Source organism: Micromonospora sp. DSM 43699 (genome assembly GCF_055517075.1).
In genome coordinates this window covers 1-56,992 of the sequence record NZ_JBTMMT010000046.1, presented here as the reverse complement: position 1 = coordinate 56,992, position 56,992 = coordinate 1, and the positions used below count along the sequence as shown (strand labels likewise).

Below are 56,992 nucleotides of genomic sequence, written 5' to 3'. Positions count from 1 at the left end.
AAGAACTTCCAGATCTCCCCCGAGGTCCAGGTCCGGGAGTCGTTGGGGCTGCCCGACCCGTCTACCGGGCTGGGGGTGTGGTCCCCGTCGAACGCGGCCCACTGCACCGGGTAGCCGGAGCGGCAGCCGGAGTAGGTGGTGGTGATGTGGGTGAAGGTGTTCAGGCCGGGCTCACGCGGGCTCTGTGCGGTGCAGCCGTTGTTCCGGACGAACGTGTCCCGCAGCGACCGACCCATGGAGATGTTCAGCACGCTGTCGTGGGTGCCGTGGATGCCGAAGTAGGGCACCGGCTGGGTGCCGCCGTTGCAGCCGCTGAGCTGGGCGCCGGAGAGCACGGCGACCGCGCGGACGACGGTGGGCCGGGCGCAGGCCACCGCGTAGCTCATCGCCCCGCCGTAGCTCCAGCCCAGCACGAACCGCTGGGTGGTGTCGACGCACAGGTCGTTCTCGACCTGCCGGGTGATGTCGTCGAAGAGGGTCAGGTCCCGACCGTTGGTGTTGGCCCAACCCGCGTCGATGCCCTGGGGGGCGACGAAGATCGTGCTGTTGTTCGACAGCGGCAGCAGGCCGTAGTAGCCGGCCGAGGAGACGTTCTGGGCCGAACCGTTCAACCAGTGGAAGCCGACGACCAGCCGGTACTGGCGGTTGCGGTCGTACCCGTCCGGGATCCGCAGGATGTAGCTGCGGTTCTGCCCGCTGCTGGAGATCGTGCGCGTCCCGTTGGTCAGCGTGGGGGCCTTGCCGCAGCCCGCGGTCGCCGCGAGGGCGCCGTTCGTCGCGGCCTCCGCCGTTGCCGGCAGGCCGCCGTTCAGCGCGCCGCCGACGGTCGCCGCGAGGAGGACGGCCGCGGCGGCGATGGTGGGGAGTAGATGTCTGTGTTTCACCATTGCTTGGCTCCTTGCCAGGGGTGTTCTGTCCCAGTGGTGGTGGGTGCGAGGTCGACCCGACGAGCGCCGGCTGCCCCCCGCAGGGCAGCAGGATGCGCAGGACGATTCACACCTCGTCTCCTCGCGGTCAGCGAGTCGATTCGGGTAGGCGGACGCGCCCGTTCGGCGCAGGCGGCACGGCGGCTCGGTGGGGCGGCCCGGACTGGTCACCGACCGGCAGGACGGCGGGAGGGGTGCCCGCGGATGCCGCTGCCGATTGACTGAGGTGACTGGGAGCGTGCCCTTCGCTCCTGCGCCGAAAGATAGCAGGTTATCGATAACATACTCAACCGGGCGAGCGGCGACCGCAGCCGGCACGGGCGAAACAGGTCCACCGCTTGCGGAGCGACCGCCGGCGTCCGACGGCTGCTCGGCGCAGGGCTGCGGGTGCGCAGGGCCGGGTCGACACCCTCGAAACTTGCGGTTGAGAAGTTCGCAACTTTCTGGGAATCTGGCGTTCCGCCGACGGCTCCAGCGCCGCCCGGCGTTTCTTCAACCTGCACGCACCGGCAACGACCGGATCGAGGCCGCGTTCCGCGCCGCCGATGCGGCCGACCCGAACGCCGAACTGGTCGGCTGGACCGGCAGGCGGCGGGCTCGGCACAGGCCGAGCCCGTCGCACGCCGCAGGGCCGGTGGCAGGAGAGGCGTACGGAGATCGGCAGTGCATGCCAGGTGGCTGTCGGCCAGGGGTGCCGGGGTCCTCGGCGCGCGACCGGCGTACGCGGATTCGACTGTCACTCCGGGCGCGGGTGGTCCTGGTTACGCCGGAGGGCCTCTTCGAGCTGGTCTTCGAGAATGATGATCCGGCACGCGGCTTCCAGCGCCGTGCCCTGGTCGACCATCTCCCGGGCCCGCGCGGCAAGACGCAACTGGTAACGGGAGTAGCGGCGGTGGCCACCGGCCGACCGGACCGGGGTGATCAGCTTCAGCTCGTCGAGGCGACGCAGAAAGTCCTGCGAGACGCCTGTCATCTCCGCGGCGCGACCCATCGTGTAGGCGGGGTAGTCCTCGTCGTCGAACATGTCGTCGGGTTGGGCCATCCACACTCCTCTCATGACGAGGGCCCCGGCGCGGGAAGCGCCGGGGCCCGGGGTTTACGGGTCAAAAACACCATCTACCGACAGGTACGTCGGGTTGTCGTATCCGCACCCGCCACCAGCAGCGGCCTGAGGCGCGAGGATCGCATAAGCGTGACCGGAGACCACCTCTCGTTCGATGGAAACTGCGGTGTCCGGCTCCAGGCATGAGACTGCGTCCCGGAGACGGGCGATCCAACGGTGTTCGGGGCCCTCCCTTTCCTCTGCTTTCATTTCCTGGTACTGGTCGTGCTGTCCGCCGGTGGCGGAGCCCCACGCGACTTCACGGCCCCATCCACGTGCGACGGACTGTCCTACCAGGTGAGCCCTGAACCAGCATTGGCCCACCTGTCTGCCCTGACCTGGAATTACGTCAGGGTCTTGACGTCAACTTCACGTTTCCTGTCGTGCTGTCTGCGGTGATCGAATTTCCACCGCTGTGCCGAGTGGGCCACGAGACATGTCCGCGGCTCCTGGATAACGCTCGGCTACTTCGTCGGCGTCTTCGACGATCTCTGCTGTCAACAACAGGAACATTAACCACCCGCAGCAAGAATGTCTAGCGCTTCGCGCATAGATTTTCTCGGTGAGCGCGCGTACACCCTGGGTGTCGGCAGAGCCGTGGTCAGACGCTGGCGAGCGCCTCGGTCGGCGGGAGGGCGGCGGCCCGCATCGACGGGTAGACGCCGGCCACCATGCCGACCACCACGGCACCGCCCAGCCCGGCGAGGGTCGACGACAGCGGCACCACGACCGGCCAGTGGTGGAAGGCGGCGTAACCGACGGTGACGGCCAGCCCGAGCAGCGTCCCGGTGACGCCGCCCAGCGTCGCCAGGGCCACCGACTCGGTGAGGAACTGGCCCCGGATCTGCCCCCGGTTCGCCCCGAGCGCGCGGCGCAGGCCGATTTCGGCCCGCCGTTCGAGCACCGAGATGACCATGGTGTTGGCCACCCCGATCCCGCCCACCAGCAACGCCACCGCAGCCAGGGCGAGGAAGAGGGCCGAGAAGGCGTTCTCCGTGGCGCGTTTCGCGGCGAGGGCGTCCGAGGGGCGACTGACCAGCACGTCGGCGGGCCGTTCCGGGCTGACCGTCTCCGGCAGCACCGCCCGGACCTGCTCCACCGCGGGTTCCAGGGACCTGACGTACAGCACGGTGGGGTGACCGTCGAAGCCGAGTTCGGACTGCGCAGCCGACCAGCCGACCAGCACGGACCGGTCGATCTCCGGCAGCAGTGGGACGTCGGCCAGGATGCCGACGACGGTGAACCACCGGTCACCGATCATCACCTGCTGGCCGGGACCGTCCCCCGGGGACACGTCCAGGACTCCCAACCGGGTCGCCGCCACCGAGCCGAGCACCACTGTGGGAAACCGGGCGGTGGCCGGGGTGAGCCAGCTGCCGTGCTGCACCCGGGCATTGATGATCGGGAGCAGGTCGAGCTGGCTGGCCAGCACCGTCAGGCCGGAGCCGTCCCCCGGGTCGGTGCGGTCGGAGCGGCGGATCAGGGCGTGCGTGTTGGCGACCGCGCTGACGCTGGTCACCGGGCCGATCCGCCGCACCATGCCGGTCGACTCCGGGGGCAGCAGCGCCGGCGGATCCTGGTCGGGCAGTGCGTTCACCTGGAGCAGGTTGGTGCCGAGCGCGGAGAGTTCCCGCATCAGTTGGGCCTGGCTGGAGGCGGGGATGCCGGTGACCACGATCATGGTGGCGATCCCGATGGCGATGCCGAGGGCGGACAACGCGGCCCGGGCCCGGCGGGTACGGATGCCGAGCAGCCCCAGGCCGAGCAGGTCGACCACGGCCAGCCGGACCGGCCGGGCGGCGGCGAGTGCGGTACGGGGGTGCGCCTCGTGCCTCGTACCCGTGATGGTGGGTCTGGTCATCGGGCCGTCACCACCGTGCCGGAGTCGGCGACCAGGCTGCCGTCGCGCATCTCGATCCGGCGGGGCAGCCGGTCGGCGATGTCCCGGTCGTGGGTGATCACGGCGATGGTGGTGCCCTCCCCGTGCAGCCGGTAGAGCAGGTCCAGGACGGTCTGGCCGGTGCGGGTGTCCAGTGCCCCGGTGGGTTCGTCGGCGAGCAGCAGGGCGGGCTGGTGGACCAGGGCCCGGGCGATCGCCACCCGCTGCCGCTCGCCGCCGGAGAGCTGGTGCGGCAGGTGGGTGACCCGGTGCGACAGACCGACCCGGTCGAGCGCCGCGAGGGCCAACGGTCGGCGGTCCCGGCGCGGCACCCCGGCATAGAGCAGGCCGGTGGCGACGTTCTCGGTGGCGGTGAGCCCGGCGGTGAGGTGGAACTGTTGGAAGACGAAGCCGAGCCAGCGCCCGCGTAGCGCGGACAGTCGCCGGTCGGAGAGGTCGGCGACGTCGAGGCCGCCGAGGCGCACCGTGCCGGAGGTCGGCCGGTCCAGGGTGCCCATGATGTTGAGCAGCGTCGACTTGCCGGAGCCGGACGGGCCGACGATGGCCAGCATCTCCCCCTCGGTGATGTCGAGGGAGACGCCGGCGAGTGCGGTGACCCCACCCGGATAGACCATGGAGGCGTCGCGTACGGCAAGTACGGTCACGAGGTGGTCACCACCTTCATGCCCTCGGTGAGGCCGTCGCCGTTGACCTCGACCATCCCCTTGGCGAACATGCCGGTCGTGACGGCGACGAACCGGCCGTCGGCCAGTTGCAGGGCGTAGCCGCCCTCGCTGAGCGCCACCAGCGCGCCGACGGGGACGGCGAGGACGTCCGCCCGGGTCTCGCCGGCCAGGTCGACCTGCACGTCGGCGGCGTCGATGCCGGCCAGGTCTTCGTCCACGGTCACCGTGACGGCACGCTTCGACTCGGCGGTCCCCGCCGGGCCGTCCTCCTGCTGCACGGTGGTGCTGACGGCGGAGACCGAGCCGTCGGCGGTCTTGTCGTCCGGCAGCGTCACCGTCACCTGGTCACCCCGCTGGATCGTGCCGGCCTCGGTGACGTTGGCCAGCACGGTGATCACCTTGGCGGTGGGCGTGACGGTCAGCAACGGCGTGGCGGCGTCGTCCCCCCGCAACGCGGTGACGCCGTCCACCCGGACCGCGCCGGGCAGCACGGCGACGTCGCCGACCCCGATCCGGCCGGTCACCGGCAGCTCGGCGTCCTGCTGCCAGCGCTTGACCGCCCGGATCAGCGCCCCGGTCAGCACGCCCTCGCCCTTGCGGACGACGACCCGGGTCGAGCCGCCCGCCGCCTGACCGCCCGCCGTCGACGCGGGATCCGCCACCGGTTCGCCCTGCCCCGCCGCCGGATTCCCCGGCTTGGCAGGCGGTTTCCCCGGTGCCGCCGGCCGGGTGACCGTCTCCCCCGCGCCGGGCTGGCGACCGATCTCGTAGCCCAGCGCCTTGAGGTTCGCCGCGACGATCCGCACGTCGCGGCCCACCGTGCCGGGTTCCGCCAGATCGCGGTAGAGCGGCATGCCGCCGTAGAACAGCGGCACCGGTTGGTCGTCGACCCGGTAGAGCTGCTTGCCCCGGCTGATCGTCGACCCGGCCTGCGGCAGCCAGGTGACGGTCCCGCTCCGGCCCCCCTTCACCGGTTCCGCCCGGCCGTATCCGAGGGTGCCGGTCAACGACACGGTGGCGGAGAGGTCGGTCCGGACGACGGCCACGGTCTCCACCGCGGCCGGCGGACCGGCCGAGGACCCGGGCGGGACACGGTGGACCGCCCAGACGACGCCGGCCCCGACGACCGACGTCGCCAGGACCAGCACGGCCGAGAGGATGCTCCGTCGACTGATGCGGCGTGGTGAGCTCTGCGCTGGTGGCTGTACTACTGGCACGCCGAGAGCATGGCGACGGTTCTTCAGGAACCTGTCAGGATCTCGAGGACCAGCGCCCGCTGATCCGCTTCGCGATCTCATGGCGGGGCGGTCATCGACATCCGGTCGACCTTTCCCGCATCAGCCGTTCGGCTGGTAATCGATCCGTTTTTCGGGTAGCATTCGATCCCTGAACTGGACGACATGACGCGGTGACCAGACCCGTGATCGTGACCTTGCGACAGTGCGCAGCCCGTCCGCGTGCTACGGCGACAAGCCGATTCGGAGCACTTCCGGTCGTACCGATCAGCGGGCACGTGCGGAAGGCCCACCATGCTCACCACAGCCGAACCGACGACCCGCCAGCAGCACGACCAGAGCACCAGGGCCGCCAGTGCCGACGATCTCCTGGCGGCGATGGCCGCGATGCCGGCCGACGACCCGCGCCGTCCGGCGCTGCGGGCACACGCCATCGAGGCATGGCTGCCGCTCGCCCGGCACCTGGCCCGTCGCTACTCGGGACGCGGGGTCCAGGACGAGGACCTGACCCAGACCGCGGCGGTCGGGCTGATCAAGGCGGTCGACCACTTCGACCCGACCCGGGGGGTCGCCTTCACCGGGTACGCCATCCCCACCGTGGTCGGTGAGATCAAGCGCTACTTCCGGGACCGCACCTGGTCGGTGCGGGTTCCTCGCCGTCTCCAGGAACTGCGCCTGGCCGTCAGCGAGGCGAACAGCACCCTCACCCACACGCTGGGGCGCTCGCCGACCGTCGCCGACGTGGCTGACTACCTGAACCTGCCGGAGGAGACCGTCCTGGAAGGGCTGGAGGGTGCCCGGGCCTACCGGGCGACCTCGCTGTCCACCCCCATCGGCACGGACAGTGGCATGGATCTCGCCGACACGCTGGGCGCCGACGACCACGACTTCGAGCTGGTCGAGATCCACGTCGCCCTCGGCCCCGCCTTGGCCACCCTGCCGGAACGCCAACGCCAGATCCTGGCCCTACGCTTCCACGGCAACCTGACCCAGGCGGAGATCGCCGACCGGATCGGCATCTCCCAGATGCACGTCTCCCGGCTCATCACCCGGGCGCTGGCCACGCTGCGCGGCCGGCTCACCGACGAGGGCTGAGCCCCGCGAGTACGGCGGGCAGCCACGGGTATCCGGTGCCCATGGCGCGGTACACGAAGCCCGAGCTGCGGGAGCAGCTGAAGGAAGAGATCCGGGCCGGCGACCGGGGCGGCCGGCCGGGGCAGTGGTCGGCACGCAAGTCGCAGCTGCTGACCAGGGAGTACCAGCAGCGCGGCGGCGGTTACCAGGGTCCCCGGGACGAGCGGCAGAAGTCCCTGCGGCGCTGGGGCGACCAGAAGTGGCGGACCAGGCAGGGCACCAGCCGGGCCCGCCACGACGGTGAGACCGACCGCTACCTGCCAGACCAGGCCTGGAAGCAGCTCTCCCCGCAGCAGCAGCGCGCCACCGACGCCAGGAAGCGCAGGGCGTCGACGTCCGGCCGGCAGTACGTCGCCAACACCGGGCCGGCCAGACGCGCACGCCGCACCGCCGCGTCGGCCGTCTCCCTCACCGAGTTGCCCGTCGCGGAGGCGACCCGGCACGTCCGTGACCTCGACACCGCCCAGCTCCGGGCCGCCCTGCGGGCGGAACGTCGGGGCAAGGGACGCAAGACGCTCATCCGACGGCTGGAGTCCGCCCTCGACCGTCGCTGAATCCGCCCGTGAGGCGACCGGCACCCGGAGTGCATATGCTCGGCGGGTGGAGGACAGCGAGCAGGCCGTGCTGGTCGAGATGCTGCAGTCGGCCGAGGACGCCGCTCCGGTCGAGGCGGTCGAGGCGGTCACCGGGGCCATCGCCTCGGCGTTGAACGCGTTCGGTGTCTCGTTGCTGATCGCCGATCTCAGCGGGCGGGCGCTGGTGCGGCTGACCCACCAACCGGCCACCGACGGCCCCGGCGGCCTCCAGGACGACGAGGTCGCCGAGGTGCTGCCCTTCGACGGCGGCCCCTACGAGCAGGCGATTCGACAGCAGGCCGCCCGGGTGCTGCCCGGTCCCGGCCGGTGGCGGCTGCTCGCACCCGTCACCGAACGCGGCGAGGCCATCGGTCTGCTGGAGATCGACCTGCCCGACGAGCCGGACGCCGAGGTGATCGACCGGGTCGCCCGTACCGCGCACGCGCTGGCGTTCGTGGTGATCGCCAACCGGCGGCACACCGACCTGTTCGAGTGGGGGCAGCGCAGCACTCCGTTCACCCTCTCCGCCGAGATCCAACGTCGACTGCTGCCCGCCTCGTTCACCTGCGAGGCCGGCGCGTTCACCCTCTCCGGTTGGCTGGAGCCGGCGGCGAGCGTCGGTGGGGACACCTTCGACTACAGCGTCGACCGGGACGTGCTGCACCTCGGGGTCACCGACGCGATGGGCCACGGGGTCGCCAGCGCGCTGACCGCCACCCTCGGGGTGGGCAGCCTGCGCAACACCCGTCGCCGTGGCCTGGGCCTGGTCGCCCAGGCCGAGGAGGCCAACCGGGCCATCGCCGAGCATGCCAACGTCCGTGGCGCGTACGTGACGGCCGTGCTGGGCCGCATCGACCTGCCGACCGGGCGCTGCGAACTGCTCAACGCCGGGCACATCCCGCCGATACTGGTCCGCGACGGCCGGGTCACGCCTGTGGAACTGCCCGGCAACTTTCCGCTGGGGATGTTCCCCGAGGCGAGCTTTCGCAGCGGCGAGATCCCCTTGCGGCCCGGTGACCGGCTGGTCGTGGTCACCGACGGGATGCGCGAACGCAACGCCGCCGACCTCGACCTGCCCGCCGCCCTGCTCGACATCGCGCACCTGCACCCCCGCGAGGCCGTCCGGGCCCTGTCCGACGCGGTGCTGGCCACCGCCGGGCCCCACCTGGCCGACGACGCCACCCTGATGATCGTCGACTGGTACGACAGCCACGGGCCGCGCCGCAGCAGCGCCGGGGCCGACACCAGCCGGGCCAGCGTCGCACCCCGGTGAGGACGTCTCACGACACCGGGGCGGCCTCCTCGGCGTCCCGCACGGTGTCGTAGATGCCGATGACCTGGTCCACCGAGGTGATCGAGAACACCGTGCGGACCGACCGACGGACCCCGGCCAGCCCGAGCCAGCCGTCGCGTTGTTGCAGGTCCCGGTAGGCGACCACGAGCGCGCCCAGGCCGCTGGAATCCATGAACCCCACCCCGGTCAGGTCGACCACCACGACCCGGGTGCCACCCTCCACCACCTCGCGTAACCGGTCCCGCAGCTGCGGTGTGGTGCTCATGTCCAGGTCACCGGCGACCTCCAGCACCGTGCCTGCGCCCTCCTGGCGGGTCGACATCGTGAACTCCACGTGAACCCCCTCTGATCTCGGCGTACCGGGCCTCGGGTCCGCAATACGTGTCACCCACGGTGCCAGAAACCGGCCGCGAGCGCTCGGCGACCGGCTGCCGGCGGACCGGTGCCGGCAGCGGGGCGGTGACTCGACGAGTGGCGCACGGACGGGGCCCGCGGCTCCTACGACTGTCGTGACCTGCGCGATCGCCTGAGGGTGAATGTGCAGGGCTTGTCGCGCAAACACGTACATAGCTCACATCAACCCCTTGACCAGCGATTGATCGTCGGTACGGTCCTTACTCACACGACGCCAATGTGGACGTCGTGGCTGGTCCTTCGATCGGAAGGCGATACATGACATCTCACTCGACCACCAGGACACGCCGGGGTCGACAGACCCTCGGCCTGGCAGCCGCGGGGTTGCTCCTGGTCGGCGCGATGCCCGGCACGGCGTCGGCGGCGGAGCCCGATCCGCGCGTCGGCCTCGGCGCGGGCTGGCTCGACGCACAGTCCGCGATCAGCAACCTGGAACAGGTGGCGCACCGCGACAAGCCGGCCGGATTCGTCGACCCGACAAACCCGGGTAACGGCGGATATTACAACTCGGACCTCGCCTTCGGCGGACGGTACGCCTTCCAGGGCAACTACAACGGGTTCACCATCACCGACGTCGCCGACCCGGCCGAGCCGACCCTGGTCACCAGCGTGGTGTGCCCCGGCGGGCAGGGTGACCTCTCCGTCCAGGGCAACCTGCTCTTCATGTCGGTCGAGGAGACCCGGGGACGGGTCGACTGCGGCACGAACCCCAACGTCGGCACCCGGTTCCAGGGCGTGCGGGTCTTCGACATCAGCGACGTGCGCAACCCGGTGCAGGTCGCGGGGGTGCAGCTCTGCAGGGGCTCGCACACCCACACGGTGGTGACCGACCCCCGGGACGCCGACAACGTCTACGTCTACGTCTCCGGTACGGCATCCGTGCGCCCGGCGACCACGATGGAGGGTTGCAACAACAACGCCGCCGACGGGGAGAACCCGTCGCGGTGGCGGATCGACGTCATCAAGGTGCCGGTGGCGGCCCCCCAGAACGCCGCCGTGGTCAACCAGCCGAGGCTGTTCCAGGACCCGGCCACGGGCCGGGTCGACGGCCTCCAGAACGGCCCGGTGACGCCCCGGCACCCGTCCGGGTCGACCTGGTCGCCCTCGCCGAACACCAACGCCTGCCACGACATCACCGCGTATCCGGAGATCGGGCTGGCGGCCGGCGCGTGCCAGGGCAACGGCATCCTGATCGACATCTCGGACCCGGCGAACCCGAAGCGGATCGACGAGGTGGCCGACCCGAACTTCGCGTACTGGCACTCGGCGACGTTCAACAACGACGGCACCAAGGTGATCTTCACCGACGAGTGGGGCGGGGGCAGCGGGGCCCGCTGCCGCGACACCGACCTGCCGCAGTGGGGCGCGAACGCCATCTTCGACATCGTCGACCGGAAGATGACCTTCGCCAGCTACTACAAGCTGCCGGTGCCCCAGTCGCTCCAGGAGAACTGCGTGGCGCACAACGGCTCGCTGATCCCCGTGCCCGGCCGCGACATCATGATGCAGGCCTGGTACCAGGGCGGCATCTCGGTGTTCGACTTCACCGACTCGACGCACCCGCGCGAGATCGCGTACTTCGACCGGGGTCCGGTCAACCCGAACTCGCTCGTGCTGGGTGGCTTCTGGTCGGCGTACTGGTACAACGGCAACCTCTACGGCAACGAGATCGCCCGCGGCCTCGACGTGTTCAAACTGACCCCCAGCGCACACCTGTCGGCGGCCGAGATCGAGGCTGCAGGCCAGGTGAAGCTGGCCGGGTTCAACGCCCAGGGGCAGCCGAAGATCAGCTGGACGCCGAGCTTCGCGCTCGCCCGCGCCTACCACGACCAGTTGGTCCGGGCCGACGCGATCGACCAGGCGTTGAGCGCGGAGGTCGACGCGGCCCTGCGCCGGGCCGGGGAGTTCGCGGCCGACGGCCGGCGGTACGCCGCCGAGACGCAACTGCGGACGCTTGCCGACACGCTCGACGCCGCACCGCACCGCACGCTCCGACAGGCCGTGGTGGACCTGGCGGACACCTTCAACCCCAGGGTCTCCGCCACGGTGGGCCCGGCCGAGCCGACCGGCAACAACGGCTGGTACACCGGTGACGTCACGCTCACCCTGACCGGCCTGATCGCCGGCATGTGGACCGGCCAGTACTCCGTCGACGACGGTGTCACCTGGGTGGACGTGCCGGCCAGCGGCGTCGCGACGATCAGCGCCGACGTCAGGGGCCCGGTGCGCTACCGGGCCGTCGACGGTGCCGGCAACACCTCCCGGCAGGGCAGCCAGTGGCTCAAGGTCGACCGGACCGCACCTGCCGTGCAGGTCTCCGGACTGACCGACGGGACGTCGTACGGTGACTCCGGCGCGGTGACGGTGGACTGGACGATCACCGACAGCGGCTCCGGGCCCGGCATCAACCCGGACAGCGCGCTGCTGGACGGCAAGCGGGTCGCCCGAGGGGCCACGGTCGTCCTGTCCGGCCTCCCGCTGGGCGGTCACACCCTGGTGGTGACCGCGAAGGACAAGGCCGGCAACACCACCACCCGGTCCGTCGCGTTCACCACCACGACGTCCTTCGCCGATCTCCAGGCGCTCGTCGACGGTTACCGGTCCGCCGGCACCGTCAGCGCGGGCAACGCCGACAGGCTGACGACCAGCCTCGGCAAGGCCGGCACAGCGGCCACCGGCGGCCAGCAGGCGGAGGCGGTCGGGCACCTGACCACCTTCGTCGACCAGGCCGGCGCGCTCAACGCCGCCGGCGCACGCAACCTGCTGGTCCGTGACGCGCGGGCGCTGATCGACCAGCTCGACGGGTAACCCGTCCGGTCCTGTCGGACCGGCGGACCGCACGGAACCGGGGCCTGCCCAGCATCTCCGGGCAGGCCCCGGTTCAGCCGAGCTTGGCCAGCATCTGCTGCATGCGCTGGATCTCGATGCCCTGGTCGGCGTTGACCTCGCGGGCGAACTGGTCGCTCGCCGGTTCCAGCCCGCCGCCGCCCGCGTACAGCTGCTCCACCATGGTCAGTGCCCCCTGGTGGTGGCGGATCATCGCGGTGAGGAAGAGCCTGTCGAACTCCGCGCCGCGCGCCTGCCTGAGCTGGTCGAGCTGCGCGGCGGTGAGCATCCCCGGCATGAGGGCGTCGTGCCCCGCGCCGCCGTGCGGGCCGGTGGTCGGTACGTTGCGCTCGGCGAGCCAGTTCCGCATCCGGGCGATCTCGTCGCCCTGCGACACCTCGATCCGCTTGGCGAGCAGCGTGACGTCCGGGCTGGTGGTCCGCCCGGCCAGCAGCGCGGTCATCGCCAGGGCCTGGGTGTGGTGCGGGATCATGCCCTGGACGAACAGGCTGTCGGCCGCGGTGAACCCGGGCGGTGAGACCTGCGACAGGTCGGTGCCGGACAGTTGCCGGCCCGGCTGGCCGGGTGCTCCGGGCTGCACCACATGCGACATCGGCGGCTGGTACGCCGGATCGTCCCGGCCCGCCCAGACGACCGCGCCCACCGCCGCACCGAGGACGGCCGTGGCGACCACACCTGACACGACCACGCGACGGGGCAGCGGCACGATTCACCTACCTGTCCGAGCTTGAGCTGCGCAGATTCCACCGGCATAGTGCCTCAACTCCGGCACCCCCACCAGCCCACGACCCGGTGGAATCAGGCCCACTCCGGGTCACTTTCGTTCATGCATCGAAAAGTTTCCCCGAATCGATCGAAAGTGCTAGCGTCTGCGATCAATCTTTGGTGTGACGTGTTCCATACCTACCCGCCATCGGAAGAAAGTGGCGCGGTCCCTCCCCGGCCGGGCCCACCACCACTGGAGGAAGCATGACCACCCCGCACCGGCGGCGCCGGCGTCGCAGACCCGGGCTCGTGGCCGCCGGCACCGCCCTGGCGACCGTGCTCGCCACCGCGTCCGTCACCCCGGCCACCGCCGCACCCGCCGCCGACGTCCCGCCACAGGAACCCGGCGTCACCCTGCGCACGTACGACATGGGCACCCCACTGTCGGCGCTGTGCACCCTCAAACCCGCGCAGACACCCAACGTCGACAAGCTGATGCCGCAGGTCAACTGGACCAGCACGGACGACTTCGGGCTCTCCGACCGGTTCGTCAGCCACGTCACCGGCAACCTCGCCGCACCTGTCGACGGCACCTACGCCTTCCGCCTGACCAGTGACGACGGCTCCCGGCTGACCGTCGGCGACACGGTCGTGGTCGACCACGACGGGCTGCACGGCGAGACCGCCAAGGAGGGGTCGGCCACCCTCACCGCCGGCCTGCACCCGTTGCGGATCGAGCACTTCGACGACGGCGGCGGCCAGGTGCTGCGGCTCGAATGGCGTCCGCCGGGGGCCGCCGACTTCACCCTGGTCCCGAACTCCGCGTTGAGCACCGACGCCGGGGTCGTCCGGGTCACCGCGCCGGGCTGGAAGTACTGCGAGGGGGCCACCGACTCGGCAGGCGACGGCCTGCCACTCGACCGGGTGCACCCCGGCTACACCCTCACCGACCTGCGCCCCGACGGGTTCCGACCGCAGGTCACCGGGATGGCGTTCCGCCCCGACGGCGGCCTGGTCCTGAGCACCTGGGGCGGCACCGACAACGCGACAGGCGAGATCTACCTGGTCGAGGGGGCCACCGGCGCGACCGGTCCCGGACAGGTCACCTACCGCAGGTTCGCCGACGGGCTGCGCGAGCCGCAGGGCGTCGCCGTGGTCGACGGCACCGTCTACGTCAGCCAGAAGCACGAGCTGACCGCGCTGCGCGACACCGACGGTGACGGCGTCGCCGACGACAGGCGTACGGTGGCCATCTGGCCGTGGGGCGGCAACTTCCACGAGTTCGCCTTCGGCCTGCTCTACCGGGACGGGTTCTTCCACCTCAACCTGTCGGTCGCGATCAACCAGGGTGGTGCCACCACCGTGCCGCAGCCCGCCCCCAACCGGGGCACCTCGATCAAGGTGAACGCCCGGACCGGCAAGATCACGTATGTGGCCGGTGGCCTGCGCACTCCGAACGGGATCGGCTGGGGGCCGCGCGGCGAGGTCCTCGTCACCGACAACCAGGGTGGTTGGCTGCCCGCGTCCAAGCTGGTCCAGATCCAGCAGGGGGCGTTCTTCAACCACTACACCAGCCCCGACGGGCCGTTCGACGACAAGCCGGTCACCCGGCCGATCGCCTGGCTTCCGCAGAACGAGATCGGCAACTCACCGTCCACTCCGGTGCTGCTGGCGCAGGGACCGTACGCCGGGCAGCTCGTCGTCGGCGACGTGACCTACGGGGGCCTGCAACGGGTCTACCTCGACGAGGTCGAGGGGCAGTACCAGGGGGCGGTGTTCCGGCACACCCAGGGCCTGGAGGCCGGCGTCAACGAGGTCACCCTCGGCCCCGACGGCGCGCTCTACGTCGGCGGCGTGGGTGCCGGCGGCAACTGGGGGCAGGAGGGCAAGCTCAGCTACGGCCTGCAGAAGCTCACCCCCAACGGCACCTCGACGTTCGAGGTCAAGCAGATGCGGGCCACCGCAGGCGGGTTCGACCTGGAATACACCGAGCCGGTCTCGGCCGAGACCGCCGCGCGGCTCGCCGAGGCGTACCAGGTGACGCAGTGGCGCTACGGGGCGACCAGCCAGTACGGCGGTCCCAAGCTCGACCTGGAGAAGCTCACCGTGACCAAGGCGGTGCTGGCGGCCAACGGTCGCACCGTCCGGCTGCGGATCCCGGGCCTGAAGGAGAACCGGGTGGTGCACGTCCGCTCCCCGCGCCCGTTCTCCGCCGCCGACGGCGAGCAGCTGTGGAACACCGAGGCCTGGTACACGCTCAACGAGATCCCCGGCCGGGTGTCCCAGCCGCAGACCTTCTTCGAGGCCGAGGAGGGTCGTACCGTCGGCGTCGGCCTGGCCACCGACCACGCCGCCTACTCCGGTGCCGGCTTCGCCGCCGGGTTCGCCGACGACGGCTCGTCGACCCGGATCTCCGTGGACGTCCCCGAGGCCGGCAACCACGACCTGGCGATGCGCTACAGCAACGGCCCGAACCCGTTCTCCGGCCCGAAACAGCTCAGTCTCTATGTCAACGGCAAGCGGATCGAACAGACGGTCTTCCCCTCCACCGTCACCTGGGAGGAGTGGGGCACCGTCAGCACGAAGGCGCACCTGCGGCGGGGCCGCAACATCGTCGAATACCGTAAGGAGGGCGCGGACTCCGGGCACGTGAACCTCGACGTGCTCGCCGTCCGGCCGCGCGGTGAACGGATCACCCTGTTCGACGGCGGTGACCTCACCGAGTGGCAGCACACCGACGGGCGCGAACCGGAGTGGACGCTCGCCGGCAACACCATGACCGTACGCGGCGGCGACCTGCGCACCGTGCAGGCGTTCGGCGACTTCCGGCTGCACGTGGAGTTCAACCTGCCGCTCTACCCGCCGGAGGTGACCGGCCAGCAGCGCGCCAACAGCGGGGTCTACCTCCAGGACCGCTACGAGATCCAGGTGCTCGACTCGTTCGGCGTCGACCCGCCGCAGCACAACGACGCCGCCGCCATCTACACCCAGAAGGCGCCCGACGTGAACGCGGCCCGACCGCCGCAGACCTGGCAGACGTACGACATCGAGTACCGTCAGGCCCGCTACGACGCTGCCGGCGCGAAGGTGGCGAACCCCCGGGTCACCGTGGTGTGGAACGGCGTCACCGTGCACGACGACGTGGAGATCCTGGGCCCGACCGGCGGCAGCCGGCCGGAGGGCCCGGCGGCCGGCGCGATCCGGCTCCAGGACCATGGCAACCCGGTCCAGTACCGCAAGATCTGGATCAAGCCACTCGACGGGTGACCCCCGCTGGAGACGCGGCCGGGACCGTTTCGGCGGCCCCGGCCGCGCCGTGCCGGCGGGCCGAGGTCCCTGCCGACGTACGTTCCTGCCGACGGTCCGCCACGTCGGCGGTCGCTCACGCTGGCCCACATCGCGGCCTAACCAGATTGCCGAACCTGATCGTCTTCCTTGCGTTACTAGGGGTCTCGGGGGTGCCGCAGGTGGTGGAGGTGGTCGGCCATACGTTGGGTGGCGGGGTGGTCGGGGTGGGCGCGGCGGTGGCGGGTGATGGTGTCGGTGAGGAGGGTGTGGGCGGCGTCGTGGTGGCCGAGGTCGTGCAGGACTAGCGCGGTGGTGGCCCGCACGGCGAGGGTGGGGTGCGCGTCGGGTCCGGCGGTGGTGGTGAGGTGGTCGGCGAGTTGCCGGTAGAGGCGGTAGGCGCGTTGGTGGTGTCCGGCCCGGTGGTGGGCGGTGGCGAGGGTGTGCGCGGCGCCCAGGGTGAGCGGGTCGGTGGGGCCGTGGAGGTGGGTGAAGCTGCGGTGGGCGTAGTCCGCCCAACGGATCGCGGCACGGCTGTGCAGGAGGGTGGCGAGGAGGTGTGCGGCGTCGGCGTGGTGGGTGCTGGTGGCGGTGGTGGCGGGATCGACGCCGGCGAGGATGCTCTGTAGGAGGTGGTGGGTGCGGGTGGGGTCGGTGGTGGCGAGTTGCCGGGCCACGCGCAACTCCTCGACCAGAGCATGCCGGGGTTGACCTGCAATGGTGGGCCAGGTGATGCGCAGGTCGGCGGGGCGCAGGCCGACGGTGATGCGGTTGACGAGCCGGTGAGCATGAGCAGCGGCGATGCCCGCCTGCTTGGGGTGGGTGAGGGCCGGTACGAGGTGCGCGGCGTGCCCCAGCACCACCTTCCCCACGGCCTGGGCGACAGCCACCGCGTTCAGTGGGGGGCGGCGGCATGGCGGCGGGCAGTCGTAGACGAGACCGGCGGCGGTGAAGGTTGCGGTCATGGGTTGTTGGCAGAACCGGCAGTGCAGCAGACCGTCCGGCAGCACCACCGGATCATCCCCAGTGGTGGTGCGCGGCGTGGTGGGTGGGACTGCTGTGGTTGCTTGGGTGCGGGCTTTGGTGACCCAGGTTTGGAGGAGCCGGCGGTCGAGGTGGAGTTCCCGGGCGACGCTGCTGATCGGGCCACGCCGGCCGGTCGCGCGGGCGGCTTCGACCTGACGCACGGCGGCGGTCATGACATCGGAGGTGTACTTACGGGGCAAGGCCATCAGGAAGATCGGTCCCTCGGCAAGACGGATGGGCAGGGGGCGAGGTGAGGCCGGCGGGCCCGACCAGGGCGATGCGCCGGTTTGGTCGGGCTCGTGGACGCCGGCCGATGCGTCTGACCAGGCAGTCAGGGCTGCGGACGGCGGTCAGGGGGTGCTGATGCTGGCGGTTGGTGAGGACGCTGGTCGGGGGCGTGGGATCGATCTCGGGGTGCTGTCGGTGAGGTCGGCGACGAAGGCGTCGATCTGCCCTTGGGTGACGCCGGGCATACAGATGAGGTGACTGACGTCCGCGTCGGTAGCGAGCAGCCACTTCGCCCGTACCGGGGCGGGTGGGGTGGGCAGGACGACGGTGAAGGCGTGGGGGTGTCGCCAGGCGGGCCAGCCGGCGGCGGTGAGCTGGTCGACGGTGTACGCGGCGAGACGGCGGGCTTCGCTGACCCGCCACCGGTGCCCCTCCCGCCCATGCGTGGCGATGGCATGCCACAGCAGGGCGGCAGCCAGCCCACAGCGCGACCCGGTGACCGTCGAGTCGAGCGTCGCGGTGTAGGTGACCGGGGCGCCCTCGCGGCGGAGGCTGTCGCGGATGAGGACCACCCCACACGGCGTCGGCACCCCGAAGAACTTGTGCCCCGACACCGCGATGCTGCCAATGCCGCTGGCGTCGTCCAGGCGGAGCCGCCCGTCGAGGGCCAGGGGGATGCCGGACAGGGCCGCATCGACGTGCACATGCCGGCCCGGCACCTCGAAGGCGTCGAGGACGGCCCGGATACGGGTGGTGTCGTCTACCGCCTCGGTCATGGTGGTCCCGGCGGTGGCGACCACGATCGCCGGCCACCGCCGGTGCCGGCGCACCCCGACGGCGAGGTGGTCGTAGTCCATCTCCCCGTCCGCACCCGCCTGGACCACCACCCCGCGTGCGCCGAGCATCTCGATGATCTTCGGGATCGAGTAGTGCGCGGTAGTCGAGTAGTAGATCCGTGCCGTCGGAAGACGACGGCGGGCGGCGTGCAGGGCGGAGAGGTTGCCTTCGGTGCCGCCGGTGGTGACGTAGCCCCACCGGTCGTCGACCGGCATGGTCAGGGTGTCGGCGAGCCAAGCGATGACGGCTTGTTCGAGGACCCGGGTGTGGGCGGTCCCGCCGACGTCGGTCGGGTCGCCGATGTTGTTCCACAGCCGGCGGCCGAGGCGGGCCATCACCTCCCGATGGTCCAGGTCGACCGCGCCAGGGAAGCCGATGCTCGTCGGCGCGGCTGTGTCCGCATGGGTGACGAGGTGGTCGAGGACGGCGGTGATGTCGACCGGGGTACGGCTGAGGTCGGCGGCCTCGGCGAGACCACGCAGACGAGCGGGCACGGGGGTGTGGGTCATGCGCGGCGTCCGGTGAGGAGGTGCCCGGTGAGGGTGTGGTGCAGCATGGTCACCTGCCGCCAGGTGTCACGCGTGATGCTGTCGCCCTGGTCGGTGAGGTGTTCGTGGGGGTTGTAGTAGGTGACCCGGTCGGGGTCGAGGGGTTTGGTGCAGCGGACACCGTCCGCGCCGATCGGGGCATGGGGGTCACGGTCGACGTGCAGGGCGGTGCCGTCGGTGAGCAGGACGTAACACTGGCCCTTGAGATCGAACACCGAGCGGCGGCGGTCGTCGTCGGGGCGGCGCAGGGTGCGGGCGAGTTGCTGCCAGCGGCCCTGGTCGGAGTCGAGGGTGGTCACCCCCACACCCACGTAGGCGGCACCGGCCGGCAGCGACATGTCGCCGCCGTTGGCCATCGACCCCTGTGGCCCCAGCGGATGCCACCACCCCCCGGCCGACCCGGCCCGCGCAATGCTGTCCGTCACCACCTCGGTCAGGTCGGCCAGCAGGCGGGGTAGGTGCTGCGACTCAGGCGAGGCCAACCACAACCGGTAGGCGGTGTGCAGCTGGTAGCCGTGCGGCTGGGCCGCAGCTTCGGAGACGAAGAACAACATCACCCCGTGCGGGCCGAGCGCGTCACGCTGCCCGTACCGCTGGTCTGCTTCGATCATGTGTCCGGTGTTCAGGCGTTTCGCCCGGTAGACGACCTGCTGGCGCAGGTCGGCCCACCATCGGGCCTCGGCCGACACCCCGCTGTCGGGCTCCCCCTGCTGCGGGGGAGGTGACGGGGTGTGCTCGGGTGGGGCCGGGTGGACAAGGGTGTCCCGGCGGTACGGTCGCTCGTCGGGCATCCGGTAGTCCGGCGGGGGCGGCTGGACCAGGCTGAGACCCGGTGGGGGTTGGTGGTCTGCTGGTCGGCGGGGGCCGGGTGGTGGCGTCGGTCGTGGGGGTTCGGGTCGCCAGGCCGGGTCCAGCGGGTCACTGCTGTGGTGCCCCCGTGCCGCTGGTATGTGGACGGTGTAGGTCTTCATGGTCGGGTCTTCCTCGGGGGTCAGATGGAGATGTGGAGGGCGTCGGGTACGGCGTGGGTTTTCGGGGTGCCGTGGCCGATGCCGGCGTAGACGTCGGGCCGGGTGCGGCGCAGGTGTGCGGCCCAGATGCCGCCTGCGGTGGCGGTGGCGGTGAGGATCGCCGGGAGCAGCAGCGGATACGGCGACCCCGGCACAGCCCCGAGGAGGGAACCGACGTTGCCGACCATCGCGACCAGGACCACCGACCCGCCGAGCACCCCCAACGCGGGCGCGACCATCCACTGCCACACCCCGGCCCGATCACCCCGCACCGCAGGCGGGGCGGCCAACGCCGCGATCGAGGCGGCGAGGAGGAGGCAGAGCAGGCCCAACGCACCGAGGGTGGACAGCCAGGCGAACATCACCCCCACCGGATCAACCCCGGCGACCGCGAACGCGGCGACGACGATCGCTGCCACTCCGGATTGGGTGAGGGAGCCGCCGCGTGGGGCGCTGACCCGGGTCGTACTCCCGGTCTGGGCGAGACCGGTGGGGAGGACACCTTCACGGGCCATGGCAAACACGTAGCGGGCGATGACGTTGTGGAACGCCAGCATCGAGGTGACGATCGCGAACACGAGCACCAGCCCGGCGATGCCCACCCACATCCCGCCTGCGGCTTCGAGGATCGTGAAGGGCAGGCCGGAGGACGGGTCGGCAGCGCGGGTGGCGACAGTCTGCGGGCCGACGGCGACACCCATCGCCCACGCCGCAGCGGCATACACACCACCCAGGACGAGGACGGCGGTGATCGTGGCGCGGCCAATCGACCGGCGGTCGACGGCTTCCTCGACGAACGAGCCGGGGGCGTCGACGCCCATGAACGCGGCCACACACAACGCCACCGCCCCACCGATCCCCCCGACCCCCAGACCGGAGACGTCGAACCCCTCCCACGACACCGTCCCGTCGGACGGAGAACCGAGACCGGCGACGACGAACAGGCCGACGATCAGCAGCGACACCGCGAGGACCCCGCCGAGGACCCAGGTGGACAGGACGATCGCCCGCACCCCGAGCGCGCTGACAACAGCCCAGGCGATGCCGGCCCACACCCACCAGGTGCCGCCGAGCTGGGCGGCGAGGGTCGCCCCGAACAGCCCGTACAGGCTGGTCTGGATCGCCGTGTACGCGACCAGGGCGACCAGGCCGGCGGCGACACCCCAACTGCGGCTGAGACCGTGGGCGAGGATGCCGTAGTACGCCGCCGGATGACCGACCTGCCGGGCCAGCGCGGTGTAACCCACCATCAGCAGTGCCACCACTGCGGCGACCAGGATGAACGTCAACGGCAACGCCGTCACCCGGGTCGTGGCGTAGGTGGTGACGAGACCACCGGCGAGGACCACCATCGGCGCGGACGCCGCCGCACCGAAAATCGACAAGCCAGTCGGAGTCATCGTCCGCCGGGCGAGCGCCACCTGCACATACGGCGTCATCGCTGCCCCCACTGCAACGAGTCCGGGCACGACAACTTCCGGCAACCCCGCACCGGATGTGACACCACATCGCCGGCGCTCGCGGTGACCAGCAACACCGCCGTCGGACGCACCGGCCCACCCCGCCAGTAACCCCGATCCCGGTCCAACCGCCGCAACGCCACACCCGCACGCGGCGTGAACCCGAACAGGTCATGCGCACCGTCCGACCACTCCCGACGGATCGCATACCCCCACAGATCCACCCCCGCCCCTACCCCCGCGCCGTCCTCGCCGTCCGCGCTGTCGGGGGCGGTGGGCCGCGAGCGGACAGGAGCCAACCAGGGCGGCAACCACCAGCCCAGCTCACGCCGACGGGGCGGGAACATGACCACCGGACGATCGACAACAAACAACATGAAGCAAGCCCTCCTTCAGAGAACGGGTACACAGGGATGACCGGCGGGCCACACGGCCATCGCCAGCTGCTGATCGGGGTGGTGCCCTACCGGGCGTGGTCAGGGAAACGTGGTCAGGGAGAACGCGGCGGTGCGGGGATGAGCCGGCCGCGCGACACGGTCACGCCACGGCGCAGCCGGGCCCGAGGGGGAAGCCCGCCACACGACCGACCGCTGTCGGGGGTGGGCCGCCACATCCGCCACAGGGCGGGACCGTCCGGCTCCAGCAGGATCGGTGACCTCGGCTCGTATCCCAGCGCGGCCAACAGGCCCTCCCGGGGGCGGCCACCCGGGCACTCCGCGTACGCAGGAAGCCCTTCGGTGTCTAACACCCGGTGGTGGGCGGCCAGCAACGCCCGCGCGGTGTCGTCGTGGCCGGGGTGGGTGGCGAGGTGCGCGAGGTAGGCGTGCGGGACGTGCGGCACCACGGCATCGAGGTACGCGTGCCACAGGGCAAACCGGGACGCCTGCGAGCCGAGGACCCGGTGCAGGTCGTACATCCACACCGCCGACGGCACCGGCACCTCCCCACGCCGGAACCACACCGCCACCGCCGACCGGTCCCCGGTTGTGTCGACCTGGCCGTGCGCCAACCCCCACGACACGGCCAGCCGCGCATACCGGCGCAGCACCTGCGGACGATCTGTGGCGACCGGCACCAACCAGGCACCCACCGGGCCCACCGACAACGCCTGCACGACGAGGACCGACAACACGTCGAGATCCGCACCCGACGCCCGGCACACCACCGCCGACCGCGTCACGACACATCCCCCGCCCGGCGGTCCCCACCCTCGCCACCGGACGCCTCGCCGACCGTGGAAGTGCGTTGGCGGGATGCCCACAACGCCGCGTCGAAGGTGTGCCGGAACGTCACCGCCAGATGCAGATCACCCGGCTCCACCCCACCGATCGGCAACCACGCCCGTGCTTCCTCGACCAACTGCGGCGGCCCACACACCAACACCGCCTGCCCCGGTACGTAGTGGTACAACACCAGACCCACCAGGCCACCCTGCGCGGCCGGGTCGACATCCCCGTCGTCGGAGAACGCCAACACCACCGACAACCAGTCGCCATGCACCCGCCGCAGCATGGTCAACACCGCCGCGTCATACAGATCCCACAGGGTGCGGGAACCCACCACCAACGTCACCCGCCGCCGCACCGGCGACGCCGCGACCTGTTCCACCAACGCCCGCAACGGCGCCCACCCGGTACCCCCGGCAACCAGCAGTAGATCGGCGTCACCCGCCGGCAATGACAACCCCACCTCACACGCCGGCCCCAACCACAGCAACTCCCCCACCTCCACCTGCCCCACGAGCACAGGTGAGACGGCACCATTGGGAATGGCACGGATGTGGAACTCGACCGTCCCGTCCGGACGTGGCGCGTTCGCCGGAGACAACCACCGCCACTGGCCCGGCATCCGAGGCGAGCACACCGGCAGGGCGTCACCCGGGGTGTAACGCAGACGCCGCACCGGACGGACCGTCACCACCGCGACGTCGTCACACGCCGACACCACCGACTCCACCACACCGAACGTCACACTCGGGCCGTCACCCAGCATCCCTGCGGACTGCCCGGCCGAACGCCACACCCGAAGACAATCCTGCTCCCAGATGTGGGCCAACTCCGGCTTCCATGACTCCCCCGCGAACCGGCGCACCGTGTCCACCAGGGCCGCCGCGATCACCGCCCCGTGGTGCGGATGCAGGTCACACCGCCGATACCACCGGCCCAACACCACCAGACCCGCCCGACGGGCAGCAGGATCACCCCGACCAGCGATCGACTCCACCAACGTCGAGAAGAACAGCGGCGCAAGCCGCTCCGGAAGGAATCGCACATCCCGATCCACCATGACCGACCAGAAGTGCTCCGCCGCCCGCTCATGATCAGCGGAGATGATAGTCGGCACCTCTGTTGGACCAAACTCGCGCGTTCGACCATTGGCCGAGAGGAGCCATTTCATCCGGCGCATTCACCTTCTCCGCCCAGGGTCCACGCTCGGGGATTGCTAGCCATAGATCAACAATCCCCGAAGGGCGGAGCTCCGGGAAGGCCGACCTTCGGTCCCACCTCACGTACTGACCTACGGTCCGACCAGCACATGAACTGCTAAGGAATCGCAGACATGAACTTTACTGGGATCCACAAGAGCGCCGCGATACGCGAAGCTCGCCGGCGAGCAAGGAGATATGACACCCGAGCCAAGTTCAGGAAATCTCGCAGATGGGGGGTAGCGAGAGGATGGGGCGACGAAGTCGAACGCGCACGCCGCTACCGCCGGAAGCGATGTCGGCCAACTCGAAGCCGGGCGGGGTGAGGCACCATGCGGCTGCGAGATCAGCGGACGGTGAAGTTGCGTCTAGAGAGATCACGATCTCGTCGACGCAGTCGAGGCCCTCGCGGAGTTCGTCAGAGTGTTGGTCACCTATCAACAGGATGGACCGAGAGCCAGCGGCATAGCAGGTTGACAGCCACTCGCGAAGATCACTGGTCGGGTCGGTGGGTATCGTGAAGTGTGCGGAGGCGTGGCCACCGGGGGTGCCCTCCTCTATCGGGCCTCCGCCAAAAACGAGGTCTGCCGTCATACGCAGGTCGTTTGTCAGCCGCTCATCGGCCGCGACGCTGTCCTTGCCATCCGAGGCGTAGGCCCATGTCAGGTAGGGCCGGCGGCGCCGGGTAGCGACGAGCCAGGGCCCGAGGACTATAAGGGTCTCGTCGGGGATCACGTTCGTCTCGACGTCGACGCCGTGAGCGGTCAGGACGGCGGCACCCCCGTCGCCCCGGGATGTGGGATCGATAATGCTGATAACGACTCGGGCTATGCCAGCATTAATGAGTTCTTGGCGGCAGGCCGGAGTGACGCCGATGTGGTTGCATGGTTCGAGCGTGACGACGGCTGTGCCCCCTCGCGCTGCGCTCCCAGCTGCGCGCAGGGCGTTGACCTCGGCATGTGCTTCTCCCTTACGCCGGTGATACCCCGTGCCTACAACATCGCCGTGGCGATCGAGGACGACGCAGCCGACAGGCGGGTTCGGACTCGTGGTGCCAAGACCGAATGATGACAGTGTGATCGCGTACCGCATCGCGGCCAACTCTGATGCGGATGCCATCAGGAAGCCTCCTTGAGTTCATCGAGGAAGGCACGGACGTGCGGGAGTTGCTGGTGCACGCGAATGATGGTGCCGAGTTGGGCGAGTCCATCAAGGACTCGCCGTGCTCCCGCCCGACGGGCGATGCGCAAAGCACGATGTGCCGTCGCGGCGGCCAAGTCGGGCTGGCTGGCTGCGGCATGGGCGGCGGCCTTGGTCAAGAGGGCGGATGCGAAGTCTTGACGATGCCGCGATGGGATCGTCGGAAGAGCTTCGTCCAGCACAGCGATCGCCTCCGTTGGACGCTGCGCCAACCGAAGGCATGCGCCCCGGTGCACCTCGATGTAACCGCTGGTGCAGTAGGAGCCGTGCTCCCCCTCAGGCTTGCCTGGACGACGGTCTGCTGCCCAGTTATGCGCGTCGTCGAGCAGACGCATGGCCGCGTGGTGCTCGCCCGTACCCGCCAGGGCGTGCGCGTGCTGAACCCGCAGTGCCGCTCGCATCGGTCCAGGCAGCTTCTGGTCGTAGCGCAACGCCGCTTCGGCCTGCTCAACTGCTCGGGTAAATCGCCCAGCGGCCAGTTTCTGCTGACTGCTGCGGTAGATGGCCCAAGCAGTCATCGCGGGGTCGGCGATCTGCCGTGCCCAGAAGAGTGCTTGCTGGGCCCAGCGCTGGCCTGCGTAGTGGTCATTGAGGGACTGGTTGAGCCAAGCAGCAGACTCGGCGTACTGGGCAGCGAGCCGAACCGCCGCAGGCCGCAGGGTCTCAGGTACCTCATGCAGAAGCGCCTCGATCGTCGCGAGTTGCCTACTGACCCCCATCAAGGCATACTCCGGCCCGAACGTCTTGTCGTTCTGAACCAGAAGATGCCACTCCTCGCGCAGCAAGTGGATCGTCTCGTCCCAACTGCCTGGTCGAGCTTCGAGCTGCCCGTCGACGATGTGCGCCCCATCGCTCCTTCGCGGACTGTAGAGATCAATATCCGCATCGGTGGCGGCATCGAGCACCTTGCGCAGGGCAGCCCTTCGTGCTGCGCTGGGCCAACGATGCTCGCCGCGCTCCAACTTGCCAATCCAACGAAAGTCGACGTAGTGGGCGGTAACGTCACGGCCCGAGTAAATGGCGTCAAGCGTCGCGTTGACTGCGTCAGCCAGCTCACTCCGGGACATACACTGGCCGGGACGCATCGGTGACGGCAACCGTTTCCGGGCAGCGGTGAGCACGGTGTTCGGCGCGATCACCGTGTCCGGATGACGAGGCACCCTCTCTCCTCTCGGTCCAGCTTGCCGGGCCCTGCCGACTATGCCACCGGCTGTATAGATCAGCCACCTGCGATACAGCACAGGTCTGGAAACAACACGGCTGAGTTTAAGGACGTCAGTGTCCTGCCGAGAGTGCCGACACCCGTCTGTCGTACGGCAAGGCCAACCACACCCCGGACGAAGCGGCGGACACCTTCGTCTCAGTCCTGCGCGCGATGGGCACCAACGGTGCAGCCGAAAGCACCACGCTGCCGCATACCGGTCCGGATGCCGATACTGGTGAGGACAGCCACCACAGCTCGGACTCGGATGGTGACGTGCGACGGCGAGACTTTCTGCGCAGCGCTGCGGTCAGCGTCGCCGGTGCCCCCGGCGTCGCGCCGGTGCTCGACGCGCTCGTCTCGCTCCGGCAACCACCGGCCACGGTGTTGTCCGTGCAGCAGCTCTCCCGCAAGGTGGCCACCGTCAAACACGACTACCAGGCATGCCGGTACGAGCGCGTCCTCGATCAGCTCGTCACGCTGCTACCCGCCCTCGAGCCCGCAACGGTCGACGCGGAAAGCGGGCATCAGATGCAGGTCAACGTCCTCGCCGCCGAGCTGTACCACGTCGTCGGTAGCGTCCTGCTCAAGCTGGGCGACCGTGGGATGGCCCTGATCGCCGCCGAGCGGAGCACCCGCGCCGCCGCGACGAGCCAGGACCCGGTGGCGGTCGCCGCGAGCGCACGGATCATGACCCACGCTCTGATGAGCAACCACCACGACGACCAGGCGGTAACCCTCGCCGCAGACGCGGCCGGCGTACTCGACCGGGACACCCGCCTCGCATCGACCGACGCGGTCGCCGTGTACGGCTCCCTCGTCCTACGCGGTGCCGTCGCCGCAGCCCGCCGCGACGACCGGGACACCGCACACACCATGCTCGACGAAGCGACCCGCGCCGCGACCCGACTCGGCTATGACGGCAACGACCGGTGGACCGGCTTCGGTGCCACCAACGTCCTGCTGCACCGGGTCAACATCGCCCTCACCCTCGGCGACGCCGGCACCGCCATCGACATCGCCCGCACCGTGCCCCTGGAAAAGGTGACCCTCGCCGAACGCAAAGCCACGCTGCACGTCGATGTGGCCCGCGCCTACACCCAGTGGGGACGCCACGAACAGGGCCTCAACGCCCTCCGCACCGCATACGAGGTCGCACCCGAAGAGATCCGCTGCCGCCCAGCAGTCCACCGCCTCACCAACGACCTCACCCGCCTCACCACGGGCCCGATACGCGCAGCCGTCGTCAACTTCACCCAGACCGCCGGAATCCCCCAATGACAGGCAACCACCTCCAGATCGTCGTCTGCGCCGCCGGCCCCGCACCCGACGTCACCACCCTGATTAACACCGCACACCAGCAGTCCTGGACCGCAGCGGTCACCGCCACACCCGACGCAACCAGCTTCATCGACATACCGGCCATCGAAAAGCTGACCGGCACTCCCGTGCGATCCGACTACCGCGCAGCTCCGGGCACCCGCCGCTCGCTACCCACCACCGATGCAGTGGTCGTCGCACCCGCGACCTATAACTCCATCAACAAGATCGCCCTCGGCCTCGCCGACAACTACGCCATGACCACCATCGCCGAACTCATCGGACGACACATACCCACCGTCATTGTCCCCTTCGTCAACACCGCCCTCGCCACACGACTCCCCTTCCGCCACGCCGTAGCCAGCCTCCGCGCCGAAGGGCTACACATCATGCTCGGCCCGGAACACGGCTGGGAGCCACACCCGCCCGGTGGCGGCAACGACCGGCAGAGCGACTTTCCCTGGACAACCGCGTTCGAGATCGCGGCCCGGCATGCTGCCTAATCGATGAAAAGCGCCGAGGCGAACGGGTGCGGGGGTGGGAAAGCCCGCAGCAGCACCAAACGCGCCTTGCCGTCGAACTGCGGTCAGCCGACGTCTTCCGCGACAGGTTCCGACTCAACCCCCGCGTCGTACGCGGATGAAGCCAGGCGAAGGCCGCCGAGAAATGGAACCAGCGCTTGCCCAACTCACATCGGTCACGCCCACCACCCTACGGACGCCCCACACCCCACCCTTCCCCGCGCGACGGGGAACTACGCTGAGCAAGTATCAAGTACACGAACAAGAAGACGCCTACCGACGGCGAACGTAGCTGTTGATCAATGCGACCAGAGCCGGCAGAACTATCGACGGGCGCGCCCCGACGCGACACGGCGGCGGGCCGCAGGCCCACCCTTGACCAAGTAAAGAAATCCCAAACACACGTACGCGAATATTCCTGACCTCATTCTGACGCCGACACTACAGACGGCAACCCGCAAAAATCGACTTCACTATAGGAAGACTGTGCAATGCATAACGGGCCAGTTCGGGAGCGACGGCCTTATGGATGAGGCGGTCGGTGGCGACGTCGTGCGCGAAGTGGTGAAATGCGTCGACCACTGGCAAGAAGCGCAGATCCTCCAGGTCATCGGCATCGATCGTAGGCTTTTCGCGTGCCGCCTGCTCGAAGACGCGGATGACACCCCGCCACGATCGATATCGCGCCTCAACTAACTCGCTGCGGGCATTGAGTCCGAGCAGGTCGATGGTCTCGCGGCCCTGGGGCGTGAGGTCGATAAACTGCCCGGTACTGGCGAGGGTCATGTGGTCGGCGGAGTCGTCCACGCTAGGGTCCAGCAGCAGCGGATGCCCGGTCAGGTCGACCGGGAAACGCTCCTTCTTTGCCTGCTGATTGCAATAGCCGCAGGCGAGGATGTGGTTTTTCCATTCGAAGGTTCGCGCAGGATCGCGGGCAATCGGCACGAAATGGTCGACGTCCGTGCCGCGGCTTTCGTAGCAGTACATGCAGAATGAAGGTCGCGCACACATTCGTAGAAGCTGAGCCTTGAGCTGTCGGCGGGTACCGGTTGCGGCGCTCCAACTCGCGCGAGCCGTCTTTTGAGGGGTTGCGCTGGCCACAATCTGCGCGGTTTTGTCGATTAGGCGCTCTGAGATCTGCACGGGAAGCGGCCGACGCGCGATCGGGATCAAACGTCGTCCCCCAACACGTCACGCACCCGGCTCCCGGGCGACGGCGACAGAGCCTCGGACAACTCCGTCAGCCTGGCGAGATCTTCTGGGCTTGCCTGACCGCGAATGGCGAGCCGCTCCAGTCGGGTCAGCGCACTTCGCAGCTCGTCAACGCGTTCGGAGTACGGTGAGTCCAATCCGAATAGCTCCGTCAAAACAGCATCGTCACCACTTCCATTCACGACACGCCGGAAGAGTTCCTCGTTGGCGATACGCGGTGGGAACAATTCCTCCGGCCCTGGAAGCTGAATCAGGCCACCCGGCGACGCACTCTGACAAATATACGGGCTATGGCTTGTGACAATGAACTGAATGAATGGGAAATGCTCCAGCAGCCATGGCGCGATACGTTTTTGCCAGGAAACGTGAAGATGGACGTCGATCTCGTCAATGAGTACGACTCCCGACGTGAAGATGACCGCCTGACCTTCTTCACCCCACTCAATCTTCCCGTCGAAGCATTCGTTTATTTGGCGCACGATATCGGTTACCAGTGCCGTGACGGTGCGGTAGCCGTCGCTCATCTCGTCGATTCGGACGGGCATTCCGGACTCCTTGGTAATCCACAGACCGTCCGGATCGACCCTATCAACCAAATAGCCGTCGGGAAACAGGCCGTCGTTAAGAAGCCCGATGACACGCTCCTCCAACTCCGCATAACCGGCACGCCCGGATCTGGCGCGATAGTTGACCTGCTGAAGCCACTGCACCGTCTCGGCGAGTGAGGCTTCCTCTCGGAACAGAGTTATGAAGCGTGCCGCTGTCCAGTCTCCGGCCATCAGGCGTGCGACCTCGCCGCTCGTGCCGGCCAAGCGCCGGAATGGCCCGTAGCCCGCGGCGAACCAGCCAGTCGGTTTCGGAGACCAGAGCGATCGCTCGGCCATCTTGCCGCCTCGACCGCGGCGTGTGTCGGCCTGAGGCCGCGCTCGCGCACCTTCAGTCCGTTCCCATTTCAGTGCAGCGGCGAAGGAGTCCGCAGGTCGGCCCGCGCCCAGGTTGACCTCGAAGGAGTCTCGTACGATCTCTGCGCTGACCGTTGCCATTGTCTGTCCATGACTGATCCAGTCCCGATCGCCCTCCGTCAAGCTGTTCGCTACCTCGGGACCGGCCAGCGCAGTTGCGGCGGCACGAAGGAGGGTTGTTTTACCTGACCCATTGCGGCCAGCGATAACGCAGAATCCCCGATAGCGCTTGAAAAGATCTTTATCGTCGGTGTTCCGCTCAAAGCGGAGGTCGACAGCGCGAGACCCGTGGAAGCCTCGCACTCCCTGGATGCGCAGGCGCTGTAAGTACACCGACAGTCCTCCACCAATCTACGGTCCGTGCTTAGTCGATAGCGCTGATCGCTGCGAGCAGTCTACTGCTGTAGCCGGGAGCGGGTCATCGTCTCGGTGCTCCGGTGGACTGCTCCTTAGCTAGAGGTGTTGGCTCGCACAGGTCTCACCCGACATCAGACACTGAGAGTCGCTTGACACATGCATCAACGACCTCCCGCAGTTGGTCACCACCAAATCCTCTCCGGCTGCCTGGAACCTCTCGGCTTTGGCGGACGGTTCGCGTACCCGATCACGCGACCTCCGGGTGCCCGCGCGCCGTCGATGTTCGTGAGGGAGTCGCCACTCAGTACGCATCGGGCTGGCGGCTCGCCTACTGCGTACGCAGCTTGCCGGATCGGTTCCGGGCTGGGCTACTGCTGCCGTCTCTGGTGACCCGTGGCGTGCCTTCGGCAGCGTCAGGTACACCCGTTCGCCGTTATCGATTGGGGATGCCGCCTCCGTGTCACACGTCGAGAAGATCACCGGTGAACTCCGCGCCCTGACGGCCGGCGTCGAGCGGGCCCAGGGGTTGACGGCCGCCGCCCACCTTCAGGCGCAGGAGATCGCGCTGCGGGCCACCACCGCCGGCTTCCTCGTCGTCGCCGCAGCGTCGCCCGGGCCCGCACCGCGCTCACCGACGTCCAGGGCGGCCTGCCTGGGAAGACTCGAAGGGTCGACCGGTGAGGCGACGAAAGCCGTCACCCCCGTACCCCAGCAGGCCACCCCGCAGAAGACGATCGCCGCACTGACGCCCGTGCAGAGCGCCGTCGGCACCGCCCGCGACTCGGCAGGCAGCGCCATCACCCGGATCGGTGAGACACAACAACTCCGTCACCACAATCCTCCACGGTGGACAATCCGGACCCCTGCTACAGGCCCTGGACGGCATCAAGCAGGTGCTGATGCAGGTTGTCGCCCGCACCAGCGGCGCACGAAAGGCCATCGAGACGGCGATCGCCGAGGCACAACGGGTGGGATCAACGGGAAACTGACCGGGGCTGGAGGCCACCCACCGCCCAGCCCCAGCCCCAGCCGCGCGGATCGTGTCCCTGGAAGGACGCTGCGCGCAGTCAGCACATCTGGGTGATCTCCCATGACGGGCCCGAGTCGTTCGAGGAGGCCAATGCCGCCTACCGGGCTTCGGATCGCCGTAAGACGCTGGGGCTGGACCCGGGCAACTACCTCGTGGATGAGGAAACCTGGGAGGTAGAGCAGACGCTAGGAGTTCCCGCTGCCCGGGAGCAGGTGGGTTCGCCGCTCGTCGTCGGTGAGCGCGCGGAACACTCGGGTACGGGCTCGGGTGCCCAGGCCACCACGCCGACCCGCTTCTCGTGGCCGCTGAGCACGAGGGGCCGGTTGGTGCCGGCGAGGTCCCAAATCTCTACGATCATTACCAATTACTAAAAGTGCTTTTATCCTTAACAATAGTATTCATAACCCCACACTATTTGCCGCATCATCTCGGCGCGCCGTAGGCGGATCATCGATCCGGAACTCCGGCGACGGCCGACTCAGGGGGCTGTTGTCCGCAGGTCGTGCAGGTGGGACAGCGGTGCGTGCGGTGGACGCCACTCCAGCAACAGCGCCGTCGCGTCGTCGTCGAGCTGCCCCGACTGGTACGCGACCACCGCGCGCACCAGCCGGCGCATCGTCTCCGGGGTGGCCAGCTGGTCGTTGAGGGCCCGGTTGACGAAGTCGACGAGACGCGTCAACCCGAACCGTTCCCCGTCGATGCCACGCGCGTCGGTGATGCCGTCGGTGTAGGCGAGGATGCGGTCCCCAGGGTGCAGCTCCTCCTCGTACACCTCGGGGCGGTGGGTCGCGAGGTGACCCAGGCCGAGCGGGAGCGCGGTCGGGCCCGGCAGCTCCCGGATCGCCTTGCCGTCGCGCAGCAGCAGGGCACCCGGGTGGCCGGCGTTGATCATCCGGAGCCGGCCGGTGCTCCGCTCCAGCTCGACCAGGAGCGCCGTGGCGAACATGTGCGGGTGCTCGGAGCGCACCCACCTGTCGATGCTGGTCGCCGTGTCGACCAGGTCGAGGCCACAGCGGCGCGCGTTGCGGTAGGCGCTCACCACCAGGGAGGCCAGGGTGCTCGCCTTGATGCCGTGCCCGCAGGTGTCGAACAGCCCGACGCTGAGCACGTCACCGTTGAGCGCGTAGTCGAAGATGTCCCCGCCGACGTCGTAGCACGGTTCGAGGATGGTGGTGAGCACCATGTCGTCGGTGGCGAAGGTCAGCGGCGGCAGCAGGCCCCAGACGATCTCGGCGGCGACCTGCATCGGCAGCCGACGCCGCAGCCGTTCCACGACGTCGCCGTACGGTCGGCGGTTCACCACGAGTTGCGCGACACAGGTCGCCAACTCCCAGGCCGGCTCGTTCATCGCCGGGTCCCCGGCGGCCGGCGAGACGATCTCCAGCACGCCCATCCGTTCGCACCCGACGAGCAGCGGGACCCAGATCCGGTCCGGGCTGTCGGGCGCGCGCTGCACGTCGAGGCCGGTGAACGCCCGACCGGCGAGGGTCGTCTCGATCGGCAGCGCCTCGCGGTCCAGGCCGGCACCGAGCAGCGGTACGAGGCTGGCCTGCTGGTAGTCCGCCAGGTAGATCACGATCTCGGTGGCGTCGATGGCCGGCGCGGCCCGGTTCACCAGCAATGGCAGGTCGTCCGGCCCCCCGCGAGGCGCGGCGAGCTGGAGCCAACGCACCGCGTCACCCGCGTCGACCAATCTGAACCTCCCCCACGTCTCCCCCACCGTAGGAGGCGCACGGGAAACCCGCCACCACCTGATTCGAGGACACGGCGGACAGGAAGAATGACGGTGGCGGACATCTCCGTCCGCGCGTACGAAGGAGGCAGCGTCATGGTCGTCGCAGGGCTCATCCTGGCCGGCATCGCCGGCCTCATCCACGTCTACATCTTCTACCTGGAGTCCGTCGTCTGGACGACCGCCCGCGCGCGCTCGGTCTTCGGCACCAGCCGCGAGGAGGCGGAGGCGACCCGGCAGCTCGCCTTCAACCAGGGCTTCTACAACCTCTTCCTGGCGATCACGATCGTCGTCGGCATCATCGCCTACGCCGTCGGCGCGCACACCGTCGGCGCGACCCTGGTCTTCGTCGGCGCCGGTTCGATGGTCGCCGCCGGTCTGGTGCTGCTGATCTCGGCACCCACGAAGGCCAGCGCCGCGCTCAAGCAGCTCGTCCCCCCACTCCTGGCCGTCGTCGCCCTGGCGATCGGGCTCAGCCTCGGCTGAGCCGGCGGGTCACCACCCGCGCGGAAGCCGGGTAGGGCGGCCGGTCAGGGGCGGTAGCGGTAGCCCATCCCCGGCTCGGTGATCAGGTGCCGGGGCCGGGCCGGGTCGTCCTCCAGCTTGCGCCGCAACTGGGCCAGGTACTGCCGCAGGTAGTTGGTCTCGTGCTGGTATTCCGGCCCCCACACCTCGTGCAGGAGCTGGCGCTGGCTGATCAGCTTCCCGGGGTGGCGCAGCAGCCGCTCCAGCACCGCCCACTGGGTGGGGGTGAGCCGGACCTCGACGCCGTCGTCGCGGGTGACGACGCGGGCGGCGAGATCGACGGTGTGCCGGCCCACCCGGGCCTCGGCGGCGGCGTCGACCGGCGCGCTGGTGAGCCGACGGGTGACGGCGCGGATCCGGGCGAGGAGTTCGTCGACCCCGAACGGCTTGGTGACGTAGTCGTCGGCACCGGCGTCGAGGGCGGCGACCTTGTCCGCGCTGCCGGCCCTACCGGAGAGCACGATGATCGGGATCGTGGTCCAGCCGCGCAGGCCCCGGATGACCTCGACGCCGTCGAGGTCGGGCAGCCCGAGGTCGAGCACCACCAGGTCCGGCGGGTGGCTGGCGGCGGCCTTCAGCGCGGCGGTGCCGGTCCCGGCGACCTCGACGTCGTACCCCCGGGCACGCAGGTTGATCCGGAGTGCGCGGAGGATCTGGGGTTCGTCGTCGACGACCAGGATGCGGGTCACCGGTCCGGCCTCTCGTCGGCGGCAGGCAGCCGCAGCACCATGGTCAGTCCTCCGCCGGGGGTGGTCTCCGGGGTGATGCTGCCACCCATCGCCTCGGTCAGCCCCCGGGACAGCGCCAGCCCCAGCCCCACCCCGGTCTGGTTGTCCCGGTCGCCGAGCCGCTGGAACGGCAGGAAGACGTGCTCCCAGCGGTCCTCGGGGATGCCGGGGCCGGTGTCGATGACCCGCAGCTCCACCTGCCCGGCGTGGGCGCTGGCGGTGAGCGTGGGCGGCTGCCCGGGTGGGCTGTGCCGCAGGGCGTTGGCGACGATGTTGACAAGCACCCGTTCCAGCAGGCCCGGGTCGGCGTCGACCGCCGGCAGGTCGGCGGGGATGTCGGTCCGGACGTCGGCGGCGGCCGGCCCCAGCTCGTCCAGGGCCAGCGGTACGGCGTCCTCCAGGCCGATCGCGGTGCGGGTGACGCCCAGCGCGCCGGCCTGCAACCGGCTCATGTCGAGCAGGTTCGCCACCAGCCGACCGAGCCGGTCCAGTGACTCGTCGGCGGTGGCGAGCAACTCGGCCCGGTCCTCGGGGTCGAAGTCGACGTCCGGGCTGCGCAGGCTGCTCACCGCGGCCTTCGCCGACGCCAGCGGCGTACGCAGGTCGTGGCTGACCGCGGCGAGCAACGCGGTGCGCAACCGGTCGGCCTCGGCGAGCGGCCGGGCGGTGGCCGCCTCCTCGGCGAGCCGTTCCTGGCGCAGCGCGACGGCGGCCTGGGCGGCGAACGCCTCGACGATGCGCCGGTCGGCGGCCTCCAGCCGACGGCCGCTGAGCACCACGGTCAGCCGGTCGTCGACAGGTACCGTGGTCTCCCCTGCGCCGGGGCTGCCCGCCGGGTCCGCGCCGACGCTGGCGACCAGACGCCAGACGCCTTCTTCGTGGGCCCGGCCGGGCCGCCCCTGCGCGTCGGGGGCGAGCTCCAGGACGCTGACCGCGCGCAGCGCGAAGGTCTCCCGCAGCCGGGCGAGCAGCGCCGGCAGCGGCCGTTCACCGCGCAGCACGCTGCCGGCGACGGTGGCCAGGGTCTGCGCGTCGGCGGCGGCACGGGCGGCCTCCCGGGTACGCCGGGCCGCCACGTCCACCACCCAGCTCACCGCGACCGCCACCCCGACGAAGACGCCCAGTGCGAGGAGGTTGTCCGCCTCGGCGATGGTCAGCGTGCGGTACGGCGGGGTGAAGAACCAGTTCAGCAGCAGTGATCCGCCGAGCGCGGCGACCAACGCGGGCCACAGCCCGCCGACCAGCGCCACCCCGACCACCCCGGCCAGGAAGATCAGGATGTCGTTGGTCAGGGTCAGGTCCGGCAGCGTCGACAGCAGCAGGGTGAGCAGCGGCAGGCCAAGCCCGGCGAGGGCGAACCCGAGCAGTCGACGCCGTCGGGACAGCGCGGCCGGCACCCCGGCCCCGCGCCGGCCCCGCCCGGCCTGCGGGTGGGTGACCAGGTGCACGTCGATCGCCCCGGAGCGGGCGGTGGTGGTGACGCCGACGCCCCGGGCGAGCAGTTGGGCGAACCGACCGCGCCGGCTCGCCCCGAGCACCAGTTGGGTGGCGTTGACTCCCCGGGCGAAGTCGAGCAGGGCGGCCGGGACGTCCCCGCCGAGCACCTGGTGGTAGCTGCCGCCGAGGCTCTCCACCAGGACCCGCTGCCGGGCGAGCTGGGCCGGGTCCGCCCCGGCCAGCCCGTCGTTGCGGGCCACGTGCACGGCGAGCAGGTCGGTCCCCTTGCTCCGGGCGGCGATCCGGGCGGCCCGGCGGATCAGCGTCTCCCCCTCCGGGCCGCCGGTGAGGGCGACGACGACCCGTTCCCGGGCCTCCCAGGTGGCGGAGATGCCCTGCTGGGCCCGGTACCGGTCGAGCTGGTCGTCGACCTTGTCGGCCAGCCAGAGCAGGGCCAGCTCGCGCAGCGCGGTGAGGTTGCCGACCCGGAAGTAGTTGCCCAGCGCCGCGTCGATCCGGTCCGGCCGGTAGATGTTCCCGTGCGCCATCCGCCGGCGCAGCGCCTCCGGGGTCATGTCGACCAGTTCGACCTGCCCGGCGGCGCGGACGACGGCGTCCGGGACGGTCTCCCGCTGGGTGGTGCCGGTGATCCGGGCGACCACGTCGTTGATCGACTCCAGGTGCTGGATGTTGACCGTCGACAGCACCGAGATGCCCGCGTCGAGCAGTTCCTGGACGTCCTGCCAGCGCTTCTCGTGCCGGGAGCCGGGCACGTTGGTGTGCGCCAGTTCGTCGACCACGACGAGGTCCGGGCGGCGGGCCAGCACGGCGTCGAGGTCCAGCTCGGTGAACTCGACGCCCCGGTGGCGCAACGTGCGGCGGGGCAGCACCGTCAGGTCGCCGATCATCGCGGCGGTGTGCGGCCGGCCGTGCGTCTCCACCAGGCCGACCAGCACGTCGGTGCCCCGCCCGGCCCGCCGCCGGGCCTCCTCCAACATGGCGTACGTCTTGCCGACGCCGGGGGCGGCGCCCAGGTAGATGCGCAGTTCACCTCGGGGCACGGGACCATCCTCTCGCTGTGCGCACCCTCCCCGGGCCACGACTGCCGGGCCGGCACCCGACCTGTCGGGCGCGGACGGGGTGCGTTGTCGGTCGTCAGCGGGCGGGGAAACTCCGGTCGAGGGCCAGGTTCAGTTCCAGCACGTTCACCGTGGGGGCACCCAGGAAGCCGAGCGTCCGGCCGGTGGTGTGCTCCCGGACCAGCCGCCGGACCACCGCCGGGTCCGCGCCGCGCTCCCGCGCCACCCGGGCCACCTGGATCTCGGCGTACGCCGGGCTGATGTGCGGGTCGAGGCCGCTGCCGCTGGCGGTGACCGCGTCAGCGGGGACGGCGGGGTGTTCCGGGGCGTCCCCCCGGACCGGGGTCACCAGCCCACCGGCCGCCCGGTAGTCCTCCCCGGGCTTCGCCAACTCCACAGGCACCCCCTGCCAGGAGGAGACGAAGGGGGTGGCCGGGGCGGTCTGGTTGACGCTTACCACCCGGGTGACCCGGCCGGTCAGCCCGTCGGCGCGGAACACGGCCAGCACCGCCCCCACCCCGTCCGGCGTGCAGTACGGCCGCCGCCCGTCGACGCCGTCCAGGGCACCGACCGCCCGGCTGCGCGCGCAGACCTGGCTGAGCAGGCTCCGGTTCGAGTCCTGTGGGTCGGCGGCGAGGGTGTCCACCACGCTCTCCGGGCCGAGGTTCGAGGCGGCGGAGGCGGTCGGGTCGTAGCCGTCGCCGGCCGCCGACGGGCGGGACTGGAAGTAACGCGGGACGGGGTTGCCGTCGGCGTCGGTGAAGGACTGCCCGATCAGGGCGCTGCCGACGGTGCGGCCGTTGACGGTCAGCAGCGACCCGGCGGCCCGGCCGTCGAGGCCGGGGAGCCGACCGACGGCGACCAGGGTGAGGGGGTAGGCCACCCCGAGCAGCACGGTGAACACGAGCAGGGCGCGCAGCGCGGCGAGGTGGGCGGCGAGCCAGGCGGGTGGGCGCATCACGAGACCCCCGGAACGAACTGGATGAGCAGGTCGATGAGCTTGATGCCGACGAACGGCGCGACGATGCCGCCGAGGCCGTAGACCAGCAGGTTGCGGCCGAGCAGCGCGGACGCCGCAGCCGGCCGGTAACGCACCCCGCGCAGGGCCAGCGGTACGAGCGCGATGATCACCAGCGCGTTGAAGATCACCGCCGCGAGGATCGCCGACTCGGGGCTGCCCAGCCGCATCACGTTGAACCGGTCCAGGCCCGGATAGATGCCGGCGAACATGGCCGGGATGATCGCGAAGTACTTCGCCACGTCGTTGGCGATGCTGAAGGTGGTCAGCGCGCCCCTGGTGATCAGCAACTGCTTGCCGATCTGCACGATCTCGATCAACTTGGTCGGGTCGGAGTCCAGGTCGACCATGTTGCCGGCCTCCTTCGCCGCCGACGTGCCGGTGTTCATCGCGACCCCGACGTCGGCCTGGGCCAGCGCCGGGGCGTCGTTGGTGCCGTCCCCGGTCATCGCGACCAGCCGACCACCCTCCTGCTCCCGGCGGATCAGGGCGAGCTTGTCCTCCGGGGTCGCCTCGGCGAGGAAGTCGTCCACCCCGGCCTCGTCGGCGATCGCCTTCGCGGTACGCGGGTTGTCACCGGTGACCATCACCGTCCGGATGCCCATCCGGCGCAGCTCGGCGAACCGCTCCCGCATCCCGGCCTTCACCACGTCCTTGAGATGGATGACGCCGAGCGCGCGGGCGGGCTCCCCGTCGACGTGTTCGGCCACCACCAACGGGGTGCCACCGAGCCCGCTGATCTCGTCGACGGTAAAGGCGACCTGCTCGTCGGGGTGGCCGCCGTGCTCCCGTACCCAGGTCAGCACCGCCGTCGCCGCACCCTTGCGGACCCGGCGGGGCGGTGCGGCCCGCGGGGTCAGGTCGACGCCGCTCATCCGGGTCTGGGCGGTGAACGGCACGAAGACGGCGTACGGCAGCAGCCCTGGCTCCTCCGCGCGCAGGTCGAACTCCCGCGTGGCCAGCACGACCACCGACCGACCCTCGGGGGTCTCGTCGGCGAGGCTGGACAGCTGCGCGGCGGCGGCCAGGTCGGCGGCGGTGACCCCCTCGGCCGGCAGGAACGCGGCGGCCTGCCGGTTGCCCAGGGTGATCGTGCCGGTCTTGTCCAGCAGCAGCGTGTCGACGTCCCCCGCCGCCTCCACCGCCCGACCGCTCATCGCCAGCACGTTGCGCTGCACGAGCCGGTCCATGCCGGCGATGCCGATCGCCGACAGCAGCGCCCCGATGGTGGTCGGGATCAGGCAGACCAGCAGGGACACCAGCACCACCCCCGTCACCCCGTCGTCGGTGACCGCCCCGGTGTCGGGCGCGGCGGTCTGCCAACCCTTGGCGAAGATCGCCAACGGTTGGAGGGTGACCACGGCCAGCAGGAAGATCAGGGTGAGCGCGGCGAGCAGGATGTTCAACGCGATCTCGTTCGGGGTCTTCTGCCGGTCGGCCCCCTCGACCAGGGCGATCATCCGGTCGATGAAGCTCTCCCCCGGCCGCTGGGTGATCCGCACGACGATCCGGTCGGAGAGCACCCGGGTGCCGCCGGTGACGGCGCAGCGGTCGCCACCGGACTCCCGGATCACCGGTGCGGACTCCCCGGTGATCGCGGACTCGTCGACGCTGGCGATGCCCTCGACGACGTCGCCGTCGCCGGGGATGGTCCCACCGGCGCAGACCAGGACGACATCCCCCTGCCGCAGTTGCGGTGCGGGCACGACCTCGTCGGTGTAGGCGTCGGCGGGGGCGCCCGGTTCCCAGCCGACCAGGCGGGTGGCGATGGTGTCCCGCTTGGCCTGCCGCAGCGAGGCGGCCTGCGCCCGGCCCCGGCCCTCGGCGACCGCCTCGGCGAGGTTGGCGAAGAGCACGGTGAGCCAGAGCCAACCGGTGATCGCCCAGCCGAAGACCGACGGGTCGGCCACCGCCAGGACGGTGGTGAAGACCGCGCCGATCTCCACGATCAGCAGCACCGGGTTGCGCCACAGGGTGCGCGGGTCGAGCTTGCGCAGCGCGTCGGGCAGGGACCGGACCAGCTGCCGGGGGTCCAGCAGGCCACCGCCGGCCCGGCCACCGGTCGGTGCCCGGCCAGCGGGTGGGTCGACCGGTTCCCGGGCGTCGGGTGGGCCTGCGGCCGGCGGCCGGTCGCCGCCGGGTGCCACGGACGGGACGGTCATGTCGTTCTTCCCCATGGTGGTCACCGCCCTTCGGCCAGCGGGCCGAGGGCGAGCGCGGGCAGGAAGGTGAGCGCCACCAGGATCACCGTGACGCCGACGACCAGCCCGACGAAGAGCGGGCGGTGGGTCGGCAGGGTGCCCTCGGAGGCGGGGGTGGGTGCCTGCCGGGCGAGCGAGCCGCCCAACGCGAGCACCAGGATGATCGGCAGGAACCGGCCGAGCAGCATGCACAACCCGAGCGCGGTGTTCCACCACGGGGTGTCCACGGTGATCCCGGCGAACGCCGAGCCGTTGTTGTTGCTCGCCGAGGTGAACGCGTAGAGCACCTCGGACAGGCCGTGCGGGCCGACGTTCAACGTGGTCGAGTCGTTGCCGGTGGCGAAGGCGGCGGCCGTGCCGATCAGCACCAGGGCCGGGGTGACCAGGAAGTACAGCGAGGCGAAGGTGATCTCGCGGGAACCGATCTTCTTACCCAGGTACTCCGGGGTCCGGCCGACCATCAGACCGGCGACGAACACCGTGATCACCGCGAGGACCAGCAGCCCGTACAGGCCCGCGCCGACGCCGCCGGGGGCGACCTCACCGAGCATCATGTTGCCCAGCGTCATCATCCCGCCCAGCGCGGTGTACGAGTCGTGGGCGGAGTTCACCGCGCCAGTCGAGGTCAGCGTGGTGACCGCGCCGAAGGTCGCCGAGTTCGACACGTCGAAGCGGACCTCCTTGCCCTCCAGCGCCGCGCCGACCGCCTGCGGCACGGTGCCGTGCCCGGCCAGCTCGAACACGTTGGTGAGGGTGACGCTGCCGAGCGCCAGGACGGCCATCACCGCGACGATCGCGTAGCCCTGCCGGTGCTGGCCGACCATCCGGCCGAAGACCCGGGGCAGGCTGAACGGGATCAGCAGGATCAGGAACAGCTCGATCCAGTTCGTCCAGGCCGTCGGGTTCTCGAACGGGTGGGCGCTGTTGGCGTTGTAGAAACCACCGCCGTTGGTGCCCAACTCCTTGATCACCTCCTGGCCGGCCACCGGCCCGCCGGGGATCGTCTGCCCGCCGCCGGTCAGGGTGGTCACGTCGGTGCCGGCGGAGAGGTTCTGCACCACACCGCCGAGCATCAGCACGAGCGCGCCGAGCACCGCGACCGGCAGCAGGACCCGCAGCGTGATCCGGACCAGGTCGACCCAGAAGTTGCCCAACTCGCCGGTACGGCTGCGGGCGAACCCCCGCACCAGCGCCACCGCCACGGCGATGCCCACGGCGGCGGAGACGAAGTTCTGCACCGCCAGCCCGGCCATCTGCACCAGGTGCCCCATGGTCGACTCGCCCGCGTACCACTGCCAGTTCGTGTTGGTCACGAACGACACGGCGGTGTTCCAGGCGCCGTGCGGGACCACCGGGCCGGAGCCCAGCGACAGCCACAGGTGGTCCTGCCACCGCTGGAGGGCATAGAGGAACAGCACCGAGACGGCGGAGAAGGCCAGCAGGCTGCGGGCGTACACGCCCCACGGCTGCTCGGCGGCCGGATTCACCCCGACCAGCCGGAACACCCCGCGCTCGACCCGGGAATGCCGGGTGCCGGCGACCACCCGGTACAGGTGGTCGCCGAACAGCCGGTACGCGGCGGCCAGCGCCACCACCAGGGACAGGACGAAGATGACGCCGGTCGTGGTCGTGGTCATCAGAAGCGCTCCGGGAACAGCAGCGCGACGACCATGAACACACCCAGACCGATCGCCAGCACCAGGCCGACGGCGTTGACGGCGTTCACCGCTTCTCCACGCCCCTCACCACGAGGGCGAGCGCCGCGAACAGCACCACCGTCACCAGAACGAACACCACGTCAGCCACGCGGACTCCCCCAACCGGACCGGTACGCCGTGACCGCCTCCCGGCCACGCCGGGGCAATCACAACGCGCTGTCGTCCGATGGGCAGGGTCCATAACGCGACCGTGACGGGCGGCCAGGGTTTCTTGACGCGTTCTTCACGCCGGCCAACGGGTCGGTGACGGTGGTCACCACGGTGTCGGCCCCGTCCCGTTCCGGGGGCGACCGGGTCAGCGGCGGATGGCCCGCCGGATCGACTCGGGCACCCGACGGGCCACCGCCCGGCGCAGCCGGAAGCGCAGGCTGTCCAGGTGCGGCACGACGACCGGGCGGGCACCGTCGGCCGCGCAGCGGAAGGCCACCGGGAGTACGGCGTCCTCGGTCCACCCGCAGCAGGTGACCCGGGCCTTCAGATCCCAGGTGCCCCGGCTCCGGCCTCCGTTGAGCGCGCCGACGTCGAGTCGGGCGGTACCGCTCTGGACCAGCCGAAGGGTGTCGTCGGCCGACGGGACCAGCTCGACGGTGCCGGTGACCGGCACGAAGAACTCCTCCCTGGTGTCCCGCCGCCGGGCGATGACGTCGAGCTTGGACTGCTTGATCCGGCTGGTCGCGTCCCGCAGTTCGGCCGGCACGTCGTCCACCGGCACCACCAGCAGCCGCTGCTCGCCGTCGGCGGTGACAGTGAGCGGGCGGTCGCCGAAGCACAGCTCGGCGGAGAGGGTGACGGTCAGGGCGGCGCCGTCCCGCTCGACCTGCTGCACGGTGGGCACGGCCCGGACGGCCGCCTCCCACTGGGCGAGCCGGCGCAGGTCCGCCGTGCGGCCCTGCTCGATGAGCCGGGTGATGATCCGTTGCAGCGGGGGCAGACCGGCGGCGACGCCCGGGGCGAACCGGTCCCGGATCACCCGCTGTGCCTCGCCGACCAACTGGTCGGCCCAGTCGGCGGGCGCGTCGAGCAGCCGCCGGCCGCGTACCCGGGCCACCATCTCGTTGCGCAGCCAACGCCGGTGCAGCCGGTCCCGCAGGGGGCCGGGCTCGGTGTGCGCGTCGACGATGTCCAGCGCCTCGCGCAGGTTGACGAAGTAGCCCGCCGGCTCCAACGCGGTGGCCGTGACGTTGCCGGCGTCGACCCGTCGCTGGTGGTGGTAGCAGACGTAGTCGGCCAGCACGCAGGTGCGCCGGGACAGGAAGTAGGCCCGGGTGACCAGGACGTGGTCCTCCAGCCGCCGCTTGCCCTCCGGGAAGCGCAGGTCGTGTTCGACCAGAAGGGAGCGGCGGAACAACTTGTGCGCGGTGAGGCTGTCGATCAGGGGCGTGTTCGCCAGGGTCGCGTCGAACCGGTTACGCCGGAACAGCTCACGCGGCACCGAACGGCGGTGCCCGGCCATCTTGCCGACCACCAGGTCCGCGTCGTGCGCGGTCGCGCAGGCGTACAGGCGCTCCAGGGCTTCCTCGCCGAACCAGTCGTCGTCGTCGGCGAAGAAGACGTACTCGCCGCGGGCGTGGTCGACACCGAGGTTACGGGGCCGCGACGGCCAGCCGGAGTTGTCGATGTGCAGCACCCGGAAGTGCGGGTGGGCGGCGGCCAGCTCGTCGAGCCGGGCACCTGTCGAGTCGGTCGAACCGTCGTCGACGAACATGACCTCGAACTCGCCGGCCGGCAGCGACTGGTTCAGCAACGAGGTGACGAGTTTCTCGATGTGCGGCCCGGAGTTGTACGCCGGGACCACGACGGTCACCTTGGGAGCATTCGTACTGGCGGTCATGGCTCTTCCTGAGGCGGTCCGCGAGCCGGCGCGGGGATGCGCCCAACCGTGCGGACGGGCACCCGTAAGCGGGGCGTTCCGTCGCCGACATGGCCCGTTCAGTTTGCGGACTTTACGCGACCGCGGGCGCTGACGCAGGCCCCGAACCGGGTGATTTCTCGATCCCCGGCATGGCGGCGGTGGGCGACCCGGCCCCGCCTGGAACACCACCCTCGACAGTGGCCCGAACCACACTCCGCCCGGTGTCCCACCCAACCGGGGTCGCCCGCACGACGGCTCCGAGCCACCGCACGACGGCCTCCGAGGTGAGCAGGCGCGGCGGCTTCGACATGAGCTGCGCGGGCGAGGCGCCGACGTCGGCCGGTACGGCGGAGCGTTCCGGGTGCCCGACGGGACGAATCCCCGACAGCGGGCCCGGCATGGGAGACCGCTACGCAGGGTAAACCGAGATCATGGCACCGCTTCTCACCTCGCCGCCCCCGCCTCAGGCCACCGAGTTGCGCCGGTGGGAGCTGGCCGATCCCGCCGGCCTGCGTGCCCTCCGCGCCTCCCTGCACGAGGCCCTCACCGGTGAGCAGCTTCTCGACGGTCAGAGCTTGGACGAGGTGCCGGAGCTGATCGTCCTGGTCGCCACCGAGCTGGCCACCAATGCCCTCAAACACGGCATTCCGCCCACGGTTGTCCGGCTGCTCACCATCGACGAGTCGCTCATCCTCGACGTCGCCGACCACGACATCAGCACCATCCCCGAGTTGGCCGACACCCGACCGATGGGGGCCGGTGGCCGGGGACTCCAGATCGCCATGGCGGTCTCCCTGGAGGTCGGCTGGTACGCCACCGACCGCACCAAGAACATCTGGGCCTCCTTCCCCCGTCGCTGACCCGCCCGAACGACGACACCCGCCCGGGTGGCTCAGTTGTCGGCCGGGATCGGGTCGTCGTACTCGCCGGCGGGACCGGTGAGCAGGGCGCCGCCCACCATCGGCCAGGCGTTCGGCCGGCAGCCGTGCAGGCCGAGGGTCTGCTGCTGCATCACCGGTGCCGGCCCGCCCGCCGCCGGGCACCGTTCGTGACCCCGACCCAGCCGGTGTCCCACCTCGTGGTTCAGCACGTACGACCGGTAGGTGCCGAGGTCGCCCCGGAAGTCCGGTACGCCCCGCGCCCACCGCGCCACGTTGATCACCACCCGGTCGCCGTTGCGGCAGGAGGTGTACCGGTCCGAGGTGTCCCCGCACAACTCACCCCGGGTGACCGGGGTGGTCAGCAACACGGTGAAGTCGGCCGGAGCGTCGGCACCGACCCGTTGCAGCCGCCACCGGCCGTCGGCGGTCCAGCCCCGGCGGTCGGCGAGCACCACCGCCACGTCCCGGCCGAACCGCTCCGGGTCGACGTCGTCGATGCCGCCCTCCACCGCCACCCGGTAGCGCAGCAGTTGGCCGGACCGCCCGGCGACCGCGCCCTGGGCGTTCGCCGTCCGCCAGGTGCCGGTCCCGCGCTGGGGATAGCGCAGCGGAGCCGGGGCGGGGGCGGCGGCGGATCCGAGCGGGCCGGGTGCCTCCGCCCGGGTCGGCACGGGCGGCACCGCGGCGGCGGGTGGCCGGACCGGTGCCCGCCGTACGTCGCCGACGAGAGCGCCCAGGTCGACGCCCTGCCGCTGGGCCACCACCGCACCACCAGCGGTCAACCCGGCCACCACCAGCACCGCCGTCAGGACACCCGCCGGGGTCACGCCCCGGCGTCGCCCCCGGTGCCGGCCCCGGTCGGCGGCCTCGCTCACCGTCAGGGTGCTCACCGTTCGCCTCCCCGTCCACCTGTGGTCCACTCCGGGCAGGAGTACGGGCGCGAGGCGCGTACGGATGAGTGCCCGGGGTGGGCAATCCAGGGTACGGGTACCGTTGCCGGGCAGACACTCCCGGCGATCCGGACACCACCCGGCCGTCATCCCCCAGGAAGGACCACCCGTGCCGGACGCCGACGCCCTCATCACCGCCGCGGTCACGGCGGTGCGTGGCACCGACGTACGCGACGCGGAGCGGAAGCTGGACCGGCTGGTGGTCGGCGGCGACGGTGGCCGGGGTACGGCAGGCGCCCTCGACGGCCCGGCGGCGGTGGACGCCGTGCTGCTCGGCCGGCTGGTCGCCGCCCTGGGCCGGCTCTGGCCGCGCGGCTGGCAGCCGGCCGACGTGGCCCGGATCGTGACCCGCCGACTCGGTGCGGGCCCCGGTCGGCTGGTCACCGACGCCCTCGCCGCGGACCGGGCGGCCCAGCCCGGTCCGGTGCCGCAGTGGTGGGACGACCAGTTGACCGGCCTGGACGCCCTGGTCCGCTGGGACGACGACGCCGGGTGGCTGAGTGGTTGGGCCACCCGGGAGGGTACGGACCGGATCACCGCCCTGCGTGACGCGATCGAGGTGCTGGCACTGCTGGCCGGCCTGCCGCCGGTCGCGGTGCTCCGCCCTCCGCCCGGCAGCCCCAACGGCACGGCCGCGACCGGGCCGACCGGGTCCCGGGTGCTCGACCGGGTACGGGCGTTGCTGGCCAAGGCGGAGTCCACCACCTTCCCGGCCGAGGCGGAGGCGTTCACCGGTAAGGCCCAGGAGCTGATCGCCCGGCACAGCCTGGAACGGGCGCTGGTCGAGGCGACCGCCGCCGACCCCGGCCGGGCCGGTGGAATCCGGATCGGCACCGACGCTCCGTACCCGGGCGCGAAGGCGCTGCTGGTGCAGGAGGTGGCGGCGGCGAACCGGTGCGAGTCGGTCTGGTCGGACGATCTCGGTTTCGCCACAGTGCTCGGCTTCCCCGCCGATCTGGAGGCGGTCGAGCTGCTGCACACCTCACTGCTGGTGCAGGCCACCGCCGCGATGCTGCGTGGACGCCGGGAACGTCAGGGTGGCGGTCGACGCACCAAGGCGTACGACGAGGCTTTCCTGCACGCCTTCGCCCGACGGATCGGCGAGCGGCTGCGGGCCGCGACCGACGAGGCGAACCGGCAGGCGACGGAGGCCGCCGGGCCGGATCGGCTGCTGCCGGTGCTCGCCGCCCGCTCCGGTGCGGTACGGGAGCGGATGGACACCCTCTTCCCCGGCGTCACCCGGGCCCGGCTGACCGTGCGGGACGCCGAGGGCTGGCAGTCCGGCACCTCCGCCGCCGACCGTGCCTCGCTCGCCGGCGCCACCCCGCCGGCCCGGCCGCTCCCCGGCCGACGCTGACCCGGGTGGGCGGAACGGCCGGGGTCCGGCTCACCGGTCGACGCTGACCCGGGGTGAACGGACCGGCCGGGGTCCGGCTCAGACGTGACAGTCGCGGGTGAGCCGGGGCGGGATGTCGACGAAGTCGGTGCCCATCCAGGTTGCCGGGCTCTTGGCCGTCGCACCCTTGTCGATCTTCGCGGCGGTCTCGTCGACCAGCTTCCTGATCCGGGCGTCCTGGGCCTTTCGGGACTGCGCGCGGACGTCGTCGGCGAGCCGGCTCAGCCGCCCCTTGAGCTTGCCGTTGAGCTGCTCCGGGGTGAGTTCCTCGCGGGTGGCCTCGGTCGAGTCGGCGACGATCTGCCGGCTGCCGTCGATGATCAACTGATCGACGGCACGACAGACCTGCGCGGTGTTCGCGGCACTGCCCGCGGTCGGGGTGGCATCGGCGGTGGCCGTCACCGTGTCGGGCGTGGACTCCACGGTGGGGGTCCCGGTGGCACCGGCCGACGGGCCGGGTGCGGCATCGGTGTCGGCCCCACCGTCCGAGCAGCCGGTGGCGAGGACGGTCAAGACGGCGAGGGTGAGCGCGGTGGCGGAGCTACGGTGCATCGACTTCCCCGTTTCGATGTGTCGGCGTTACCACGGACACGATGCCGCACGGCCCGGGTCGGCCGACGCCTCACCCCCGGCACGCCGCACGCCGGGCCGACGAGTGTCGGTCCGGCGTGCCGGGCTGGAGCGGTTCAGCTCTTGAAAGCGTCCTTGACCTTCTCGGCGGCCTGCTTGAGGCTGGACTTGGCCTGGTCGTTGCGACCCTCGGCCTCCAGGCGCTCGTTGTCGGTCGCCCGGCCGACGCCTTCCTTGACCTTGCCGGCAGTGTTCTCGGTCGTGTTTTCGATCTTGTCGTCGAATCCCATGAGAGCCTCCCGTATAAGCATTTCTTCCAACGCCCCTCAACTACCCCCACCCCCCGAACCCAAAACACCCCACCCACCGCTCCAGCGGGTCGATCAAGAGGTTTGCGTCACCCGTGAGTCGGCGGATGACGCAAACCTCTTGATCAACGCGGTTGTCCGGGGTGGGGGGTGGCGGGCGGGAAGCGGCGGAGGCGGAGGCTGTTGGCGACCACGAAGACCGAGGAGAAGGCCATCGCCGCGCCGGCGATCATCGGGTTGAGCAGGCCGGCGGCGGCCAGTGGCAGCGCTGCCACGTTGTAGGCGAACGCCCAGAACAGGTTGCCCTTGATCACGGCGAGGGTGCGCCGGGAGAGCCGGATCGCGTCCACCGCGGCGGTCAGGTCGCCCCGGACCAGGGTCAGGTCGGACGCCTCGATCGCCACGTCGGTGCCGGTGCCCATGGCCAACCCCAGGTCGGCCTGGGCCAGGGCGGCGGCGTCGTTGATCCCGTCACCGACCATGGCGACCGTACGGCCCTGTGCCTGGAGCCGGCGGACCACGTCGACCTTGTCGACCGGCAGCACCTCGGCGGTCACCTGGTCGATGCCCACCTCGGCGGCGACCGCCCGCGCGACTGTGGCGTTGTCCCCGGTGAGCAGCACCGGAGTGAGGCCCAGGGCACGCAGGCCGGCGATCGCCGCCCGGCTGGTGGGCCGGACCACGTCGGCGACCGCGAGGACGCCCCGGGCCCGCCCGGACCAACCCGCCACCACCGCCGTACGGCCGGCGGCCTCCGCCTCGGCCACCGCCCGGACCACCTCCTCCGGTACGTCAAGACCCCGCTCGCGGAGCATTCCCGGCCGCCCGACGACGAGGTCGTGGCCGTCGACGGTGCCGGTCACGCCCAACCCCTCGGTGGCGGCGAACCCGGTGACCGACGGCAGTTCACCGGCCTCGGCCGCGCCGGCCGCGACGGCCCGCGCGATCGGATGCTCCGAGCCGGCCTCCACCGCCCCGGCGAGCCGGAGCAGTTCGGCCTGGTCCTGCCCGTCGGCGGGGCGGACGTCGACCAGGGTCATCCGGCCGGTGGTGACCGTGCCGGTCTTGTCCAGCACCACCGTGTCGACCTGGCGGGTGGACTCCAGCACCTCCGGCCCCTTGATCAGGATGCCGAGCTGGGCCCCCCGCCCGGTGCCGACCAGCAGCGCGGTCGGGGTGGCCAGACCGAGGGCACACGGGCAGGCGATGATCAGCACGGCCACCGCGGCGGTGAAGGCGGCGGTCGGACCGGCACCGGTGCCCAGCCACCAGCCCAGCGTGCCGACGGCCAACGCGATCACGATCGGCACGAACACCCCGGAGATCCGGTCGGCCAACCGCTGCACCGCTGCCTTGCCGGTCTGTGCCGCCTCCACCAGTTTCGCCATCTGGGCGAGCTGGGTGTCCGCACCGACCCGGGTGGCGGTGACGACCAGCCGGCCGCCCGCGTTGACGGTGGCGCCGGCCACCAGGTCGCCCGGTCCGACCTCGACCGGCACCGACTCGCCGGTGAGCATGCTGGCGTCGACCGCCGAGGTGCCCTCCTCGACCCGCCCGTCAGTGGCGATCTTCTCGCCCGGTCGGACCACGAACCGGTCGCCCACGACGAGCTGGTCGACCGGGATCCGGGCCTCCGTGCCGCCCCGCAGCACCGCGACGTCGCGCGCGCCGAGTTCCAGCAGGGCGCGCAGGGCCGCCCCGGCGGTCCGCTTGGACCGGGCCTCGAAGTAGCGACCGGCCAGGAGGAACAGGGTCACCCCGGCGGCGGCCTCCAGGTAGATGTTGCCGGCCCCGTCGGTGCGGGTGACGTCCAGGCGGAACGGGTGGGTCATCCCGGGCATCCCGGCGTCGCCGAGGAAGAGCGCCCAGAGCGACCAGCCGAACGCGGCGAGGGTGCCGAGCGAGACCAGGGTGTCCATGGTCGCCGCGCCGTGCCGCAGGTTGGTCCAGGCGGCCCGGTGGAACGGCAGCCCGCCGTACGCCACCACCGGGGCGGCCAGGGTCAGCGACAGCCACTGCCAGTAGGTGAACTGCCAGGCCGGCACCATCGCCAACACGATCACCGGCACGGTCAGCACGGCCGACACCCGCAGCCGGGTACGCAGGGCGGTCAGCTCGTCCACCGACCCACCGGCCGGTTCCGCCCCGGCGGGGGTGGGCGGCGGCGGCACGACTGCGGTGTAGCCGGTCTTCTCGACGGTGGCGATCAGGTCGCCCGGGGTGATCTCGTCGGCGTACCGGACGGTGGCCTTCTCGGTGGCGTAGTTGACGGTCGCCTCCACGCCGTCCATCCGGTTGAGCTTCTTCTCGATCCGGGCGGCGCAGGACGCGCAGGTCATCCCGCCGATGGTGAGTTCTATCAGGTGGGGGGCGGTGGGCAGGTCGTTCGCGGTCGGGGTCATCGCGGCACCTCCGGTCGACCGTGGGGGTGACCTGCCCCGCCGGTGACGGTCCCGGTCGGCGTCGGGTCGGGGCCGGGGGCAGGGGCGTCGGTGGTGCGGGTGGGATCCGGGGTGTGCGCCGGGTCGTGGCGGGTCTCGGCGGGCGGGCGTACGGGGCCGGTCAGCTGACCGGCCCCGTACGCCGCGCCGAACACCACCGCGAGACCGAGGGCGAAGCCACCCAGCCTGGTCGCCGTGTTCATCGGTTGCCCCGGCCCCCGGCGGGCCGGTGGCCCGTCACGCCTCGACGAGGTCGTAGCCGGCCTCGTCGACGGCGGCGCGCACGGCCTCGGTGTCGAGCGGACGGTCGCTGGTGACGGCGACCCGGCCGGAGGAGAGGTCCACCTGGACGTCGGTGACGCCGTCGAGCGCGCCCACCTCGCCGCTCACCGCGTTGACGCAGTGCCCGCAGGTCATGCCCTTCACCTGGTAGTTCGTGATCATCGAATGTTCCCCTCCCACTCTCCGAACATACCCCCTAGGGGTACCTTTCCCGGCGACCGTAGCATACCCCCCAGGGGTACGTTATCGTGGTGGTCATGACCACACCGAGTACCCCGGTCCGGGGCTACACCACCAGCAAGGACCAGCTGCTGGCCCGACTGCGCCGCGTGGAGGGCCAGGTCCGGGGCATCGAGAAGATGGTCGACGACGACCGGTACTGCATCGACGTGCTCACCCAGATCTCCGCCGTGCAGGCCGCCCTGGACAAGGTCGCCCTCGGCCTGCTCGACGGCCACGCCCGGCACTGCATGCACGAGGGGGCCGCCGAGGGCCGGGCCGACGAGATGGCCGCCGAGATGATGGCCGCCGTCGGTCGCCTGATGAAGCGCGGCTGACCCACCTCCGGTGCGGACCGGGGGGCATCCCGTCTGCGAAGCACCCGCACCGTGACGAGCCGGAGCCCTGCCGGCAGGGTCGACCACGCCGGTCGGCCGGGACGCTGGCTACCATCGTCCGACGACGACCCGCCGCCCGTGGGATGAACCGGTTGGCCAACTGACACGTATCCCGTCCCGGATCGTTGGGAGGACTCGCACACATGGGCGCCGACCACACCCGTCCCGCTCCGTCCACCCCGCCCGGGGTGCGGAGGATCCTCGTCATGACCGTGGTGCCGCTCATCGTCGTCACGGTGATCGCCACGCTGGCGCTCTGGCCGGGTGACACCCCGCAGATCGACCAGGGGGATCAGGTCCCCCGCCACCACGGCACGGTGACCCGGGTGGTGACCGAGGCCTGCCCGCCCGCCCCGCAGACCCCCGACGGCCCGTCCGGGGCGGCAGCCGGTCCGTGCGGCACGGTGACGGTCTCCGTCGAGCAGGGGCCGGACAGCGGGAAGCAGGTCGAGACGCCGATCCCGTCCGGCCCCGGCGCACCGACGGTGGCCGTCGGTGACCGGGTGGTGCTCGTCGCGTTGGCCGACCCGACCGATCCCTCGACGAGCAGTTACCACATCGCCGAGCACCAGCGGGGTACGCCGCTGCTCTGGCTGGTCGCCCTGTTCGCGGCGGCGATCGTGGCGTTCGGCCGGCTGCGCGGGCTGGCCGCGCTGGCCGGTCTGGGCGCCAGCTTCGCCATCCTGTTGACCTTCGTGGTGCCGGGCATCTCCGCCGGGGGCGCGCCGCTGCCGATCGCGATCACCGGCGCCGCGCTGATCATGTTCGTGGTGCTGTACCTGACCCACGGGATCACCGCGCAGACCTCGGTGGCGGTGCTCGGCACGCTGGGCAGCCTGGTGCTGACCGGCGTGCTGGGCACGCTGGCCACCGCCGCCACCCACCTGACCGGGTACGGCAGCGAGGAGGCCACCACGCTGTCGATGTACCAGCGTGACGTGGACCTGCACGGCCTGCTGCTGGCCGGGATCATCATCGGTTCCCTCGGCGTGCTGGACGACGTGACGGTCACCCAGTCGGCCACCGTCACCGAGCTGGCGCACGCCAATCCGGGGTTGTCCCGGTTGCAGCTCTACCGGGCGGCGACCCGGGTCGGCCGGGCGCACATCGCCTCCACGGTCAACACGATCGTGCTGGCCTACGCGGGAGCCTCGTTGCCGCTGCTGCTCCTGCTCACCGCCGACAGCCGGCCGGTGGGGCAGATCCTCACCAGCGAGTTCCTGGCCCAGGAGATCGTCCGCAGTGCGGTGGCGACCCTCGGCCTGGTGGCGGCGGTGCCGCTGACCACCGGGTTGGCCGCGCTGGTCACCACCGCCGGGCGCGGTCCCGCCGACGCCGACCCGACCGGGCCGACACCCACCCCACGCCCCGCGCCCGACCGCGCCGAGGCGCTGGCGGCGCTGAGCGCGCCCCGGCACGGCGAACCGTCCACCCCGGCCCCCACCCGGTGGCCGGACCCGGAAAGGAGCACGGACTCGGCATGGTGACACTCCGCTGCGTAACCGGAGGCGAGGTCGCAGTTGTCGGCCGCGTCACTGGTCACGCCCGGTTATCGGAAAAATACACATTTTGTCGAGTTGTGACCGTAGATCCCCGGTACGACTCTCGGGTAACCTCGCTGCCGGTCACCGCCGAAGGCGCCCACCGGTGCCAGCGGGGCCACCGCCCAATCGCCGTACGGCGAGCCGGGGAACCGAGCACCTGGGGTGAATCCGCGCCAGCGGTAGGGGCCACTTCCGTCCCGAACCCGTCAGCTAACCCGGTCGGCGGTCGACGGAAGGGAAAACTGTGACGGCACCCCTACGCCGCTGGATGACTCCGGCAGTGGCCGTACTCGCCGCCCTGGCGATCGTCGCCGGTCCGGCAGCCGCCCCCGCGGCAGCCGCCCTCAACGCGCCCACCCCCTCCGGGCACGAGGAGGACGAGGAGCCGAAGCTGCTCACCGACGTCATCGAGGCCACCAACCGGGATTACTCGGCGGCGAAGAACCGGCTGGAGAAGTCCAAGAAGCGCCAACTCGAGTACGCCATCGAGGTGGAGAAGGCCGAGCAGGAGCTGGCGGCGCTGGCCCCGCAGGTAAACGAGATCGCCGCCCAGTCGTACCGGACGGGTCGGGTCGGCGCGGTCGCCGCGCTGCTGGAGAGCGACGCCCCGGACACCTTCGTCCGGCGGGCCGCCGCCCTGGACGAGCTGAACATGGTCAACGCCGGCAAGCTGGCCGAGGTCAACGAGGCCAGGACCCGGGCCGAGAACGCCAAGCTCGCCGTCGACGCCGAAGTGCGTGAGCAGCAGAAGCAGACCAACCTGATGGCCAAGAAGAAGACCGAGGCCGACAAGGCGCTGGCCCTGGTCGGCGGCCGGGGCTTCACCGGTGGCCTGGTCAACGCCACCTCGCCGGTGGCCCGCGTCGCCCCGGGCCAGACCTCCGACGGCGAGTGGCGCGGCGAGTCGTGCAGCGAGAACGATCCGACCACGTCGGGCTGCATCACGCCGCGCACGCTGCACATGTACAAGGAGGTCAAGCGGGCCGGCTTCAGCCGGTTCGTCGGCTGCTACCGCCCGGGTGGGCCGTGGGAGCACCCCAAGGGCAAGGCGTGCGACTGGTCGTTGCAGAACAGCGGCTTCAGCCCCTGGCACAACAACGACACCCGGATGTACGGCAACAACCTCGCCGCATTCCTGATCCGCAACGCGGACCGGCTGGGCATCTACTACGTGATCTGGAACCGGCAGATCTGGTTCCCGGCCAACGGCTGGAGCTCGTACTCCGGACCGTCCAACCACACCGACCACGTACACGTGTCACTGCTGTAGCAGTTCATGATCGACACGAGGGCCGCCCGGCTGAGCCGGGCGGCCCTCGTCGTGATCGCGTCTCAGCCGGCGACGGCCGCCGGCTCGCCGGCCGGCGCGGCGTCGGCACCCGGCGTCGCCCGGACGGACCCGGGCACCGTGGCGGTGAGGGCGGACGACTCGGCGGGAGCGTGGGCCGGGGCCACCGGGCGCACCTCACCGGCGGCCAGCCGGTAGGACATGCCGACCACCGCGCAACGCCCGGCCGCCACCTCGGCGGCGATCACCGGGGAGTTGCCGAGCAGCACCTCGACGGTCTGTGCGATGTGGATGTCGACGATCCCGTCGATGTCGTGCACCCCCTCCTGGGCCGCCCGACGCAGGCTGGGCCCGACGGCGGCGACCACCGAATAGAGGTGCCCGGGGGGTTGGGTGCCGGTGCGGGCCGCCTCCCGGGCTGCCTGCACCGCCCCGCAGGAGTCGTGCCCGAGGACCACCACCAACGGGGTGCCGAGCACCGTCACCGCGTACTCGACGCTGCCGAGCACCTCGGGCCCGGCGGTGTGCCCGGCGGTCCGGACCACGAAGAGGTCACCCAGACCCCGGTCGAAGATGATCTCGGCGGCGAGCCGGGAGTCGGAGCACCCGACGATGACCGCGAAGGGGTGTTGGCCGTCGGCGACTGCCGCCCGGTGGCCGGCGCCCTGGTTGGGGTGCCGGGGCGCCCCGGCGACGAAACGCCTGTTGCCGGCTTGCAGCTCGGCCAGCGCCTGGGTCGGAGTGATCGGGGCCATTGCCTCACCTCGGTCCGGGATCGCACCTGGTCACGCCGGCCGGCGGCGACGACGGCCGTGTCCCCACGGTCACACGCAGCGAAAGGTACGTCAAGATTTCGTGATACACGTTTCAGGCGTTGGTCCGGGGGATGTCGACGGCGGGTCGAACGCCGGGCGTGGGCGGACGCGAACACCGGCCGGCGGCGGGCTTTCCGGGTACGGGCCATACGATGACCGGCATGGCAACGACGGCAGGCGGCACCGGGAGCACCCGGAACTGGACGTTCCTCACCAACCACGGTCACGTGCTGCTCGCCATCGCCCGCAACCCCACCGCCCGCCTGCGGGACGTCGCAGGGGAGGTCGGGGTGACCGAACGGGCCGCCCAGGCGATCGTCGCGGACCTGGAGGCCGGCGGCTACCTGCGGCGTACCCGGGTCGGCCGCCGCAACGAGTACACGATCGACCCGAGCGGGCACTTCCGGCACCCGGCCGAGGCCGACCGCCAGGTCGGTGACCTGCTCGCCCTCTTCACCCCCGACCCGGCCGACTCCGACGCCTGAGCGGCAGGTGTCCGCCACCCGGCACCCGGTGGCCCGGGTCACCGGTCCGGTCGGATCGCCGACGCTGCGCGGACGGCCGGGTGTGGATAGGCTGTACGGGTGATCCGCGTAGCTTCCGCCCCGCCCGTCTGGGTGTCGAGGCTGCGCGACCTGACCCGGCTGGCGGTGACCGCGCTGGTGCTCGCGGTCGGTCTCGGTGGGATGTTCGCCACCACCGGCGGCCCGGCCGCCACCGCTGTCCGACCGCCCGTGGTGACCTCCCGGGTGGCTGCGCTGCCCGGCGAAGACCGGCCCGGAAACGAGCGGTTCGCCGACACCCGCCCCGGTGACGAACGGATCGTCGACGAGACCGTCCGGCCGGATCCGCTGCCGGCCGCCTCCGCCGAAGGCTCCACCGCGCGGGCCCCCGAGGCGACGCCGGACCCGGCCCGGGACGCCACCGGCCGACGCGGTCCACCCCGGAGCTGAGCGGCGCGGCACCCCTCGGTGCCCGTCCGGCCGCCGCGAACGGCCGCTCCCGACCGAGATCCGGTCCGGCGCGAGCCGGCCCGGTGGTCCCAGGACCCGCCGCCCACAGCTCCCCGTCCGTCGGGCTTCCGTCCGTCCACATCGTTGTACCACCGTGAGGTGCTGGTAATGCAGACCGTGTTCTCCGCCGTCCTGCCCGATGTCCCCGCCGCCGCCGGAATCTGGCTGATCCTGCTCGCCGTCGCGGCCGTCGCCGTCGCGGTCCTGGTGGTCCGTCCCGACCGGCTCCGGCCGGCGGTGACAGGCCGGTTCCGGGAGGCCGCCCTGCCGACCGACCCGGAGCGCGCCGAGCAGGACCGGGAGCACACCCGGTACGCCGAGGAGGTGGCGGTGGCAGCCGACCGGGCCGGCACCACCGCCGGCCGGCTGCGCGCCGAGTGGTTGGCCGCCCAGGACGAGGTCGAGTCGGCCTGGGCGACCCTGGAGTCGGCCGAGGTCCACCTCAGTCGGCTCGTCGCCGCCGCGGCCATGCCGCTGCCGCACACCGGCCAGACCCCGGCCGAGTACGCCGACCGGGAGCGCTGGCTGCACCGGGCCGCCGTGGACGCGCACCAACGGGGCGAGTTGTCGGACGCACAACTCGACGACGTCTTCGCGCACCGCGCCGGCTGGGACCCGCGCCGGCACCCGGTGGAGCAGGAACTGGTGCTGCGCCGCGCGACGCGGGACCACCTGGCGGCCCGGCACCGGGCGGCGGTCGCGCGGGAGCAGGCGGCCTGGCGGGCCGCCGACCTGGCCGGCGCCGCGGCCCGCAGCCTGCGTGACGAGGCGTTCGCGGCGATCGACCGCCGACCGGAACGGGCCGAGTCGGTGGTGCCGATGCCGGAGAACCCCCGCCCGTGGGCGGAAACCACCCGGGAGAACACCACCGTGGCGCGCGGTCGGGCCGCCGTCGCCGCCTACTGACAGAGATGATGTTGGTGAGCACCTCCCGCCCGGGGTCTGACCCAGCTACTGACTGACTTCGGGTCCTTAACGGGATTTGTCGGCCTCGGTCGGGAGGTGCTCGTGCACTCACTGGACGTGGCGTTGTGACTTCATAGGAGCCTGGCTAGTGTCCTGCGCCGGAAATTCGCCTACAAAATCGTGCGAGTGATTCGAGGATCTCTTCGGCGGTCTTGGTCCAGGTAAACGGCCGTGGGTCGCGGTTCCAGTCGGCGATCCAGGAGCGGATGTCT

General features: G+C 71.1%; 51 protein-coding genes and 1 riboswitch (1 of these 52 cut by a window edge). Of the genes, 17 read left to right on the top strand and 34 right to left on the bottom strand.

The genetic code is table 11. The features are described 5' to 3' along the window. The 5 genes from AC0AIB_RS21300 to AC0AIB_RS21280 all read right to left on the bottom strand — a co-directional run. Window positions 1-887: the 5' portion of a cellulose binding domain-containing protein gene (locus AC0AIB_RS21300; RefSeq protein ID WP_328340507.1), read on the bottom strand. It extends 427 nt beyond the left edge of the window; only the first 887 of its 1,314 coding nucleotides appear in the window; its start codon is at window positions 885-887; its stop codon lies off the left edge, out of view. Window positions 888-1,662: 775 nt separating this feature from the next. Then, complete coding sequence (locus tag AC0AIB_RS21295; RefSeq protein WP_328340509.1) at window positions 1,663-1,968, bottom strand: MerR family DNA-binding transcriptional regulator; 306 nt, start codon at window positions 1,966-1,968, stop codon at window positions 1,663-1,665. 661 nt (window positions 1,969-2,629) lie between these two features. After that, window positions 2,630-3,889 carry an ABC transporter permease gene (locus tag AC0AIB_RS21290; protein WP_465097335.1) on the bottom strand — a complete coding sequence of 420 codons (1,260 nt, stop codon included), beginning with the start codon at window positions 3,887-3,889 and terminating at the stop codon, window positions 2,630-2,632. Beyond that, window positions 3,886-4,542, bottom strand: a complete 657-nt coding sequence (locus AC0AIB_RS21285; RefSeq protein ID WP_328348944.1) for an ABC transporter ATP-binding protein — start codon at window positions 4,540-4,542, stop codon at window positions 3,886-3,888. Before AC0AIB_RS21285 ends, AC0AIB_RS21290 begins: the two co-directional genes overlap by 4 nt. 26 nt (window positions 4,543-4,568) lie before the next feature. Continuing rightward, window positions 4,569-5,741 carry an efflux RND transporter periplasmic adaptor subunit gene (locus tag AC0AIB_RS21280; protein WP_465097334.1) on the bottom strand — a complete coding sequence of 391 codons (1,173 nt, stop codon included), beginning with the start codon at window positions 5,739-5,741 and terminating at the stop codon, window positions 4,569-4,571. 381 nt (window positions 5,742-6,122) lie between these two features. On the opposite strand from AC0AIB_RS21280, the gene AC0AIB_RS21275 reads away from it, so the two are divergent. From AC0AIB_RS21275 to AC0AIB_RS21265, 3 genes are read left to right on the top strand one after another with little or no spacing between them, the layout of a single operon-like run. Beyond that, complete coding sequence (locus AC0AIB_RS21275) at window positions 6,123-6,923, top strand: SigB/SigF/SigG family RNA polymerase sigma factor (protein WP_328340515.1); 801 nt, start codon at window positions 6,123-6,125, stop codon at window positions 6,921-6,923. Window positions 6,924-6,964: 41 nt separating this feature from the next. After that, the gene (locus AC0AIB_RS21270; protein WP_328340517.1) at window positions 6,965-7,516 is read left to right on the top strand and encodes a hypothetical protein; all 552 of its coding nucleotides are present in this window, start codon (window positions 6,965-6,967) and stop codon (window positions 7,514-7,516) included. Between the two features lie 46 nt (window positions 7,517-7,562). Further along, window positions 7,563-8,810, top strand: coding sequence for a PP2C family protein-serine/threonine phosphatase (locus AC0AIB_RS21265; protein ID WP_328340519.1), 1,248 nt, complete (start codon window positions 7,563-7,565; stop codon window positions 8,808-8,810). Window positions 8,811-8,817: 7 nt separating this feature from the next. On the opposite strand, the gene AC0AIB_RS21260 is transcribed toward AC0AIB_RS21265, so the two are convergent. After that, a complete protein-coding gene (locus AC0AIB_RS21260) occupies window positions 8,818-9,153 on the bottom strand; it encodes an STAS domain-containing protein (RefSeq protein ID WP_328340521.1) in 336 nt (111 codons plus the stop codon). Window positions 9,154-9,503: 350 nt separating this feature from the next. Between AC0AIB_RS21260 and AC0AIB_RS21255 the strand changes: the two genes are divergently transcribed. Beyond that, the gene (locus tag AC0AIB_RS21255) at window positions 9,504-12,053 is read left to right on the top strand and encodes an FIMAH domain-containing protein (protein ID WP_328340523.1); all 2,550 of its coding nucleotides are present in this window, start codon (window positions 9,504-9,506) and stop codon (window positions 12,051-12,053) included. A 73-nt stretch (window positions 12,054-12,126) separates the two neighbouring features. Here AC0AIB_RS21255 and AC0AIB_RS21250 read toward each other — a convergent pair whose 3' ends face one another. After that, window positions 12,127-12,798 (bottom strand): DUF305 domain-containing protein, encoded by a 672-nt coding sequence (locus AC0AIB_RS21250; protein WP_328340525.1) that lies wholly within the window; start codon window positions 12,796-12,798, stop codon window positions 12,127-12,129. A gap of 263 nt (window positions 12,799-13,061) precedes the next feature. Here AC0AIB_RS21250 and AC0AIB_RS21245 point away from each other — a divergent pair, with 263 nt between their 5' ends. Next, window positions 13,062-16,064 carry a 3-keto-alpha-glucoside-1,2-lyase-like domain-containing protein gene (locus tag AC0AIB_RS21245; RefSeq protein WP_465097333.1) on the top strand — a complete coding sequence of 1,001 codons (3,003 nt, stop codon included), beginning with the start codon at window positions 13,062-13,064 and terminating at the stop codon, window positions 16,062-16,064. Between the two features lie 176 nt (window positions 16,065-16,240). On the opposite strand, the gene AC0AIB_RS21240 is transcribed toward AC0AIB_RS21245, so the two are convergent. From AC0AIB_RS21240 to AC0AIB_RS21200, 9 genes are all read right to left on the bottom strand, one after another. Beyond that, window positions 16,241-17,314 (bottom strand): hypothetical protein, encoded by a 1,074-nt coding sequence (locus AC0AIB_RS21240; RefSeq protein WP_465097332.1) that lies wholly within the window; start codon window positions 17,312-17,314, stop codon window positions 16,241-16,243. Window positions 17,315-17,458: 144 nt separating this feature from the next. After that, window positions 17,459-18,682 (bottom strand): histidine decarboxylase, encoded by a 1,224-nt coding sequence (locus AC0AIB_RS21235; protein WP_465097331.1) that lies wholly within the window; start codon window positions 18,680-18,682, stop codon window positions 17,459-17,461. After that, on the bottom strand, window positions 18,679-19,512 hold the full coding sequence (locus AC0AIB_RS21230) for a hypothetical protein (protein ID WP_465097330.1): 834 nt from the start codon (window positions 19,510-19,512) through the stop codon (window positions 18,679-18,681). Before AC0AIB_RS21230 ends, AC0AIB_RS21235 begins: the two co-directional genes overlap by 4 nt. Window positions 19,513-19,712: 200 nt before the next feature. Continuing rightward, a complete protein-coding gene (locus AC0AIB_RS21225; protein ID WP_465097329.1) occupies window positions 19,713-21,170 on the bottom strand; it encodes an APC family permease in 1,458 nt (485 codons plus the stop codon). Next, on the bottom strand, window positions 21,167-21,568 hold the full coding sequence (locus AC0AIB_RS21220) for a hypothetical protein (RefSeq protein ID WP_328340534.1): 402 nt from the start codon (window positions 21,566-21,568) through the stop codon (window positions 21,167-21,169). The genes AC0AIB_RS21225 and AC0AIB_RS21220 overlap by 4 nt, the downstream gene beginning before the upstream one ends. Window positions 21,569-21,681: 113 nt before the next feature. Further along, window positions 21,682-22,371 (bottom strand): N-acetyltransferase, encoded by a 690-nt coding sequence (locus AC0AIB_RS21215; protein WP_328340535.1) that lies wholly within the window; start codon window positions 22,369-22,371, stop codon window positions 21,682-21,684. Next, entirely contained in the window at window positions 22,368-23,462 is a 1,095-nt protein-coding gene (locus AC0AIB_RS21210) for an FAD-binding oxidoreductase (protein ID WP_328340537.1), read from the bottom strand. The genes AC0AIB_RS21215 and AC0AIB_RS21210 overlap by 4 nt, the downstream gene beginning before the upstream one ends. A 370-nt stretch (window positions 23,463-23,832) precedes the next feature. Next, complete coding sequence (gene ribD / locus AC0AIB_RS21205) at window positions 23,833-24,735, bottom strand: bifunctional diaminohydroxyphosphoribosylaminopyrimidine deaminase/5-amino-6-(5-phosphoribosylamino)uracil reductase RibD (RefSeq protein WP_328340539.1); 903 nt, start codon at window positions 24,733-24,735, stop codon at window positions 23,833-23,835. Beyond that, entirely contained in the window at window positions 24,735-25,976 is a 1,242-nt protein-coding gene (locus AC0AIB_RS21200; RefSeq protein WP_328340541.1) for a tetratricopeptide repeat protein, read from the bottom strand. Before AC0AIB_RS21200 ends, ribD begins: the two co-directional genes overlap by 1 nt. Window positions 25,977-26,122: 146 nt before the next feature. On the opposite strand from AC0AIB_RS21200, the gene AC0AIB_RS21195 reads away from it, so the two are divergent. Both AC0AIB_RS21195 and AC0AIB_RS21190 read left to right on the top strand, forming a co-directional pair. Then, window positions 26,123-27,298, top strand: coding sequence for a hypothetical protein (locus AC0AIB_RS21195; RefSeq protein WP_328348945.1), 1,176 nt, complete (start codon window positions 26,123-26,125; stop codon window positions 27,296-27,298). Beyond that, window positions 27,295-27,840 (top strand): flavoprotein, encoded by a 546-nt coding sequence (locus AC0AIB_RS21190; protein WP_465097328.1) that lies wholly within the window; start codon window positions 27,295-27,297, stop codon window positions 27,838-27,840. The genes AC0AIB_RS21195 and AC0AIB_RS21190 overlap by 4 nt, the downstream gene beginning before the upstream one ends. Before the next feature lie 459 nt (window positions 27,841-28,299). Here AC0AIB_RS21190 and AC0AIB_RS21185 read toward each other — a convergent pair whose 3' ends face one another. The 3 genes from AC0AIB_RS21185 to AC0AIB_RS21175 form a co-directional block, all read right to left on the bottom strand. After that, entirely contained in the window at window positions 28,300-28,845 is a 546-nt protein-coding gene (locus AC0AIB_RS21185; RefSeq protein ID WP_328340543.1) for an HNH endonuclease family protein, read from the bottom strand. A 182-nt stretch (window positions 28,846-29,027) separates the two neighbouring features. After that, on the bottom strand, window positions 29,028-30,365 hold the full coding sequence (locus tag AC0AIB_RS21180; RefSeq protein WP_465097327.1) for an AAA family ATPase: 1,338 nt from the start codon (window positions 30,363-30,365) through the stop codon (window positions 29,028-29,030). Between the two features lie 570 nt (window positions 30,366-30,935). Next, entirely contained in the window at window positions 30,936-31,187 is a 252-nt protein-coding gene (locus AC0AIB_RS21175) for a hypothetical protein (protein ID WP_442930585.1), read from the bottom strand. A gap of 11 nt (window positions 31,188-31,198) precedes the next feature. Between AC0AIB_RS21175 and AC0AIB_RS21170 the strand changes: the two genes are divergently transcribed. Beyond that, the gene (locus tag AC0AIB_RS21170) at window positions 31,199-31,378 is read left to right on the top strand and encodes a DUF6244 family protein (protein ID WP_442930586.1); all 180 of its coding nucleotides are present in this window, start codon (window positions 31,199-31,201) and stop codon (window positions 31,376-31,378) included. A gap of 519 nt (window positions 31,379-31,897) precedes the next feature. Here the strand turns inward: AC0AIB_RS21170 and AC0AIB_RS21165 are convergent. Further along, window positions 31,898-33,112 (bottom strand): PP2C family protein-serine/threonine phosphatase, encoded by a 1,215-nt coding sequence (locus AC0AIB_RS21165; protein WP_328340547.1) that lies wholly within the window; start codon window positions 33,110-33,112, stop codon window positions 31,898-31,900. A gap of 93 nt (window positions 33,113-33,205) precedes the next feature. Here AC0AIB_RS21165 and AC0AIB_RS21160 point away from each other — a divergent pair, with 93 nt between their 5' ends. Beyond that, window positions 33,206-33,637, top strand: coding sequence for a DUF1304 domain-containing protein (locus AC0AIB_RS21160; protein WP_465097326.1), 432 nt, complete (start codon window positions 33,206-33,208; stop codon window positions 33,635-33,637). Window positions 33,638-33,681: 44 nt separating this feature from the next. Here the strand turns inward: AC0AIB_RS21160 and AC0AIB_RS21155 are convergent, their stop codons facing one another. The 7 genes from AC0AIB_RS21155 to AC0AIB_RS21125 form a co-directional block, all read right to left on the bottom strand. Further along, window positions 33,682-34,365: a response regulator gene (locus AC0AIB_RS21155; RefSeq protein WP_328340549.1), complete on the bottom strand. Its 684-nt coding sequence runs from the start codon at window positions 34,363-34,365 to the stop codon at window positions 33,682-33,684. Further along, window positions 34,362-36,902, bottom strand: coding sequence for a DUF4118 domain-containing protein (locus AC0AIB_RS21150; protein WP_465097325.1), 2,541 nt, complete (start codon window positions 36,900-36,902; stop codon window positions 34,362-34,364). Before AC0AIB_RS21150 ends, AC0AIB_RS21155 begins: the two co-directional genes overlap by 4 nt. 94 nt (window positions 36,903-36,996) lie before the next feature. Next, window positions 36,997-37,878 carry a potassium-transporting ATPase subunit C gene (locus AC0AIB_RS21145; RefSeq protein WP_328340552.1) on the bottom strand — a complete coding sequence of 294 codons (882 nt, stop codon included), beginning with the start codon at window positions 37,876-37,878 and terminating at the stop codon, window positions 36,997-36,999. Further along, a complete protein-coding gene (kdpB, locus tag AC0AIB_RS21140; protein WP_465097324.1) occupies window positions 37,878-40,100 on the bottom strand; it encodes a potassium-transporting ATPase subunit KdpB in 2,223 nt (740 codons plus the stop codon). The genes AC0AIB_RS21145 and kdpB overlap by 1 nt, the downstream gene beginning before the upstream one ends. A 20-nt stretch (window positions 40,101-40,120) precedes the next feature. Then, window positions 40,121-41,776, bottom strand: a complete 1,656-nt coding sequence (kdpA, locus tag AC0AIB_RS21135) for a potassium-transporting ATPase subunit KdpA (protein WP_465097323.1) — start codon at window positions 41,774-41,776, stop codon at window positions 40,121-40,123. Further along, window positions 41,776-41,865: a K(+)-transporting ATPase subunit F gene (gene kdpF, locus AC0AIB_RS21130; RefSeq protein WP_067312053.1), complete on the bottom strand. Its 90-nt coding sequence runs from the start codon at window positions 41,863-41,865 to the stop codon at window positions 41,776-41,778. The genes kdpA and kdpF overlap by 1 nt, the downstream gene beginning before the upstream one ends. Before the next feature lie 287 nt (window positions 41,866-42,152). Further along, window positions 42,153-43,688, bottom strand: coding sequence for a glycosyltransferase family 2 protein (locus AC0AIB_RS21125; protein WP_465097322.1), 1,536 nt, complete (start codon window positions 43,686-43,688; stop codon window positions 42,153-42,155). Window positions 43,689-44,140: 452 nt separating this feature from the next. Here AC0AIB_RS21125 and AC0AIB_RS21120 point away from each other — a divergent pair, with 452 nt between their 5' ends. Continuing rightward, window positions 44,141-44,569, top strand: coding sequence for an ATP-binding protein (locus AC0AIB_RS21120; RefSeq protein ID WP_328340564.1), 429 nt, complete (start codon window positions 44,141-44,143; stop codon window positions 44,567-44,569). Window positions 44,570-44,601: 32 nt separating this feature from the next. On the opposite strand, the gene AC0AIB_RS21115 is transcribed toward AC0AIB_RS21120, so the two are convergent. Beyond that, on the bottom strand, window positions 44,602-45,480 hold the full coding sequence (locus AC0AIB_RS21115; protein ID WP_328340566.1) for a DUF3152 domain-containing protein: 879 nt from the start codon (window positions 45,478-45,480) through the stop codon (window positions 44,602-44,604). Between the two features lie 169 nt (window positions 45,481-45,649). Between AC0AIB_RS21115 and AC0AIB_RS21110 the strand changes: the two genes are divergently transcribed. Beyond that, window positions 45,650-46,897, top strand: coding sequence for a DUF2786 domain-containing protein (locus AC0AIB_RS21110; RefSeq protein ID WP_328340568.1), 1,248 nt, complete (start codon window positions 45,650-45,652; stop codon window positions 46,895-46,897). 78 nt (window positions 46,898-46,975) lie between these two features. On the opposite strand, the gene AC0AIB_RS21105 is transcribed toward AC0AIB_RS21110, so the two are convergent. The 5 genes from AC0AIB_RS21105 to AC0AIB_RS21085 form a co-directional block, all read right to left on the bottom strand. Continuing rightward, window positions 46,976-47,488 (bottom strand): hypothetical protein, encoded by a 513-nt coding sequence (locus tag AC0AIB_RS21105; protein ID WP_465097321.1) that lies wholly within the window; start codon window positions 47,486-47,488, stop codon window positions 46,976-46,978. A 134-nt stretch (window positions 47,489-47,622) separates the two neighbouring features. Further along, window positions 47,623-47,796: a CsbD family protein gene (locus AC0AIB_RS21100; protein WP_328340572.1), complete on the bottom strand. Its 174-nt coding sequence runs from the start codon at window positions 47,794-47,796 to the stop codon at window positions 47,623-47,625. A gap of 143 nt (window positions 47,797-47,939) precedes the next feature. Next, complete coding sequence (locus AC0AIB_RS21095; protein ID WP_328340574.1) at window positions 47,940-50,216, bottom strand: heavy metal translocating P-type ATPase; 2,277 nt, start codon at window positions 50,214-50,216, stop codon at window positions 47,940-47,942. Beyond that, complete coding sequence (locus AC0AIB_RS21090; RefSeq protein ID WP_465097320.1) at window positions 50,213-50,458, bottom strand: hypothetical protein; 246 nt, start codon at window positions 50,456-50,458, stop codon at window positions 50,213-50,215. Before AC0AIB_RS21090 ends, AC0AIB_RS21095 begins: the two co-directional genes overlap by 4 nt. A 34-nt stretch (window positions 50,459-50,492) precedes the next feature. Further along, on the bottom strand, window positions 50,493-50,699 hold the full coding sequence (locus AC0AIB_RS21085; protein WP_465097319.1) for a heavy-metal-associated domain-containing protein: 207 nt from the start codon (window positions 50,697-50,699) through the stop codon (window positions 50,493-50,495). A 95-nt stretch (window positions 50,700-50,794) separates the two neighbouring features. Here AC0AIB_RS21085 and AC0AIB_RS21080 point away from each other — a divergent pair, with 95 nt between their 5' ends. From AC0AIB_RS21080 to AC0AIB_RS21070, 3 genes are all read left to right on the top strand, one after another. Next, complete coding sequence (locus AC0AIB_RS21080) at window positions 50,795-51,094, top strand: metal-sensitive transcriptional regulator (protein ID WP_328340580.1); 300 nt, start codon at window positions 50,795-50,797, stop codon at window positions 51,092-51,094. Between the two features lie 203 nt (window positions 51,095-51,297). Further along, window positions 51,298-52,641, top strand: a complete 1,344-nt coding sequence (locus AC0AIB_RS21075; protein ID WP_328340582.1) for a YibE/F family protein — start codon at window positions 51,298-51,300, stop codon at window positions 52,639-52,641. Between the two features lie 166 nt (window positions 52,642-52,807). Continuing rightward, a riboswitch (cyclic di-AMP (ydaO/yuaA leader) is annotated at window positions 52,808-52,939 on the top strand. Window positions 52,940-52,942: 3 nt separating this feature from the next. After that, window positions 52,943-53,968, top strand: a complete 1,026-nt coding sequence (locus AC0AIB_RS21070) for a coiled-coil domain-containing protein (protein WP_328340584.1) — start codon at window positions 52,943-52,945, stop codon at window positions 53,966-53,968. A 62-nt stretch (window positions 53,969-54,030) separates the two neighbouring features. Here the strand turns inward: AC0AIB_RS21070 and AC0AIB_RS21065 are convergent, their stop codons facing one another. Next, a complete protein-coding gene (locus AC0AIB_RS21065) occupies window positions 54,031-54,741 on the bottom strand; it encodes a carbonic anhydrase (RefSeq protein ID WP_328340586.1) in 711 nt (236 codons plus the stop codon). Between the two features lie 212 nt (window positions 54,742-54,953). Here AC0AIB_RS21065 and AC0AIB_RS21060 point away from each other — a divergent pair, with 212 nt between their 5' ends. The 3 genes from AC0AIB_RS21060 (at window position 54,954) to AC0AIB_RS21050 (ending at window position 56,720) form a co-directional block, all read left to right on the top strand. Next, window positions 54,954-55,286, top strand: coding sequence for a helix-turn-helix transcriptional regulator (locus AC0AIB_RS21060; RefSeq protein ID WP_328340588.1), 333 nt, complete (start codon window positions 54,954-54,956; stop codon window positions 55,284-55,286). Between the two features lie 99 nt (window positions 55,287-55,385). Continuing rightward, complete coding sequence (locus AC0AIB_RS21055; RefSeq protein ID WP_328340589.1) at window positions 55,386-55,754, top strand: hypothetical protein; 369 nt, start codon at window positions 55,386-55,388, stop codon at window positions 55,752-55,754. A 168-nt stretch (window positions 55,755-55,922) separates the two neighbouring features. Continuing rightward, window positions 55,923-56,720 (top strand): hypothetical protein, encoded by a 798-nt coding sequence (locus tag AC0AIB_RS21050; protein ID WP_328340590.1) that lies wholly within the window; start codon window positions 55,923-55,925, stop codon window positions 56,718-56,720. The last annotated feature ends 272 nt before the right edge of the window (window positions 56,721-56,992 follow it).

What these genes read in the sequence shown, in the direction of transcription:
- AC0AIB_RS21270 (WP_328340517.1), top strand. Translation starts at nt 6,965, where the DNA reads ATGGCGCGGTACACGAAGCCCGAGCTGCGGGAGCAGCTGAAGGAAGAG.
- AC0AIB_RS21220 (WP_328340534.1), bottom strand. Translation starts at nt 21,568, where the DNA reads ATGTTGTTTGTTGTCGATCGTCCGGTGGTCATGTTCCCGCCCCGTCGG.
- AC0AIB_RS21125 (WP_465097322.1), bottom strand. Translation starts at nt 43,688, where the DNA reads ATGACCGCCAGTACGAATGCTCCCAAGGTGACCGTCGTGGTCCCGGCG.
- AC0AIB_RS21100 (WP_328340572.1), bottom strand. Translation starts at nt 47,796, where the DNA reads ATGGGATTCGACGACAAGATCGAAAACACGACCGAGAACACTGCCGGC.
- AC0AIB_RS21080 (WP_328340580.1), top strand. Translation starts at nt 50,795, where the DNA reads ATGACCACACCGAGTACCCCGGTCCGGGGCTACACCACCAGCAAGGAC.
- AC0AIB_RS21225 (WP_465097329.1), bottom strand. Translation starts at nt 21,170, where the DNA reads ATGACGCCGTATGTGCAGGTGGCGCTCGCCCGGCGGACGATGACTCCG.
- AC0AIB_RS21245 (WP_465097333.1), top strand. Translation starts at nt 13,062, where the DNA reads ATGACCACCCCGCACCGGCGGCGCCGGCGTCGCAGACCCGGGCTCGTG.
- AC0AIB_RS21230 (WP_465097330.1), bottom strand. Translation starts at nt 19,512, where the DNA reads ATGCCCGACGAGCGACCGTACCGCCGGGACACCCTTGTCCACCCGGCC.
- AC0AIB_RS21085 (WP_465097319.1), bottom strand. Translation starts at nt 50,699, where the DNA reads ATGATCACGAACTACCAGGTGAAGGGCATGACCTGCGGGCACTGCGTC.
- AC0AIB_RS21285 (WP_328348944.1), bottom strand. Translation starts at nt 4,542, where the DNA reads ATGGTCTATCCGGGTGGGGTCACCGCACTCGCCGGCGTCTCCCTCGAC.
- kdpA (WP_465097323.1), bottom strand. Translation starts at nt 41,776, where the DNA reads ATGACCACGACCACGACCGGCGTCATCTTCGTCCTGTCCCTGGTGGTG.
- ribD (WP_328340539.1), bottom strand. Translation starts at nt 24,735, where the DNA reads ATGGCATCCGCATCAGAGTTGGCCGCGATGCGGTACGCGATCACACTG.
- AC0AIB_RS21060 (WP_328340588.1), top strand. Translation starts at nt 54,954, where the DNA reads ATGACCGGCATGGCAACGACGGCAGGCGGCACCGGGAGCACCCGGAAC.
- AC0AIB_RS21235 (WP_465097331.1), bottom strand. Translation starts at nt 18,682, where the DNA reads ATGACCCACACCCCCGTGCCCGCTCGTCTGCGTGGTCTCGCCGAGGCC.
- kdpB (WP_465097324.1), bottom strand. Translation starts at nt 40,100, where the DNA reads ATGACCGTCCCGTCCGTGGCACCCGGCGGCGACCGGCCGCCGGCCGCA.
- AC0AIB_RS21090 (WP_465097320.1), bottom strand. Translation starts at nt 50,458, where the DNA reads ATGAACACGGCGACCAGGCTGGGTGGCTTCGCCCTCGGTCTCGCGGTG.
- AC0AIB_RS21050 (WP_328340590.1), top strand. Translation starts at nt 55,923, where the DNA reads ATGCAGACCGTGTTCTCCGCCGTCCTGCCCGATGTCCCCGCCGCCGCC.
- AC0AIB_RS21275 (WP_328340515.1), top strand. Translation starts at nt 6,123, where the DNA reads ATGCTCACCACAGCCGAACCGACGACCCGCCAGCAGCACGACCAGAGC.
- AC0AIB_RS21120 (WP_328340564.1), top strand. Translation starts at nt 44,141, where the DNA reads ATGGCACCGCTTCTCACCTCGCCGCCCCCGCCTCAGGCCACCGAGTTG.
- AC0AIB_RS21290 (WP_465097335.1), bottom strand. Translation starts at nt 3,889, where the DNA reads ATGACCAGACCCACCATCACGGGTACGAGGCACGAGGCGCACCCCCGT.
- AC0AIB_RS21175 (WP_442930585.1), bottom strand. Translation starts at nt 31,187, where the DNA reads ATGGCGCTGCCTGCCGAGTCGCGGGCGGTGCCGACGGCGCTCTGCACG.
- AC0AIB_RS21105 (WP_465097321.1), bottom strand. Translation starts at nt 47,488, where the DNA reads ATGCACCGTAGCTCCGCCACCGCGCTCACCCTCGCCGTCTTGACCGTC.
- AC0AIB_RS21075 (WP_328340582.1), top strand. Translation starts at nt 51,298, where the DNA reads ATGGGCGCCGACCACACCCGTCCCGCTCCGTCCACCCCGCCCGGGGTG.
- AC0AIB_RS21145 (WP_328340552.1), bottom strand. Translation starts at nt 37,878, where the DNA reads ATGCGCCCACCCGCCTGGCTCGCCGCCCACCTCGCCGCGCTGCGCGCC.
- AC0AIB_RS21065 (WP_328340586.1), bottom strand. Translation starts at nt 54,741, where the DNA reads ATGGCCCCGATCACTCCGACCCAGGCGCTGGCCGAGCTGCAAGCCGGC.
- AC0AIB_RS21185 (WP_328340543.1), bottom strand. Translation starts at nt 28,845, where the DNA reads ATGTACTGCTACGAAAGCCGCGGCACGGACGTCGACCATTTCGTGCCG.
- AC0AIB_RS21190 (WP_465097328.1), top strand. Translation starts at nt 27,295, where the DNA reads ATGACAGGCAACCACCTCCAGATCGTCGTCTGCGCCGCCGGCCCCGCA.
- AC0AIB_RS21095 (WP_328340574.1), bottom strand. Translation starts at nt 50,216, where the DNA reads ATGACCCCGACCGCGAACGACCTGCCCACCGCCCCCCACCTGATAGAA.
- AC0AIB_RS21255 (WP_328340523.1), top strand. Translation starts at nt 9,504, where the DNA reads ATGACATCTCACTCGACCACCAGGACACGCCGGGGTCGACAGACCCTC.
- AC0AIB_RS21240 (WP_465097332.1), bottom strand. Translation starts at nt 17,314, where the DNA reads ATGGCCTTGCCCCGTAAGTACACCTCCGATGTCATGACCGCCGCCGTG.
- AC0AIB_RS21295 (WP_328340509.1), bottom strand. Translation starts at nt 1,968, where the DNA reads ATGGCCCAACCCGACGACATGTTCGACGACGAGGACTACCCCGCCTAC.
- AC0AIB_RS21260 (WP_328340521.1), bottom strand. Translation starts at nt 9,153, where the DNA reads ATGTCGACCCGCCAGGAGGGCGCAGGCACGGTGCTGGAGGTCGCCGGT.